The sequence below is a fragment of the Micrococcus sp. iso_26 genome, assembly GCF_056172975.1.
Window position 1 is genome coordinate 2204017 of sequence record NZ_CM149652.1, and the last position, 56610, is coordinate 2260626.

50 protein-coding genes and 1 pseudogene (2 of these 51 cut by a window edge) are annotated in these 56610 nt (G+C 72.0%); 26 read left to right on the forward strand and 25 right to left on the reverse strand.

Annotated elements, in window-relative coordinates; translation table 11 throughout:
* The 7 genes from AC0VX0_RS10250 to AC0VX0_RS10280 all read left to right on the forward strand — a co-directional run.
* Nucleotides 1–239, forward strand: partial view of an enoyl-CoA hydratase/isomerase family protein gene (locus AC0VX0_RS10250; RefSeq protein WP_049146507.1) — the final stretch only. It extends 547 nt beyond the left edge of the window; the window shows 239 of its 786 coding nt (coding positions 548–786); its start codon lies off the left edge, out of view; the stop codon is at nt 237–239.
* 231 nt (nt 240–470) lie between these two features.
* A complete protein-coding gene (locus AC0VX0_RS10255; protein WP_136940120.1) occupies nt 471–1829 on the forward strand; it encodes an MFS transporter in 1359 nt (452 codons plus the stop codon).
* Between the two features lie 296 nt (nt 1830–2125).
* Nucleotides 2126–3343, forward strand: a complete 1218-nt coding sequence (locus AC0VX0_RS10260; protein WP_355504857.1) for a thiolase family protein — start codon at nt 2126–2128, stop codon at nt 3341–3343.
* 4 nt (nt 3344–3347) lie between these two features.
* Nucleotides 3348–4133 (forward strand): enoyl-CoA hydratase/isomerase family protein, encoded by a 786-nt coding sequence (locus tag AC0VX0_RS10265; protein WP_269295367.1) that lies wholly within the window; start codon nt 3348–3350, stop codon nt 4131–4133.
* An 8-nt stretch (nt 4134–4141) separates the two neighbouring features.
* On the forward strand, nt 4142–5029 hold the full coding sequence (locus AC0VX0_RS10270; RefSeq protein ID WP_144819554.1) for a 3-hydroxyacyl-CoA dehydrogenase family protein: 888 nt from the start codon (nt 4142–4144) through the stop codon (nt 5027–5029).
* Between the two features lie 33 nt (nt 5030–5062).
* Nucleotides 5063–5446 carry an MmcQ/YjbR family DNA-binding protein gene (locus tag AC0VX0_RS10275; protein ID WP_355504855.1) on the forward strand — a complete coding sequence of 128 codons (384 nt, stop codon included), beginning with the start codon at nt 5063–5065 and terminating at the stop codon, nt 5444–5446.
* On the forward strand, nt 5446–5940 hold the full coding sequence (locus AC0VX0_RS10280) for an SRPBCC family protein (protein ID WP_207477160.1): 495 nt from the start codon (nt 5446–5448) through the stop codon (nt 5938–5940). The genes AC0VX0_RS10275 and AC0VX0_RS10280 overlap by 1 nt, the downstream gene beginning before the upstream one ends.
* Nucleotides 5941–5962: 22 nt before the next feature.
* Here AC0VX0_RS10280 and panD read toward each other — a convergent pair whose 3' ends face one another.
* Nucleotides 5963–6400: an aspartate 1-decarboxylase gene (gene panD / locus AC0VX0_RS10285; RefSeq protein WP_010080090.1), complete on the reverse strand. Its 438-nt coding sequence runs from the start codon at nt 6398–6400 to the stop codon at nt 5963–5965.
* Between the two features lie 183 nt (nt 6401–6583).
* Complete coding sequence (locus AC0VX0_RS10290) at nt 6584–7576, reverse strand: DUF559 domain-containing protein (RefSeq protein ID WP_073116981.1); 993 nt, start codon at nt 7574–7576, stop codon at nt 6584–6586.
* Between the two features lie 277 nt (nt 7577–7853).
* On the opposite strand from AC0VX0_RS10290, the gene paaZ reads away from it, so the two are divergent.
* From paaZ to AC0VX0_RS10305, 3 genes are all read left to right on the forward strand, one after another.
* Entirely contained in the window at nt 7854–9974 is a 2121-nt protein-coding gene (gene paaZ / locus AC0VX0_RS10295) for a phenylacetic acid degradation bifunctional protein PaaZ (protein WP_355504848.1), read from the forward strand.
* Nucleotides 9975–10112: 138 nt separating this feature from the next.
* Complete coding sequence (locus tag AC0VX0_RS10300) at nt 10113–11045, forward strand: 3-hydroxyacyl-CoA dehydrogenase (RefSeq protein ID WP_355504846.1); 933 nt, start codon at nt 10113–10115, stop codon at nt 11043–11045.
* Nucleotides 11046–11160: 115 nt separating this feature from the next.
* Nucleotides 11161–12096: a hypothetical protein gene (locus tag AC0VX0_RS10305; RefSeq protein ID WP_355504843.1), complete on the forward strand. Its 936-nt coding sequence runs from the start codon at nt 11161–11163 to the stop codon at nt 12094–12096.
* Nucleotides 12097–12109: 13 nt separating this feature from the next.
* Here AC0VX0_RS10305 and AC0VX0_RS10310 read toward each other — a convergent pair whose 3' ends face one another.
* The 3 genes from AC0VX0_RS10310 to AC0VX0_RS10320 all read right to left on the reverse strand — a co-directional run bounded on the left by AC0VX0_RS10310 (nt 12110) and on the right by AC0VX0_RS10320 (nt 14654).
* Complete coding sequence (locus tag AC0VX0_RS10310; protein WP_355504841.1) at nt 12110–12721, reverse strand: TetR/AcrR family transcriptional regulator; 612 nt, start codon at nt 12719–12721, stop codon at nt 12110–12112.
* A 95-nt stretch (nt 12722–12816) separates the two neighbouring features.
* Entirely contained in the window at nt 12817–14166 is a 1350-nt protein-coding gene (locus AC0VX0_RS10315) for a phenylacetate--CoA ligase family protein (protein WP_475451612.1), read from the reverse strand.
* Between the two features lie 71 nt (nt 14167–14237).
* Complete coding sequence (locus AC0VX0_RS10320) at nt 14238–14654, reverse strand: PaaI family thioesterase (RefSeq protein ID WP_020624995.1); 417 nt, start codon at nt 14652–14654, stop codon at nt 14238–14240.
* Nucleotides 14655–14870: 216 nt separating this feature from the next.
* On the opposite strand from AC0VX0_RS10320, the gene AC0VX0_RS10325 reads away from it, so the two are divergent.
* A complete protein-coding gene (locus tag AC0VX0_RS10325) occupies nt 14871–18461 on the forward strand; it encodes a TM0106 family RecB-like putative nuclease (RefSeq protein ID WP_363735075.1) in 3591 nt (1196 codons plus the stop codon).
* 1 nt (nt 18462) lies between these two features.
* Here the strand turns inward: AC0VX0_RS10325 and AC0VX0_RS10330 are convergent, their stop codons facing one another.
* Complete coding sequence (locus tag AC0VX0_RS10330) at nt 18463–20043, reverse strand: AMP-binding protein (protein ID WP_073116975.1); 1581 nt, start codon at nt 20041–20043, stop codon at nt 18463–18465.
* A gap of 141 nt (nt 20044–20184) precedes the next feature.
* Here AC0VX0_RS10330 and AC0VX0_RS10335 point away from each other — a divergent pair, with 141 nt between their 5' ends.
* From AC0VX0_RS10335 to AC0VX0_RS10355, 5 genes are all read left to right on the forward strand, one after another.
* The gene (locus tag AC0VX0_RS10335) at nt 20185–20799 is read left to right on the forward strand and encodes a GNAT family N-acetyltransferase (protein ID WP_010080080.1); all 615 of its coding nucleotides are present in this window, start codon (nt 20185–20187) and stop codon (nt 20797–20799) included.
* A gap of 58 nt (nt 20800–20857) precedes the next feature.
* Nucleotides 20858–22297: an adenylosuccinate lyase gene (purB, locus tag AC0VX0_RS10340; protein ID WP_041102571.1), complete on the forward strand. Its 1440-nt coding sequence runs from the start codon at nt 20858–20860 to the stop codon at nt 22295–22297.
* A 31-nt stretch (nt 22298–22328) separates the two neighbouring features.
* Nucleotides 22329–23228 carry a trimeric intracellular cation channel family protein gene (locus AC0VX0_RS10345; RefSeq protein WP_041102569.1) on the forward strand — a complete coding sequence of 300 codons (900 nt, stop codon included), beginning with the start codon at nt 22329–22331 and terminating at the stop codon, nt 23226–23228.
* A gap of 72 nt (nt 23229–23300) precedes the next feature.
* Nucleotides 23301–24314 (forward strand): trimeric intracellular cation channel family protein, encoded by a 1014-nt coding sequence (locus tag AC0VX0_RS10350; protein ID WP_041102567.1) that lies wholly within the window; start codon nt 23301–23303, stop codon nt 24312–24314.
* A 67-nt stretch (nt 24315–24381) separates the two neighbouring features.
* On the forward strand, nt 24382–25938 hold the full coding sequence (locus AC0VX0_RS10355; RefSeq protein ID WP_041102565.1) for a DUF1846 domain-containing protein: 1557 nt from the start codon (nt 24382–24384) through the stop codon (nt 25936–25938).
* 90 nt (nt 25939–26028) lie between these two features.
* Here the strand turns inward: AC0VX0_RS10355 and AC0VX0_RS10360 are convergent.
* A pseudogene (locus AC0VX0_RS10360) lies at nt 26029–26373 on the reverse strand (very short patch repair endonuclease); the annotation flags it as partial.
* Nucleotides 26374–26444: 71 nt separating this feature from the next.
* Here AC0VX0_RS10360 and AC0VX0_RS10365 point away from each other — a divergent pair.
* Complete coding sequence (locus AC0VX0_RS10365; protein WP_044658726.1) at nt 26445–27788, forward strand: IS256-like element ISMlu11 family transposase; 1344 nt, start codon at nt 26445–26447, stop codon at nt 27786–27788.
* Between the two features lie 136 nt (nt 27789–27924).
* On the opposite strand, the gene AC0VX0_RS10370 is transcribed toward AC0VX0_RS10365, so the two are convergent.
* The 10 genes from AC0VX0_RS10370 to AC0VX0_RS10415 form a co-directional block, all read right to left on the reverse strand.
* Nucleotides 27925–28752 (reverse strand): hypothetical protein, encoded by an 828-nt coding sequence (locus tag AC0VX0_RS10370; protein ID WP_197458584.1) that lies wholly within the window; start codon nt 28750–28752, stop codon nt 27925–27927.
* 32 nt (nt 28753–28784) lie between these two features.
* Nucleotides 28785–30026, reverse strand: coding sequence for a DNA cytosine methyltransferase (locus AC0VX0_RS10375; RefSeq protein WP_223247475.1), 1242 nt, complete (start codon nt 30024–30026; stop codon nt 28785–28787).
* Nucleotides 30027–30286: 260 nt separating this feature from the next.
* Nucleotides 30287–30907 (reverse strand): AMP-binding protein, encoded by a 621-nt coding sequence (locus AC0VX0_RS10380; RefSeq protein ID WP_051995213.1) that lies wholly within the window; start codon nt 30905–30907, stop codon nt 30287–30289.
* A gap of 1 nt (nt 30908) precedes the next feature.
* Complete coding sequence (locus AC0VX0_RS10385) at nt 30909–32003, reverse strand: S66 family peptidase (protein ID WP_069941811.1); 1095 nt, start codon at nt 32001–32003, stop codon at nt 30909–30911.
* An 83-nt stretch (nt 32004–32086) separates the two neighbouring features.
* A complete protein-coding gene (locus AC0VX0_RS10390) occupies nt 32087–33667 on the reverse strand; it encodes a long-chain-fatty-acid--CoA ligase (protein ID WP_223247476.1) in 1581 nt (526 codons plus the stop codon).
* Nucleotides 33668–33706: 39 nt separating this feature from the next.
* Nucleotides 33707–34888 (reverse strand): acyl-CoA dehydrogenase family protein, encoded by a 1182-nt coding sequence (locus AC0VX0_RS10395; protein ID WP_069941810.1) that lies wholly within the window; start codon nt 34886–34888, stop codon nt 33707–33709.
* 46 nt (nt 34889–34934) lie between these two features.
* The gene (locus AC0VX0_RS10400; RefSeq protein WP_377636585.1) at nt 34935–35786 is read right to left on the reverse strand and encodes a CoA transferase; all 852 of its coding nucleotides are present in this window, start codon (nt 35784–35786) and stop codon (nt 34935–34937) included.
* On the reverse strand, nt 35783–37960 hold the full coding sequence (locus tag AC0VX0_RS10405) for a 3-hydroxyacyl-CoA dehydrogenase NAD-binding domain-containing protein (RefSeq protein ID WP_376174566.1): 2178 nt from the start codon (nt 37958–37960) through the stop codon (nt 35783–35785). Before AC0VX0_RS10405 ends, AC0VX0_RS10400 begins: the two co-directional genes overlap by 4 nt.
* A gap of 46 nt (nt 37961–38006) precedes the next feature.
* Nucleotides 38007–39221, reverse strand: a complete 1215-nt coding sequence (locus AC0VX0_RS10410; protein ID WP_036313873.1) for an acetyl-CoA C-acetyltransferase — start codon at nt 39219–39221, stop codon at nt 38007–38009.
* Nucleotides 39222–39266: 45 nt separating this feature from the next.
* On the reverse strand, nt 39267–40949 hold the full coding sequence (locus AC0VX0_RS10415) for a long-chain-fatty-acid--CoA ligase (RefSeq protein ID WP_073117266.1): 1683 nt from the start codon (nt 40947–40949) through the stop codon (nt 39267–39269).
* 218 nt (nt 40950–41167) lie between these two features.
* On the opposite strand from AC0VX0_RS10415, the gene AC0VX0_RS10420 reads away from it, so the two are divergent.
* From AC0VX0_RS10420 to AC0VX0_RS10430, 3 genes are all read left to right on the forward strand, one after another.
* Complete coding sequence (locus AC0VX0_RS10420) at nt 41168–41773, forward strand: TetR/AcrR family transcriptional regulator (RefSeq protein WP_073117265.1); 606 nt, start codon at nt 41168–41170, stop codon at nt 41771–41773.
* Between the two features lie 225 nt (nt 41774–41998).
* Nucleotides 41999–42565, forward strand: coding sequence for a DinB family protein (locus AC0VX0_RS10425; RefSeq protein WP_010080071.1), 567 nt, complete (start codon nt 41999–42001; stop codon nt 42563–42565).
* Between the two features lie 93 nt (nt 42566–42658).
* Nucleotides 42659–45190 (forward strand): HAD-IC family P-type ATPase, encoded by a 2532-nt coding sequence (locus tag AC0VX0_RS10430; protein WP_036313862.1) that lies wholly within the window; start codon nt 42659–42661, stop codon nt 45188–45190.
* 6 nt (nt 45191–45196) lie between these two features.
* Here the strand turns inward: AC0VX0_RS10430 and AC0VX0_RS10435 are convergent, their stop codons facing one another.
* The gene (locus tag AC0VX0_RS10435; RefSeq protein ID WP_036313859.1) at nt 45197–46018 is read right to left on the reverse strand and encodes a hypothetical protein; all 822 of its coding nucleotides are present in this window, start codon (nt 46016–46018) and stop codon (nt 45197–45199) included.
* Nucleotides 46019–46143: 125 nt separating this feature from the next.
* On the opposite strand from AC0VX0_RS10435, the gene AC0VX0_RS10440 reads away from it, so the two are divergent.
* Nucleotides 46144–46596 carry an acyl-CoA thioesterase gene (locus tag AC0VX0_RS10440; RefSeq protein ID WP_049147545.1) on the forward strand — a complete coding sequence of 151 codons (453 nt, stop codon included), beginning with the start codon at nt 46144–46146 and terminating at the stop codon, nt 46594–46596.
* Between the two features lie 39 nt (nt 46597–46635).
* Here AC0VX0_RS10440 and AC0VX0_RS10445 read toward each other — a convergent pair whose 3' ends face one another.
* From AC0VX0_RS10445 to cmtR, 7 genes are all read right to left on the reverse strand, one after another.
* A complete protein-coding gene (locus AC0VX0_RS10445; protein ID WP_036313856.1) occupies nt 46636–47271 on the reverse strand; it encodes an energy-coupling factor transporter transmembrane component T family protein in 636 nt (211 codons plus the stop codon).
* A complete protein-coding gene (locus AC0VX0_RS10450; protein WP_036313854.1) occupies nt 47271–48032 on the reverse strand; it encodes an energy-coupling factor ABC transporter ATP-binding protein in 762 nt (253 codons plus the stop codon). Before AC0VX0_RS10450 ends, AC0VX0_RS10445 begins: the two co-directional genes overlap by 1 nt.
* On the reverse strand, nt 48029–48694 hold the full coding sequence (locus AC0VX0_RS10455) for a biotin transporter BioY (RefSeq protein WP_036313851.1): 666 nt from the start codon (nt 48692–48694) through the stop codon (nt 48029–48031). Before AC0VX0_RS10455 ends, AC0VX0_RS10450 begins: the two co-directional genes overlap by 4 nt.
* Nucleotides 48695–49127: 433 nt before the next feature.
* Nucleotides 49128–50302 (reverse strand): IS3 family transposase gene (locus AC0VX0_RS10460; protein ID WP_102708792.1). Its coding sequence is split into 2 segments (ribosomal slippage): nt 49128–50015 and nt 50018–50302, totalling 1173 coding nucleotides; the frame shifts between segments, so codons are not numbered across the junction.
* 326 nt (nt 50303–50628) lie between these two features.
* On the reverse strand, nt 50629–51102 hold the full coding sequence (locus AC0VX0_RS10465) for a signal peptidase II (RefSeq protein WP_230297579.1): 474 nt from the start codon (nt 51100–51102) through the stop codon (nt 50629–50631).
* A gap of 180 nt (nt 51103–51282) precedes the next feature.
* Nucleotides 51283–53238, reverse strand: coding sequence for a heavy metal translocating P-type ATPase (locus AC0VX0_RS10470; protein WP_170721174.1), 1956 nt, complete (start codon nt 53236–53238; stop codon nt 51283–51285).
* The gene (cmtR, locus tag AC0VX0_RS10475; RefSeq protein WP_036313923.1) at nt 53235–53597 is read right to left on the reverse strand and encodes a Cd(II)/Pb(II)-sensing metalloregulatory transcriptional regulator CmtR; all 363 of its coding nucleotides are present in this window, start codon (nt 53595–53597) and stop codon (nt 53235–53237) included. Before cmtR ends, AC0VX0_RS10470 begins: the two co-directional genes overlap by 4 nt.
* 152 nt (nt 53598–53749) lie before the next feature.
* Here cmtR and AC0VX0_RS10480 point away from each other — a divergent pair, with 152 nt between their 5' ends.
* From AC0VX0_RS10480 to AC0VX0_RS10500, 5 genes are all read left to right on the forward strand, one after another.
* Nucleotides 53750–54499, forward strand: a complete 750-nt coding sequence (locus AC0VX0_RS10480) for a cytochrome c biogenesis CcdA family protein (protein WP_036313837.1) — start codon at nt 53750–53752, stop codon at nt 54497–54499.
* Between the two features lie 42 nt (nt 54500–54541).
* Entirely contained in the window at nt 54542–55282 is a 741-nt protein-coding gene (locus tag AC0VX0_RS10485; RefSeq protein WP_036313834.1) for a DsbA family protein, read from the forward strand.
* Nucleotides 55283–55343: 61 nt separating this feature from the next.
* On the forward strand, nt 55344–56003 hold the full coding sequence (locus tag AC0VX0_RS10490; protein WP_036313831.1) for a vitamin K epoxide reductase family protein: 660 nt from the start codon (nt 55344–55346) through the stop codon (nt 56001–56003).
* Nucleotides 56004–56057: 54 nt separating this feature from the next.
* Nucleotides 56058–56435, forward strand: a complete 378-nt coding sequence (locus AC0VX0_RS10495; RefSeq protein WP_036313828.1) for an ArsR/SmtB family transcription factor — start codon at nt 56058–56060, stop codon at nt 56433–56435.
* Between the two features lie 30 nt (nt 56436–56465).
* On the forward strand, nt 56466–56610 hold the 5' portion of the coding sequence (locus tag AC0VX0_RS10500) for a cation diffusion facilitator family transporter (protein ID WP_036313825.1). Its footprint extends 764 nt past the window's final position; 145 of the gene's 909 nt are visible here — the first part of the coding sequence; its start codon is at nt 56466–56468; the stop codon falls past the right edge of the window.

Consider the following 56610-nt stretch of genomic DNA (forward strand, 5'->3'; position numbering starts at 1 on the left):
CGGACGAGCTGCTCGAGTTCACCCGCGCGAAGGTCGCCCAGGTGGCCTCCGGCGCGACCCTCGCGTTCCGCGCGTCGAAGGAGCTCGTGGCCCAGGTCCGTGACCACCGCGTGGGCCTGTGGGAGTCCCTCGACGCGGAGAACATCGCCCAGGGCGAGCTCTGCGGCACCGCCGACTACGCCGAGGGCTTCCAGGCCTTCCAGGAGAAGCGGAAGCCGGAGTTCACCGGCCGCGGCTGAGCCGCCGCACCCCGCCACCGGCGACGGCGCCGCACCCTTCGCGCGAGGGGCGCGGCGCCGTCGTCGTCCCGGCCCGGCCGCGTCACATTCCCGTCATCAGCCCGGATCGTGGCGTGAGTCACAGGGGATCGTATACGGTGACGGGTGTCACTTCCCGACCGATCGGTCGGGAACCACACCGTCCTGCCGCCGCCTCACGGGCGGCCGCCGCCCCGCATCCCAGGAGCATCCATGAGCCACACCGTCGCATCCCCCGCGGCGCCCGCCCCCGCGCGCGATCGCCGCGAGGAGCGCAAGGTCATCGCCGGCACCGTCGTCGGCACCACCATCGAGTGGTACGACTTCTTCATCTTCGCCCAGGCCACCGCGCTCGTCTTCGCCGCCCTCTTCTTCCAGCCGATGGGTGAGAGCGGCTCCCAGATCGCCGCCTGGGTCACCCTCGGCATCTCCTTCCTCGTCCGCCCGCTCGGCGCGATCATCGCCGGCCACCTCGGCGACCGCTTCGGCCGCAAGCTCGTCCTGTCCCTCACGCTGATCGGCATGGGCCTGGCCACCACCCTCATCGGCCTGCTGCCCACCTACGCCCAGATCGGCGTGTGGGCTCCGATCCTGCTCGTCGCCCTCCGCCTGCTGCAGGGCCTGTCCGCGGGCGGTGAGTGGGGCGGCGCGGCGCTGCTGTCCGTGGAGCACGCCCCCCACGGCAAGCGCGGCCTGTTCGGCTCCGCCCCGCAGATCGGCGTGCCGCTGGGCATGATCCTGGCCACCGGCGTGCTGTTCATCGTGCGTTCCACCATGTCCGAGGAGCAGTTCCTCACCTGGGGCTGGCGCATCCCGTTCCTGATCTCCGTGGTGCTGATCGTCGTCGGCTACCTGATCCGCAAGGCCGTGGAGGAGTCCCCGGTCTTCAAGGAAATGCAGCAGCTCAAGGTGGACGAGTCCGCCCCGCTGGGCGAGCTCTTCCGGCACCACACCAAGGAGGTCATCCTCGCCGCCGTGATCTTCGCCGCGAACAATGGCGTCGGCTACCTGCTCATCGCGTGGTTCTCGAAGTACGGCGGTCCGAAGGGTCTGGGCATGACCTCCTCCGAGGTGCTCATCGCGAGCCTCATCGGCGGCGTCGGCTGGTTCATCTTCACCCTGCTCGGCGGCTGGATCTCGGACAAGATCGGCCGCAAGCTGACCTTCGTCCTCGGCTACGGCTTCCTGATCGTCTGGGCCTTCCCGCTGTTCGGGCTGCTCAACACCGCGTCTCTGCCGCTGTTCTCGCTGGGCCTGTTCGTCCTGACCCTGGGCCTGGGTCCGTCCTACGGCCCGCAGTCGGCGATGTACGCCGAGATGTTCCCGGCCCGCGTCCGCTTCTCCGGCGTCTCCATCGGCTACGCGCTCGGCACCATCATCGGCGGCGCCTTCGCCCCGCTGCTCGCCGACCAGCTCGTGAAGACCGGCTGGGAGAACGTGGCCTGGTACATCATCGTGATCTCCGCGATCTCGCTCATCGCCGTCCTGTTCGTCCCCAAGGGCATCCAGGACCGCGAGCTGCACGACGAGCAGGTCGTCGCCACCCGCTCCCACCCGGTGGTCCCGGCCTGATCCGGCCCGCCTGACGGGCTTCGCCCGTCCCCACCCCACGACGACGGCGCGTCCTCCTCCGGAAGGGCGCGCCGTCGTCGTGCGCGACCGGACCGGCGCCGAGGCCCGCAGACACGCCGCCACGTCGGGGACGAAACGGCGCGTCTGCGGGCCTCCGCGCGGGCTCGTCCCCACCCCGTCACACCCGCCCCCGCAGTTGACCCCCGTCACACCGGCCCGGGATACTGAACCTGAACGCACGGTCGGTAATTCGCCGCGCCCGCCCCGCCCCGTCGTCGGTCACTCAAGGAGTCTCCATGTCCGCACAGTCCCAGGCCCTGCTCGTCGGCGGTCGCCGCACGCCCGTCGGCAAGTACGGCGGCGCCCTCTCCTCCGTCCGCCCCGACGACCTCGCCGCCCTGACCATCAAGGCCGTGATCGAGGACGCCGGCATCGACCCGTCGGTCGTGGACGAGGTCATCCTCGGCAACGCCAACGGCGCCGGCGAGGAGAACCGCAACGTCGCCCGCATGGCCTGGCTGCTGGCCGGCTTCCCGGACACCGTCCCCGGCATCACCGTGAACCGTCTCTGCGCATCCGGCATGTCCGCGATCGGCATCGCCACCGCGATGGTGCGCTCCGGGATGGCCGACGTCGTCGTGGCCGGCGGCGTGGAGTCGATGTCCCGCGCCCCCTGGGTGATGGAGAAGCCGACGACGGCGTTCGCCAAGCCCGGCGCGGCCTTCGACACCGCGATCGGCTGGCGCTTCGTGAACCCCCGCTTCGCGGACGGCGAGTTCGGGGAGAAGTTCACCTTCTCCATGCCGGAGACCGCCGAGGAGGTCGGCGAGGTGGACGGCATCACCCGCGAGGACGCCGACGCCTTCGCCGCTCGCTCGCATGCGCGTGCGCTGGCCGCCATCGAGGCCGGCCGCTTCGCGGACGAGATCGTGCCCGTCGTCGTCACCGGCCGCAAGGGCGCCGAGACGACCGTGGACACGGACGAGGGCCCCCGTCCCGGCTCCACCCCCGAGGTGCTCGCCGGCCTGCGCCCGATCATCAAGAAGGACGGCGTGGTCACCGCCGGCAACTCCTCCTCCCTCAACGACGGCGCCTCGTCGATCCTCGTCGTCTCCGAGCGGGCCGCGCAGAAGTACGGCCTGACCCCGCGGGCCCGCGTCGTCGAGTCCACCTCGGCGGGCCTGGCCCCCGAGATCATGGGTCTGGGCCCCGTCCCGGCCACCGAGAAGGCCCTCGAGCGCTCCGGCTGGTCCGTGGCGGATCTGGGCGCCGTCGAGCTCAACGAGGCCTTCGCCACCCAGTCCCTGGCCTCGATGCGGCGCCTCGGCCTGGACCCGGAGACCGTCAACGCCGACGGCGGCGCGATCGCCCTGGGCCATCCGCTGGGCTCCTCGGGGTCGCGTCTCGTGGTCACGCTGCTCGGTCGGATGGAGCGTGAGGGCGCGGACAGGGGCCTGGCCACGATGTGCGTGGGCGTGGGCCAGGGCTCCGCGATGCTCGTCGAGAGGGTCTGAGCAGATGACCGGCTTCAGCCACTTCACGGCACTGCGCGTCGAGGAGCGTGAGGACCGCGTCCACGCGCGCATGGACCGCCCGGGCGTGCGCAACGCGATCGACCAGACCATGGTCGACGAGTTCCACGAACTCTGCGCCCACCTCGAACGCGAGCCGAAGATCCTGATCATCTCGGGCACACAGGTGGAGTCGACGCGCGAGCCGGGGAGGTTCTCCGGCATCTTCGCCTCCGGCGCGGACATCGGACAGCTGCGCGAGCGCCGCCGCGACGACGCCCTGCGCGGCGTGAACTCCCAGGTCTTCGACCGCATCCACCGGCTGCCCATGCCCGTGATCGCGGCGATCGACGGCTTCGCCCTCGGCGGCGGCGCGGAACTGGCCTACGCGGCCGACTTCCGCATCGCCACCCCGGCGCTGAAGATGGGCCAGCCCGAGACGAGTCTGGGGATCACGGCCGCTGCGGGCGCCCAGTGGCGGCTCAAGGAGCTGGTGGGTGAGCCGGTGGCCCTCGAGCTGCTGCTCGCCGGGCGGATCCTGGACGCGCAGGAGGCCCTCGAGCTCAAGCTCGTCACCGAGCTGCACGAGCCGGACGCCCTCCTGGACGCCGCCGACGCCCTCGCCGACCGCATCGCTCAGCAGGACCCGCTGGCGGTGCGGCTGTCCAAGCGCGTCTTCCACCTCCCTCGCGAGGCGCACCCCCACGTGGACGAGATCGCGCAGGCCATCCTGTTCGAGTCCGAGGCCAAGTTCGAGCGCATGCAGGCGTTCCTGGACCGCAAGAAGAAGTGAGGACTGACATGACCGATCAGCAGCGCACCCCTGACACCGCTCCGTCCTCCGTGCCCGCCGTCGTCGGCGTCCTCGGCGGTGGCCGGATGGGCGGCGGCATCGCCCACGCGTTCCTCGTCTCCGGCTCGTCCGAGGTGGTCGTCGTCGAGCGCGACCCGCAGTCGGCCGGGGCCGCCAGGGAGCGCATCGAGGCCGACCTGGCCGCCTCCCTCGAGCGCGGCAAGATCGACGGCGACCTGGACGTGTGGGCGCAGCGCCTGACCGTCTCCGTGGACCGCGCCGACTTCGCCCGCTGCGACCTGGTGGTCGAGGCCGTGTTCGAGAACATGCAGGTGAAGATCGAGGCGCTCACCGACGTCGAGGCCCACCTGCGCGAGGACGCCTGGCTGGCCAGCAACACCTCCTCCCTGTCCATCGACGAGATCGCCACGCATCTGCAGCGCCCCGAGCGCTTCTGCGGCCTGCACTACTTCAACCCGGTGCCCGCCTCGAAGCTCGTGGAGGTCGTGATCGGCGAGCAGACCGGTGCGGAGCTCCAGGCCCTGTCCACCGAGTGGGTCCGCGGGCTCGGCAAGACCCCCGTCGTCGTCAAGGACGCCCCGGGCTTCGCCTCGTCGCGCCTGGGCGTGGCGATCGCGCTCGAGGCCATCCGCATGGTCGAGGAGGGCGTGGCCTCCCCCGAGGACATCGACGCCGCCATGGTGCTGGGCTACAAGTTCCCGGTCGGCCCGCTGGCCCTGACCGACATCGTGGGCCTGGACGTGCGCCTGGGCATCGCGGAGTACCTCGAGTCCCAGCTGGGTGAGCGCTTCGCCCCGCCGCAGCTCATGCGGGACATGGTGGCCCGCGGCGAGCTCGGCCGGAAGTCCGGCAAGGGCTTCTTCGACTACCGCTGAGCCCCCGGGGCCGGCGCGGCTAACGTGACGGGCATGGACGAGCCCACGCTGCTGCGCGTCGCCCGCGACCGCGCCCTCGAGCTGCCGGGCAGCGCCGCGTCGCGCCCCTTCGGCCCGGACACCGAGGTCATGAAGGTGCAGGGGAAGCTGTTCGCGGTGTTCATCGACCACGACGGGCGCCGCCTCGTGAACGTCAAGGCCCGCCCGGAGGACGGCGCCCAGCTGCGCGCGGCCCTGCCCGCGGCGATCACGCCCGGCTATCACATGGACAAGCGGCACTGGCTCAGCCTGGCCGCGCACCCGGACCTCGACGAGCAGCTCGTCCGGGACCTCGTCACGGAGTCGTACCTGCTGGTCGTCGCGAAGCTCCCGCGCACCCGGCGCCCCGTGGACCCCGAGACCTTCGGCCGGGCCTGATGTCGGCCGACCGCCCCTTCCGCTTCACCCACCGCTGGGCCGTCCCCGCGGACGCCCGGTCCGTGCTGGCCCTGCTCGCCGACCCGGCCGGCTACCCACGCTGGTGGCCGGCCGTCCCGCGCGTCCGTCGCCTGGGCCCCGACCGCGCCGCCGTCCGGCTGCGCGGGTTCGTGCCGGTGCGTCTGACGATGGAGCGTCTCATCGACGACCGCGCCCGCGGCCTACTGGTCGCCCGCCTGAGCGGGGGCCTGACGGGCACCGTGCGGGTCACCGTCCACGACGACGGTGCCCCGGCCGGACACGCGCCGCGCTGCATCGTGGCGTGGGAGCAGGAGGTGGTGCTCACCTCGCCGTGGATGCGCGCCGTGGCCCACGTGCCGGGCGCCCGCACCGCGATGGGCCTCAGCCACGCGGCCGCGATGCGCTCCGCGCGTCGAGCGCTCGGGGCGAAGGCCGTGCCGACCGCTGATCCCGCTCGAAGGGCTCGTCCATGACGGCCCGGCGCCCCAGGCCGGCTCAGAGCTCGGCCTGCGCCTCGTTCCACTCGCGGGACAGCGGCGGGCGGGAGAGGCCGTCGAGGAGGCCGTCGGCGGGGTCGATGCCGAGCTCCACGATCCTGTTGTCCGCGTCCACGTGGACGACCTTGGGCTGGAAGTGGCGGGCCTCGTCGTCGTCCATCTGCCCGTAGGCGATGAGGATGACGATGTCCCCCGGATGCACCAGGTGGGCGGCGGCGCCGTTGATGCCGAGCACGCCGGAGCCCCGCTCGCCCGCGATGGTGTAGGTCTCCAGTCGCGCGCCGTTGGTGACGTCCACGATGGACACGAGCTCGCCGGGGAGGATGTCCGCGGCGTCCAGCAGGTCCTGGTCCACGGTCACGGAGCCCACGTAGTGCAGGTCCGCCTGGGTCACGGTGGCCCGGTGGATCTTGGCGTGGAACATGGTGCGCAGCATGCGGCAGAACTCTCCGGATGAGGGGGTGGGTCGGGTCCGAGAGGACCGGTGCTCGATTCTACGCCGGTCCGGAGACGAGGGGCAGGGGCCGACGCCGGCCCGAGGCTCCCGCCCCTCTCGTCGAGGCCCGCAGACACGCCGCTACGCCCTGGCGGTAGCGGCGTGTCTGCAGGCCTGGGCGGGTCAGATCCACGACGGCGGCACTCGGCCCGGCGGGGTCCGCGCAGCCACCAGGCCCCGCAGCTGCCGCACGAACAGCTCCCAGTGCCCTGGCCGGAACACGTCGGCGGTCACCCGGATCACCTCCCACCCCTCCGCGCGCAGGGCCGCGTCCCGCTCGCGGTCCTCACGCCACTGCCGGCGATCCGTGCGGTGCTGATCGCCGTCGTACTCGACCGCCACCTTGGCCTCCGCCCACACCAGATCCACGCGGAGCCGCTGTCCCGTGGCGAGGCGGATGCACGGGTTCACTGCGGGCTCGGGGACGCCGTCCAGGACGAGCCGCGCCCGCAGTCGGCTCTCCTGCGGCGAGTCGGCCCCGGGGCGGACGAGCTCCAGCGCCTCCCGGGCCGCGCGGATCCCGCGCACCCGTCCGCGTTCCTCGACGGCGGCGCGCAGCTCGGCCACGTCCGTCACCCCGGGAGGCAGCCGACGGCGGCGGGCCTCCGTCGGGGCGGTCCGAACCATGCTGTCCCCCAGCGCGACGAGATGGTCGAGCGGCCCGGCGTGCGCGGCGAGGTCCACGAAGGTCCACCCCGGCGCGGTCACGCGCACCCCGTCCACGATCCGCACCGGTGCGTCGGCGCGGAGGCGGTGTGAGCGGATCCCGGCCCGGCTCGACGCGGTGCCGTGGCCGCGCGGGGTCGCGATGTGCACGGACCGGTCGGCGGCGAGCGGCCCGGTCAGCCACAGGCCGAGCACCCGGGCGGCCGTGACGTGGCTGAACACGCCCTCGGGGTGCAGATCCTGCAGCGCCCGCAGATGGTCCATGGGGTCCGGTTCGACGCCGCGCCGGCCCCAGAGCCCCCAGCCGAGGGAGACCACGTCCCCGCGCCGCAGCCGGGCCGCGCTCACCCCCGCCTCGCGCGCGGCCGGGGTCGAGAACACGGTCGGAGCGCGGAGGCGGCCGTCCAGTCCGCAGCGCATCGGGGGCAGGGGCGCGGGCGAGCGGGGCATGCGCCGAGCGTGCCCGATCCGGGCGGGCCGCCGTCGTCGTCCGCCGGGATCTGTGGACGACGCCCCGCCGAGGCCCGCAGACACGCCGCTACGTCCTGGCGGTAGCGGCGCGTCTGCGGGCCTGAGCGCCACGGCTCGGCCGGCGAAGCCTTCTCCACGACGACGACGTCACCCGCCCGGCTCCCCCTCCCGCGTGATCCACGTCTCGGCTAGGGTGAGGACCAATAACCGACCGATCGGTCGGGACTCGTCCGCGCCCCCGACACCAGGAGACCCCGTGACCGTCACCGCCCCCTCCCTCCCGGAGATCCTCCCCAGCTACGTCGCCGGCAGCTGGTGGACGCCGTCGCACCCGTCCAAGGTCACCGACGTGACGGACGCGAACACCGGCGCGCGCCTGACCGGCGTCTCCACCGACGGCCTCGACACGGCCGCCGCCATCGAGCACGCCCGCACCGTGGGCCAGAAGTCCCTCGGCGAGCTGACCATCCACGAGCGCGCCCTCAAGCTCAAGGAGCTCGCGCTCTACCTGAACTCCCGCGTCCAGGAGCTCTACGACGTCTCCTTCGCCACCGGTGCCACGCAGAAGGACCACGCCTTCGACGTCGACGGCGGCATCGGCACCCTCTTCACGTTCTCCGGCAAGGGCCGCCGCGAGCTGCCGAACTCCACCGTGATCATCGACGGCGACGTGGAGCCCCTCTCCCGCGACGGCTCCTTCATCGGTGAGCACATCTACCAGCGCATCCCGGGCGTGGCCGTGCAGATCAACGCCTTCAACTTCCCCGTGTGGGGCATGCTGGAGAAGTTCGCCCCGGCCTTCGTCGCGGGCGTGCCCACCGTGGTCAAGCCGGCCACCCCCACCGGCTACGTCACGCAGAAGTGCGTCGAGCTGATGCTCGAGTCCGGCGTGCTGCCCGAGGGCTCGATCCAGCTGATCTCCGGCTCCGCCCGCGACCTGCTGGACCACCTGGACTACCGCGACCACGTCGCGTTCACCGGCTCCGCCGCCACCGCGGCCACGCTGAAGAAGCACCCGAACGTGCAGGAGGGCGGCGTCCGCTTCACCGCGGAGACCGACTCCCTCAACGCCGCCATCCTCGGCCCGGACGCGGACCCGGAGTCCCCCGAGTTCGAGGCGTTCGTGAAGGTCGTCTTCCAGGAGATGACGGTCAAGGCCGGCCAGAAGTGCACGGCCATCCGCCGGGTGATCGTCCCGCAGGACCGGGTCGAGGCCGTGACCGCCGCCCTCACCGAGCGCCTGGCCGCGAAGGTCGTCCTGGGCGACCCGCGCGTCGAGGGCACCACCATGGGCGCCCTGGCCTCGAAGGAGCAGCAGGGCGAGGTCCGCGGCGCGGTGCAGCGCCTGGTCGACGCCGGCGGTCAGGTCCGCCTCGGCGGCCCCGAGGGCTCGACCGGCGACGCCGACGCCGAGTCCGGCGCGTTCTTCGCCCCCACGGTGCTCACCTTCGAGGACGCGCGCACCCCCGAGGTGCACAGCGTCGAGGCGTTCGGTCCGGTCACCTCGGTGATCGGCTACACGGACGTGGCCGACGCCGTGGCCCTGGCCGCCCTGGGGTCGGGGTCGCTCGTGGCCACGGTCGCCACGAACGACGGTGAGACCGCCCGGGCGTTCACCGCCGGGATCGGCGCCCACCACGGCCGCGTGCACGTCCTGAACCGCCAGACCGCCACGACCACCACGGGCCATGGCGCCCCCGTGCCGGTGCTGGTCCACGGCGGCCCCGGCCGCGCCGGCGGCGGCGAGGAGCTCGGCGGGGTCCGCGCCGTGAAGCACTACATGCAGCGCACGGCGATCCAGGGCTCCCCGGACATGCTCACGGCCATCACCGGCGTGTGGCATCAGGGCGCCGCGGCCCACACGGTGACCCGCGAGGACGTGGAGGCCGGCACGGCCGTGCACCCGTTCTACAAGTCCCTGGCCGAGCTGACGGTGGGCGACCAGTTCGCCTCCGGCCTGCGCACCGTCACCCTGGAGGACATCACCGCCTTCGCGGAGGAGACCGGGGACAGGTTCTACGCCCACACGGACGAGGAGGCCGCCATGGCCAACCCGTTCTTCCCGCGCCGCGTCGCCCACGGCTACCTGCTGGTCTCGTGGGCCGCGGGGCTGTTCGTGGCCCCGGATCCGGGCCCGGTGCTGGCCAACTACGGCCTGGAGAACCTGCGCTTCATCACGCCGGTGACCTACGACGACGCCATCCGCGTGACCCTGACCGCCAAGCGCATCACCCCGCGCGTGAGCGACGAGTACGGCGAGGTGGCCTGGGACTGCCGGATCCACAACCAGAAGGACGAGCTCTGCGCCCAGTACGACGTGCTGACGCTCGTGGCCAAGACCTGGCCGATGGCCCCGTCCGAGGCCTCCCAGGGCTGAGCCCCCCTGCTTCGATGGGCCGTCCCGTACGCCCGCTGCGCACCGGGCGGCCCGTCGTCGTCCCCGGGAACAAGGAGAGTGCCCGGGACGTTCACCTGGGCGTCCCATTCGGACCGCGAGAGAAGAAGGTCGACATACATGTCCGAGTTCACCCGTTTCGAGCAGGTCGCCGTGCTGGGCACCGGCGTGCTGGGTTCGCAGATCATCATGCAGGCGGCGTACCACGGCAAGAAGGTGATGGCCTACGACGCGGTCCCCGCCGCCCTCGAGGGGATCGAGCGCCGATGGGCGTGGATCCGCCAGGGCTACGAAGCGGACCTCGGGGAGGGCTATGACGCGCAGCGCTTCGACGAGGCCATCGCCCGCATCACGCCGACCTCGGACCTCGGCGAGGCCCTGGCGGATGCGGACATCGTGATCGAGGCCGTCCCGGAGAACCTGGAGCTCAAGCGCAAGGTGTGGGCCCAGGTGGGCGAGCTCGCCCCCGCCACGACCCTGTTCGCCACGAACACCTCCTCCCTGCTGCCCTCGGACTTCGCCGACGCCAGCGGCCATCCGGAGCGCTTCCTGGCCCTGCACTACGCCAACCGCATCTGGGCGCAGAACACCGCCGAGGTCATGGGCACCGCCGCCACCTCGCCGGAGGCCGTCGCGGGAGCCCTGCAGTTCGCCGAGGAGACCGGCATGGTCCCCGTGCACGTGCGCAAGGAGATCCCGGGCTACTTCCTCAACTCCCTGCTCATCCCGTGGCTGCAGGCCGGCTCCAAGCTGTACATGCACGGAGTGGGCAACCCGGCGGACATCGACCGCACCTGGCGCGTGGCCACCGGCAACGAGCGCGGCCCGTTCCAGACCTATGACATCGTGGGCTTCCACGTGGCCGCCAACGTCTCCCGCAACACGGGCGTCGACTGGCAGCTCGGCTTCGCTGAGCTGCTCGAGAAGAGCATCGCCGAGGGCCACAGCGGCGTGGCCGACGGCCAGGGGTTCTACCGCTACGGGCCGGACGGGGAGAACCTCGGCCCGGTGGAGGACTGGAACCTGGGCGACAAGGACACCCCGCTCGGCTGACCTCCTCCGCTGACGGATCAGGGGCCGTCCGGTGCGCACCACGCATCGGGCGGCCCCGTTGCGTGCCCCCGCCGCTTCCTTGTGGCATCCGTCACAGCGCACGTAGAGTCGGGCCATGACGACCTCCCGACTCCCCCTGCTCGGCGCCCTCGCCGTGGGCGCGCTCGCCCTCGCCGGGTGCGCGGGCGGCGGCGGCGCGGAGCCCTCCTCCCCCGCCCCCTCGTCGGCGTCGTCCACGACGACGGCGGCCTCGTCCGCCCCCACGTCGCCCGCGGCCAGCAGCTCCACGGAGAGCACGGGCGCGGCGGAGAGCACGGCCGGCGCCTCCGCCTCCAGCAGCCTGTCCCTCGAGATGCCCCCCGCGCTGGACGGGCAGCGGACCCTGGCGGTGCAGACCGCCGTGCAGCGGGCCGCGGGGCCGGGGTCCGAGGTGGGGCTGAGCGCCGCCTCGCCGCTGGAGCGGCAGACGGAGCTGCGCCAGCGGGCCGCCGGCCTGGAGCAGGCGGTCGACGCCGGTGCGAGCCCGGCTCCCACCCGCAGCGCGGAACAGCAGGCCTGCCTGGACGCCACCCGCTCCGCCCTGGAGCGGGACGCCGAGGCCGGGGCGGCGGACCTGGGGCTCACGGCCCAGCCGGAGACGGCCGCCACCACCGGCGGCGGGCCCACCACGACGCCGGCGCCCTCCTTCACGGCGTCCCCCGACGCCGAGGTCACTCCGCTCGGCGTGCGCGTCACCGTGTACCCCACGGAGGAGGCCGCCCGCGCCGCCCTGGAGGACGCCCGAGCGGCGGCGCAGGCCTGCACCGGGGTGGACCTGGCCGGGCTCGACGTGGAGAGCGTGACGCGGACCGAGCACGAGGGCGGCACCGCGTACACGGCGCTCCCGGCCCCCGGGGGATCCGTCTACTCCCACCTCACTGCCGTGCAGGACGGCGCCCGCACCGTGGCCGTGGCCCAGGCCGACGCGGACGGCGGGGTGCCCGCGGACGCCGAGGACCGTGCAGCCTCGATCGTGGCCGAGGTGCTCGCCGCGCTCGACGGCGAGGGCTGAGGACAGCGGGCCCTCAGCCCCGCAGGCCCCCGAGCACCACGCCCGTGACGGCGTCGATCATCTGGTCCGGTCCCTGCTGGCCGGGGACGCCGCGATCCGGCCGGTACCAGTCGACGATCGAGTTGATCATGCCGAGCGCCAGACGGGCGAGGTTGCGCGGGGTCACGTCGGATCGCACCGCACCCGCGGCCTGGGCGGCCTCGAGCAGGTCACCGAAGCGCCGGGTGATCTCACGCCGGCGCTCGACGGCGGCCACCTCGACCGCCGAGTTCCCGCGCAGGCGCAGCAGCAGGGTCACCTCGGGCTGCTTCTCCGCCAGCACCCCGAGCGTGCCGCGGATGGCCGCCTCGACCTGCGCGCCGGCGTCGTCCCCGCTGGCCACCACATCGTCCAGGCACGCCTCGAGGGCGTCGAGCGCCTCCGTCACCGCGTGGTCGAGGATCGCCTCCTTGGACTCCACGTGGTGGTAGATCGCGGACTTGGAGATGCCCAGGTGGGTGGCGAGCATGCCCATGGACGTCGCCTCGTAGCCGTGCCGGTTGAAGAGCTCGACGCACTCGGCCAGCAGCGTCTGCCGGTCATAGCCGGGCCGGCCGCGGCGCGGGGTGGGGCTGCTCTGGGGCACGGGGCTCCTTCAGGGGCGGGCGGACGCCGACGACGACGGCGCACCGGTCCACTCTACCGGGCACGCCGGCGTCGGGTTCGGCCGCGGGGTCGGGATCAGGCCTGGTCGCGCAGGTCGTAGATCCGCTTGAGCTTGCCGGAGGAGCGGGCCAGGGACTCCGGCTCCACCACGTTGATCACGCACGAGGAGCCGATCTTCGTCTTGATCTCCATGCGCAGGTGCGCCGCGCAGGCCTGGGCCTCCTCGAGGGACGCATGATCACGGCGCTCGATGTTCACGGCCATCTGGTCCATACGGTCCGGGCGGGTGATCTCGAGGGTGAAGTGCGGCGACAGGGCCGGCTCCTTGAGGGCCAGCTCCTCGATCTGCGACGGGAACAGGTTCACGCCGCGCAGGATGATCATGTCGTCCGAGCGGCCGGTGATGCGGCCCATGCGGCGGTGGCCCGGGTGCGTGGTGCCCGGCAGCAGGCGGGTGAGGTCGTGGGTGCGGTACCGGATGATCGGCAGCGCCTGCTTGGTGAGCGAGGTGAAGACGAGCTCGCCGTGGCGGCCGGTCTCGAGGACCTCGTCCGTGAGCGGGTCGATGATCTCGGGGCGGAAGTGGTCCTCCCAGATGTGGGAGCCGTCCTTGGTGGCCGCGGACTCGCCGGCCACGCCCGGGCCCATGACCTCGGAGAGGCCGTAGATGTCCAGGGCGTCGAGGTCGAAGGTCTGCTCGATCTCGCGGCGCATCTCCTCGGTCCACGGCTCGGCGCCGAGGATCGCGACCTCGAGGGAGGACTCGCGGGGGTCCAGGTCGAGCTTCTTGAAGCCGTCCGCGATGGTCAGCAGGTAGGTGGGTGTGGAGAGGATGGCGCGCGGCTGGAAGTCGGTGATCAGCTGCACCTGCTTCTCCGTCTGCCCGCCGGACATCGGGATCACGGCCGCCCCGATGCGCTCGGCACCGTAGTGGGCGCCGAGGCCGCCGGTGAACAGGCCGTAGCCGTACGCGTTGTGCACGCGGTCACCGGGGCGGATGCCGCCGGCGCGGAAGCAGCGGGCGACGAGGGTGGCCCACGTGGCCAGGTCGTCGTCGGTGTAGCCGACCACGGTGGGCTGGCCGGTGGTGCCGGAGGAGGCGTGGATGCGACGCAGCTCGGGGCCCGTGGCGGCGAACGCGCCGAACGGGTAGCTCTTCCGCAGGAACTCCTTGTCCGTGTACGGGAACTTGGCGAGGTCCCCGAGCTCCGTGAAGTCCGAGGGGTGGACGCCGTGCGCGTCGAAGTGCTCCCGGTACGCGGGCACGTTCTCGTAGGCGTGGTGCAGGGTCCAGCGGAGGCGTTCGAACTGGAGCGCCTCGATCTGGTCCCGGCTCATCGTCTCCTCGGGGTCCGGGGCCCCGCGGTCGGCGGGGGCGGGCAGGGGTGCCGGCGTGTACGGGTTGGGGATCGAGGCCTCAAGCATGGCGTTCTCCTGGGGATGCGGGGTCGGGCGGCGGTCGACGACGGCGGCGCATCGGCGGGTGCGCCCGTCGGTCAGCGTCCGGGGGCGGGGATGGTGCGGGAGCGGCCGCGGAAGGCGGCCACCGGGGTGCCGTCGTCGGTGGTGACGGTGATGTCGTAGACGGCCGAGCGGCCGGCGGCGGCGACCAGGCGGCCCTCCGCGACGAGGGTCTGCCCGGCGCGGGTGGCCGCGAGGAAGTTGACGTCCACGCCGGAGGCCACGGTGAGGGTGGAGCCGTCCGAGGCGGGGTCGTTGCAGGTCAGCGCGAAGCACGTGTCCGCGAACGCGAAGACGGCGCCGCCGTGGGCCAGGCCGAAGCCATTGTGCTGGTCCTCGGTGAGCGTCATCCGGATGCGCGCGTGGTCCTTCTCGGCGGCCTCGAGGGTGACGCCGAGCCACCGTGCCACGCGGTCCTCCGCGAGCATGGGGTGGTGGGCGGTCTCGGTCATGGGCGGGCCTCCCTGCCGGCACGGGCGCGCCGGCGCGGCGGCGCAGAGAATTACTGAACGATCATTAGGTAACTCCCTGGATGTGACTCACGTCAAGTCCGGTCCGGTGTGTGACGCTCGCCGCCCCCGCCGTCATGCCGTGGGAGCGGGGCACACCGGGGGACCTGTGCGCGGGCCCTGCCCATCGCGTCCGCGACTCCTGTCTAGGGTGACGGCATGGTGACCTTCGCGCCGGACCGCGCCTCCTTCATGCTCAGCCCCTCGGACATCACCGCCGCCGCCACGTGCACCTACGGGTGGCTGCGCGGGACGGTGGACCCCGCGCTCGGGCGCGCCCCGCGGATCGGCGTGGCGGACGCGTTCCTCGAGCGGGTCTCCCGCCTCGGGGACGAGCACGAGTCCCGCGTGCTCGCGCGACTCGAGGCGGAGCACGGCGCAGACCAGGTGGTCCGGCTCACCCGCCCGGAGCGCTACACACCCGAGGGCGTGCAGGCCGCCCGCGAGCGCACCGCGGCGGCGTTGGCCGCGCGCCCCGCCGTCGTGTTCCAGGGGATGCTGCACGACGGCGCGTTCGGCGGTCTGGCCGACTTCCTCGTGCTCCGCACGGACGAGGAGCACCCCGAGGGCGCGTACGAGGTGGTGGACACGAAGCTGGCCCGGCATGCACGGGTGACGGCGCTGCTGCAGATCGCCGCGTACGCAGACCTGCTGGACGGCATGGGCGTGCCGCGGGCGCGGCAGGGCAGCCTGTGGCTCGGGGACGGTTCCCGGCACGTCGCGGACCTGGACGAGGTGATCCCGGTGTACCGGCACCAGCGAGCCCGGCTGGAGGCGCTGCTGCAGGATCACGTGGCCGCCGGGGAGCCCACCCGCTGGGGCGACGACCGCCTGAGCGTCTGCGGCGCATGCGAGGCGTGCGAGGAGGCCGTCGCCGAGCACCGGGACGTGCTGCTCACGGCGGGGGCCACGCGGTTGCAGCGCACCCGGCTGCGCGAGGCCGGCATCACGACCATCGAGCAGCTCGCGGCGTCCGTCGCACCGCCGGAGGGCATGGCCCGCCGCACGTGGGAGGCGCTGCGGGAACAGGCGGCGATCCAGCTGGAGCCGGCCGGGGCGGACGGGCTGCCGCCGCATCGGATCGTGGACCCGCGCGCCGTGGCGGGGCTACCCGTGCCGGACGCCGGAGACGTCTTCTTCGACTTCGAGGGGGACCCGCTGTGGGTCTCCGCGGACGGGAGCATGGAGGGCCTCGAGTATCTGTGGGGCTGGGTCGAGGCGCCGGGCGGGGACACCGCGCGCACCGCCTCGGCCGACTTCCGGTTCACGGGCCTGTGGGCGGACACCCGTGCCGCCGAGCGGGCGGCGCTCGAGCGGTTCGTGGCGTTCGTGGAGGCGCGGCGCGCGGCCCACCCGGGGATGCGGATCTACCACTACGCCGCGTACGAGGTCACCGCGCTGAAGCGCCTGACCGTGCGCCACGGCGTGGGCGAGCGCGAGCTGGACGACTGGCTGCGCGCGGGGCTGTTCGTGGACCTCTACTCCACGGTCCGCGCCGCCCTGCGGGCCGGTGTGCCGAGCTACTCCATCAAGAAGCTGGAGCCCCTCTACATGGGGGTGGAGCACCGGGCGGAGGACGGCGTCACGACGGCGGCGGACAGCGTCACCGAGTACCACCGGTACGTCGCCGCGCTGGAGGCCGGAGACACCGAGGTCGCGCGGGCGATCCGCGCCGACATCGAGGACTACAACCGGTACGACTGCGTCTCCACGGCGCGGCTGCGGGACTGGCTGCTGGCACAGGTCGAGCCCGAGGAGGCCACCGTCGCGGACCGTCCCGTCGACGACGCCGCGACCGGGAACGAGCCGCTGGTCGAGGCCGCGCCGTCGCTCCAGGAGCAGGACGCGGCCCTCGCCGCCTCGCTGCAGGCGCTGGCGGGCGGCGAGAGGGACGAGGCGGGCGGGACGCGGGCCCCGGAGGCGGAGCTCGACGGCGGGCGGCGCGGCGTCGCCCTGCTGGCCGCGGGCCTGGGCTACTTCGCGAGGGAGAACAAGCCGCTGTGGTGGGCCATGTTCGATCGGGCCGTGTCGGCCCCGGACGAGTGGCAGGAGCCGCGCGCGAACCTGGTGTTCGACACCGTCGAGTCGGTGGGTGCGTGGGGACGGCCCACCCCGCGGAGCAACCCCGCCCGGACGCTGACCGTGACCGGGCGCCTCGAGCCGGGCACCGAGGTCCGGCCGCGTCGGAACAGCCAGGAGAGGTTCAAGCTCAACGCCCTGTACGAGCAGCCGCCGCGCTGGGCGGAGCTGGCCCCCAACGCCGTCCGCTGGCAGAGCCGATCGCCCGTGGACGTGACCGAGGTGGAGGAGATCGCACCGGGCCGGTTCCGAGTCAGCCTGCTGCAGCGCCTCAGCACCAAGTACGAGCCGGAACCGCACGCGGAGGTGCCCATGGCGGTCTTCCACCTCAACTACGTCCGGCCCGGTGGCCTCCTCGAACGCATCCGGGAGCAGGCCGCCGAGGCCGCCCGCCGCGGCCGACTGCCGGACGGAGCGGTGTTCGACATCCTGGCGCGCCGTGCCCCGCGCACCACGGGCCGGACCCTCGCCGCGATCGGGGCGGACGTACGAGACGGCCGGCGGGACGGCGTCGGGGGCCTGGTCGAGGCGGTCGAGTCCGCACGCGGCTCCTACGTGGCCGTGCAGGGCCCTCCCGGCACCGGCAAGACGTACGTGGGCAGCCGCGCGGTGAAGGAACTCCTGGACCGGGGCTGGACGGTCGGCGTCACCGCCCAGTCCCACGCGGTGGTGGAGAACTTCCTCGACCAGCTGATCGGGGTCGGTGTGGACCCCGACCGCGTGGGCAAGGAGCCCAAGGACCCGGACGGACCGCACCGCTGGACGTCCCTGGGCTCATCGGAGGTCCATGCCTTCCTGGCACCGGGCCGGGTCCTGGGCGGCACCGCGTGGACCTTCGCGAACGCCGCGGCCCAGCCGGTCGACCTCCTGGTGGTGGACGAGGCAGGGCAGCTCTCCCTCGCGCACCTCCTGGGCGCGAGCGCCCTGGCCGAGACGGTGCTGCTGCTGGGTGACCCGCAGCAGCTCCCCCAGGTCAGCAGGGGCGAGCACCCCCAGCCCATCGGCGACGCGGCCCTGACCTGGATCGCGGAGGGCGCCCCCGTGCTCCGCGCCGAGCGCGGCTTCTTCCTGGACACCTCGTGGCGCATGCACTCGGCGCTCACCCGCGCGGTCTCCGAGCTCTCCTACGCCGGCCGGCTCGGCGCGCGGGAGGAGGTCACGGACGCCCGCCGGCTCGACGGCGTGGAGCCCGGACTGCACCCGTGGCCGGTCTCCCACACGGGCAACGCGGTCTCCTCGCCGGAGGAGGCCGCGGCCGTCGTCGAGATCATCCGGTCACTGCTCGGCCGCACCTGGTCCACCGGCCCGGACGATCCCGGCCGACCGCTCGAGCCGTCCGACGTGATCGTGGTGGCCCCGTACAACGCGCAGGTCGCCACGGTCCGGGAGACGCTCGACGCCGCCGGTCTCGAGGGCACCACCGTCGGCACCGTGGACAAGTTCCAGGGCCGGGAGGCCGCCGTCGCGATCCTGACGATGGCGGCGTCCTCACCGCAGGAGGTGCCGCGCGGGCTGGACTTCCTCCTGAACCGGAACCGGCTCAACGTGTCGATCTCGCGCGGACAGTGGGCCGCCTACCTCGTCCACTCCCCCGCCCTCGCGGACGCGCTGCCCACCAGCCCCGAGGACCTGCCGATGATCGGCGCGTTCCTGCGGCTCGTGCACCGTTGAGTCAGCCGGCGGCGCCCTGGCGCAGCAGGAACCGCTGCAGCTTGCCGGAGGGGGTCTTGGGCAGCCGGTCCACGAAGTGCACCCGGCGCGGGTAGGCGTGCTTGGAGTACTCGTCGCGGACCTTGGCCTGCAGCTCGGCCGCCAGGGCGTCCGGGTCCGCGACGGCCCCGGCGGGCACCACGAACGCCACGACCTCCTCGCCGCGCACCCCCTCCGGGTCCGGCAGGCCGACGACGGCGACCTCCTGCACCCGCGGGTGGTCGATGAGCACGGACTCCACGTCGAACGGGCCGATCCGGTACCCGGCGGCGAGGATCACGTCGTCGTCCCGGGAGGAGAAGAAGAACCAGCCGTCGTCGTCCTGCCGGGCGGTGTCCCCGGTCAGGTACCAGCGCCCGTCCGGGGTGAAACGCTCCGCGGTCTTCTCCGGCTCCCCGAGGTAGCCGGGGAACCAGAACAGGGGCGAGGCCGCGTCGATCGCGATCTGCCCGTCCCGGATCTCGGCGGCGATCCCCGGCAGGGGCACACCCATCGAACCCGGGCGGGGCGGCGCGGCCAGCTCGGGGTGCGCGAGGGTGCAGATGACCATGCCCAGCTCGGTCTGGCCGTAGTGGTCGCGGATCTCCGTGCCGAGGGCCGTCCGGCCCCACTCGAGCACGGACGGCGGCAGCGGCTCCCCCGCCGTGGACACGCGCCGCAGCCGCAGCGGGGCGTCCTCGGTGACCTCCCCGGCCTTGGCCAGCGCGCGGAACATCGTGGGGGCGCCGGCGAGGTTCGTGATGCCCTGCGAGCGGATCACCTCGACCATGGTCGCCGGGGAGAAGGCGCCGCGGTACTGCACCGAGGTCGCCCCGAGCACCAGCGTGCCGACGATCCCGTAGTACAGCCCGTACGCCCAGCCGTGGTCGGCCGCGTTCCAGAACAGGTCCTCGGGGCGCAGGTCCACCGCGCACGTGAGGTAGACGGCGAACGCGGCGGCCGCGCGCAGCGGCACGGGCACCCCCTTGGGGCGGCCGGTGGTGCCGGAGGTGAACAGCAGGGCGATCGGCCCGTCCCCGCCGACGGCGACGTCCTCGCCCAGCGGCGCGGAGTCCGCGAGCGCGTCCCACTCCGGGCCGGTGCGGATGATCTCGATGCCGGGGATGTCCGTGAGCTTCTCGGCCTGACGGGGTTCGGCGACGACAAGCCGCGCCGCCGCGCCCTCGATGCGCATCCGGGCGGCGCCCGCGGCGAACGCGGTGAACAGCGGCACGTGCACAGCGCCGAGCCGCCACAGGGCCAGCAGCGTGATGACGAGCTCCTCCCGTTTGGACATCATCACGGGGACCCGGTCGCCGCGCGTGACGCCGCGGGCGGCGAGGCCGGTGGCGAGGCGGCGCGAGCGGTCGGCCAGCTCGCCGAAGGTGAGGTCGACGGCGGACATGTCCTCCGCCACGAACCGGAACGCCACCGCGTCGGCCGGCCAGCGGTCGCAGAGCAGGTGGGCGGCGCAGGCGTCCGGGGTCTCGACGTCGGCGACCCACCCGGCCATCAGCCGGTCGATCGTCCCGGCCTCGTGGGCCTGCCCGGTCCGTTCCGTCATCTCGGTCTCCTCATCCCTCTCGGCATGCCGACGCCGGGCGACGGCGACGTCAGCCACGGTAGGTCCACCGCGCCCCGGGCCACCGGGCGCGTCCGCATGTTGCACTCGCCACCCCGTCGCGGCTGAGGGCAGGATGGCGCCATGACTGATCTCGATCCCGCCACCCCTCGCCCCTCAGGGACGCGCGCGGACGCCCCGCCCCGGACCGACGTCGCGCTGCGCCCGGTGGCCGCCGACGACGCCGACTTCCTGTGGACCTGGATCCACGGCGCCGAGGACCCCGAGTGGAAGTCGTGGGACGCCCCCTACTTCCACGCCGCGGACACGGCCGCCCCGCCGAGCCGCGCGGACTTCGACGCCGACCACGCGCGCCGGCGCGTCGGCGACCCTGACGTCCGGGTCGTCACGGTGGACGGCACCCCCGTCGGTCTCGTGACCCGCACGGAGCAGCATCCGGCGGGCGCGGGCTGGTGGGAGCTCGGCATCCTGTTGTTCGACCCGACCACGTGGGGCCGCGGCGTCGGGCGGGCGGCGCTCACGCTGTGGTCGGACGCGTCGTTCGCGGAGACGGACGCGCACCTGCTGAGCCTGGTCACGTGGTCCGGCAACGCGCGGATGATCGCGTCGGCGGTCCGCGTCGGGTACACCGAGGTCGCCCGCATCCCCGAGGCGCGCTCCTGGGAGGGCCGGCGATGGGACTCGGTGCAACTCGCGGTGCTGCGGCGAGACTGGTGGCCGGCGTCGACGGACGGCTGAGGACGGACCCGGCCCTCGCCTTCGTCGGGCGTCCGCGGCGCCTGCCAGAATGGGGGCCATGACCTCGCAGCCCGCGCCCGCGTCCACCGCCCACCGCCGTCCCCTCGCCGAGGCCGGCATCGCCCTCGGCCCCCTGGACGGCCGCTACCGTGCGGCGGTGGAGCCGCTCGTGGAGCACCTGTCCGAGGCGGCGCTGAACCGCAACCGCATCCACGTGGAGGTCGAGTGGTTCATCCACCTGGCCGAGCACCGCGTGCTGCCGGGTCTCGAGCCGCTCACGGCCGAGCAGCAGGCGGGCCTGCGGGCGATCGTCACGGACTTCGACGCGGAGTCCGTGGCCGAGCTGGCGGCTACCGAGAAGGTCACGGTGCACGACGTGAAGGCCGTCGAGTACTTCATCGCCGACCGCCTCGAGGGGCTGGGCCTGGGTCGGCTGAAGCCGCTCGTGCACTTCGCGTGCACCTCCGAGGACATCAACAACCTGGCCTACGCGGTGGGCGTGCGCGACGCCGTCGAGCAGGTCTGGCTGCCGGCCGCCCGCGCCGCCGTGGCCACCGTCTCCGCGATGGCCGCCGAGGCCGCCGAGACCCCCATGCTCTCCCGCACGCACGGCCAGCCGGCCACGCCCACCACGCTGGGCAAGGAGATGGCCGTGTTCGTGCACCGTCTGACCCGTCAGACCCGGCGCATCGCCGGCCAGGAGTACCTGGGCAAGATCAACGGCGCCACCGGCACCTACGCCGCCCACCTCGCCGCCGCCCCGGACGCGGACTGGCCGGCCCTGTCCCGGTCCTTCGTGGAACACCTCGGCCTCACCTGGAACCCGCTGACCACCCAGATCGAGTCCCACGACTGGCAGGCGGAGCTGTACGCCGACGTCGCGCGCTTCAACCGGATCCTCCACGGCTTCTGCGTGGACGTATGGAGCTACATCTCCATCGGCTACTTCGCGCAGATCCCCGTGGCCGGCGCGACCGGCTCCTCCACGATGCCGCACAAGGTGAACCCGATCCGCTTCGAGAACGCGGAGGCCAACCTCGAGCTCTCCTGCGCCCTGCTCGACTCGCTGGGCGCCACCCTCGTGGAGTCCCGTTGGCAGCGCGACCTCACGGACTCGACGTCGCAGCGCAACATCGGCGTGGCCCTCGGCCACTCAGTGCTCGCCCTGACCAACGTCACCAAGGGCATGGGCCAGCTCCAGGTGGCCGATCCCGTGCTGGCCGAGGACCTCGACACGAACTGGGAGGTGCTCGGCGAGGCCGTCCAGACCGTGATGCGCGCCGAGGCGATCGCCGGCGTCGAGGGCATGGACAACCCCTACGAGCGCCTCAAGGAGCTGACCCGCGGCCACCGCGTGGACGGTGCGCGCATGCGCGAGTTCGTGCAGGGCCTCGGCCTGTCCGAGGGCGCTCAGGCGCGCCTGCTGGAGCTGACCCCGGCCGGGTACACCGGCGTGGCGTCGGAGCTGGCCAAGGAGTTCGGGCCGGCGCAGGACTGACCCGGGCCGCCTGACGGGGGACGATGGGCGGGTGCTGCTTCCACTTCTCCCCGTGTGGCTGCTGTCCGCCGCCCCCAAGGACCCCGCCGAACTCGAACGGGACGTGCCCGAGCCGATCGACGCCCACGGCGAGCTCGCCGACGCGGTCACCGCGGCGATCACCGCCGTGGACCTCGTGGGCGTGTTCTTCTTCGCGATCTCGGGTGCCGTCCTCGCCGTGCGCAAGGGCTACGACATCGTCGGCTCCCTGCTGCTGGCCCTCATGGTGGGCACGGGCGGCGGCGTCGTCCGGGACCTCGTGGTCGGCCGGGACGTGCCCGCGGCCTTCGACAACCCCTGGTACCTGATCCTGCCGGCGGTCGCGTCGCTAGCGGTGTTCCTCCGGATCTTCGACGGCGAGCGCGGCCACCACGCCGTCATGGCCTTCGACGCCATCGGCCTGGCCGTGTACTGCGTGGTGGGCACGCGCATCGCCCTGCTCGCCGGCCTGAGCCCGGTCGCCGCCGCAGTGCTGGGCCTGGTGACCGCCGTCGGCGGCGGCATCCTGCGCGACGTCGTCGCCGGGGAACCGCCCGCCGTGTTCGGCGGGCGCGGCTGGTACGCGCTGCCGGCCATCCTCGGCGCGGGCACGACGGCGGCCCTCGGCCAGGCGGAGGTCCTGAACCCGCTGACCTCGGCGGCGGTGATGGTGCTCGTGCTCGTGCTGCGCGTGGTGTCGCTGCGCAGGGAGTGGCTCGCCCCGGGGGCCGAGATCTCGGGGGAGACCCAGCGCCAGCGCATGGATCCGCATGACGAGCCGCCCGTGCCGGACATCCGCGACCGCAAGGGCAGGGACGGGCCGCCCGCCGCCCCCGGCGAGGACGGCCCCCCGGCGAACGAGGAGACACCCGGCGCCGACGAAGACGTCACACCTCGGGGGACACCCGGGTGAACAAACGAGCCACTGCGCGGGCCGCACGGGACAATGGCCGGTGAATCCCCGGACCCAACGGAAGGAGCCGCCGTGGACGTGCAGCAGTTCTTCGCCACCCTCACCGACGTCCCGTGGCTGCTCACGACCCTGGACCTGATCGGGATCTTCTTCTTCGCCACCTCGGGGGCGCTGCTGGCGGCCCGCAAGCAGTTCGACCTGGTGGGCTCGATGGCGCTGTCCCTGCTGGCGGGCCTGGGCGGCGGCTTCACACGGGACATCCTGCTGGACCGGGGTCTGCCCGCGTCCCTGGAGAACCCGGTCTATCTGGCCCCGCCCCTGCTGGTGTCCCTGCTCGTGTACGTCAAGGTGATCCACCCGAATCGCCTGAACCTGACCATCACCCTGTTCGACGCCGCCGGTCTCGCCCTGTTCACGGTGTCCGGCGTGCTGCTGGCGCACTCGATGGGCGTGCACCCGGTGTCCACGGTGGTGATCGCGATGGTCACGGCGCTGGGCGGCGGCGTGCTGCGGGACATCGTCGCCAACGAGGTCCCGTCCATCTTCGACCCCCGCGGCGTCTACGTCCTCCCCACGTTCCTGGGCGCGGTGCTGGCGACCGTGGTGGCCATGAACGGCGCGCTCAACGGGTACACCGGCTTCCTCATCGCGTTCCTGATCTTCGCGGTGCGGATGATCGCCTACCGCTACCAGTGGCGGTTCTTCGGCGCGGAGATCTCCCAGGACAAGGAGTCCCTCGAACGTCTGCGGCGCCTGGCCACGCAGGCGCAGGAGGCGGCCGCCCGCCGGGTGGAGCGCACCCTCGAGCGCCGGCTGCGCTCCCCCGGCGCCCCCGCCTTCCCCGACGACGACACGCACGGGTCCTACGGCCCGCGGCAGGAGTACGAGGACCAGGTGCGGGTGGACGACTACGACCCGCAGACCCAGACGATCACCGTCGTCGACCCCGCCTCACACCAGCAGGTGCGCCTGGACCGCGGCACCGGCGTCATGGACGTCACCGACCTGCGCACCGGGCGCACGCGCAGCTTCGACGACCCCGAGCACGACTGGATCGCGGACGACCCGGCGGACCCGAGGGACTGAGGGATGCGGTGAGCCCGACGCCGGGCCGCGCACGCGCACCCCGCGGACGGGTCTATGCTGAGAGTCCATGACCGGCACGCATGAGACCGCCCGCCCCGCCAGCACGACCACGGAGGCCGCGGCCTCCGGCCCCCTCCACCGCGTCGGATTCGACCGCGCGAAGTACATCGAACTCCAGTCCCAGCACATCCAGGAACGCCGCCGCCAGATCGGCGGGAAGCTGTACCTGGAGATGGGCGGCAAGCTCTTCGACGACCTGCACGCCTCCCGCGTCCTGCCCGGCTTCACCCCGGACAACAAGATCGCGATGCTGGACCGCATCAAGGACGAGACCGAGATCCTGGTGTGCTTCAACGCCAAGGACCTCGGGCGGAACAAGGTCCGCGCGGACCTGGGCATCACGTACGAGGACGACGTCCTGCGCCTCGTGGACGTGTTCCGGGAGCGCGGGTTCCTGGTGGAGCACGTGGTGGTCACGCAGCTGGAGGACGCCAACCACCGTGCACTGGCGTTCCTCGAGAAGCTCGAGCGCCTCGGCCTGAAGGTGGCCCGCCACCGCGTGATCCCCGGCTACCCGCACGCCATGTCCACGATCGTCTCGGAGCAGGGCTTCGGTGCCAACGAGTGGTCCGAGACCACGCGGGACCTCGTCGTCGTGACGGCCCCCGGCCCGGGCTCCGGCAAGCTGGCGACGTGCCTGAGCCAGGTGTACAACGATCGGCAGCGGGGCATCCCGGCCGGCTACGCGAAGTTCGAGACGTTCCCCATCTGGAACCTGCCGCTCGAGCACCCGGTGAACGCCGCCTACGAGGCCGCCACCGTGGACCTGGACGACATCAACCTGATCGACCCGTTCCACCTGGCCGAGTACGGCGAGCGGGTGACGAGCTACAACCGCGACGTCGAGGTGTTCCCGCTGCTGTCCGCGCTGCTGGAGAAGGTCACGGGCACCACCCCGTACAAGTCCCCCACGGACATGGGCGTGAACATGGCCGGCGCGGCGATCGTGGACGACGAGGTGTGCCAGGAGGCCGCAAAGCAGGAGATCATCCGGCGCTACTACAAGGCTCAAGTCAACGAGGCGCTGGAGGGCGCGGACGACACCGAGTCCGAGCGCGTGGCCCTGGTGATGTCCAAGCTGGGCCTGAGCTCGGAGGACCGCCCGGTGGTGGGTGCCGCGCAGTTGGTGGCCGAGCGCACCGGTGAGCCCGGCGCGGCCGTGCAGCTGGCGGACGGCACCCTGGTGACCGGCAAGACCTCGGAGCTGCTGGGCTGCTCCGCCGCGGTGCTGCTCAACGCCCTCAAGGTGCTGGCCGGCATCGAGGACGACGTGCACCTGCTCTCCCCCGCCTCGATCGAGCCGATCCAGACGCTCAAGACCGTGCACCTGGGCTCCAAGAACCCGCGGCTGCACACGGACGAGGTGCTGATCGCGCTGTCCGTGTCCGCGGCGACCGACGAGAACGCGAAGGCGGCCGTCGAGCAGCTGGCGAGCCTCGAGGGCTGCGACGTGCACACGACGACGATCCTCGGCTCCGTGGACGAGGGCATCTTCCGGTCCCTGGGGATGCTCGTCACGAGCGAGCCGAAGTTCCAGAAGAAGGGGCTGTACCGGAAGCGGTGAGGCGGGGCGGTTCGGGCGGTCGCTTTCGTTGACGAAACGGGCGACCCCTGGGCGTTTTCGTTCGAGAAGTGGGAGCGGGCCACGGCCCGCTCAGGAGGCCCCGGTGGTTCGCCGGGGCCTCCGTTCGTTGACGACGGCGACAACTCGCTCCGCGACGACGGCCGGGTCCTCGTGCTCCCAGAAGCGGAGGACGAGCCAGCCGCGCTCCGTCAGGATGCGCGTGGTCTCCAGGTCCCGGGCCCGGTTCGTGGCGACCTTGTCCGACCAGTAGCCGCCGTTGGCCTTCGGCGCGATGTAGTGCTGGGGACACCCGTGCCAGTAGCAGCCGTCGATGAGGACGGCGACGCGCGCGGGACGGAACAGGATGTCCACCGTGCGGCGGAGGTCCTTCTCCGGCTTCGCGTTCACCCGGTAGCGGAGGCCGGCGGCATGGAGGAGACGGCGAACGGGGGCGTGTCAGATGGTCTGTGTAAGCCGTACCGAGAGGAACGGTAAGAATCATGACCATGATCGACGAGAAGAACCCAGGCGAGCCCTCGGGCCAGGACCTGGTCGAGCAGCTGAAAGCCTCAGGGCAGCTTGATGCCCTGTTCGCGCAGATCGACGCGGGCGGCGTCGAGCTCACCGGTGACGGCGGGTTCGTGCCCGCGCTGGTCAAGGCCGCGCTCGAGCGGGGCCTGCAGGCCGAGCTGACCAGCCATCTGGGCTACGAGAAGGGCTCGAGCGAGGCGCTGAAGCACGCCAACTCCCGCAACGGGACCACCCCGAAGACCGTGGAGTCCGAGGTCGGGCCGATCGAGCTGGACGTCCCGCGAGACCGGGGCGGGTCGTTCACCCCGCGCCTGGTGCCCAAGGGCCAGCGGCGCCTCGGGGGCCTGGATGACATGATCATCAGCCTCTATGCCGGCGGAATGACGATCCGGGACATCCAGCACCACCTGGCCTCCACGATCGGCACGGACCTGTCGCACGAGACGATCTCCAACATCACCGACGCCGTGAGCGAAGAGGTCCTGGCGTGGCAGTCGCGGCCGCTGGAGGAGTTCTATCCGGTGATCTATCTCGACGCAATCCGGATCAAGATCCGAGAGAACAGCCAGGTCCTCAACCGTGCCGCCTACATCGCCGTCGGCGTGGACCTCGAGGGCATCAAGCACGTGCTGGGGATCTGGGTCCAGGACACCGAGGGCTCGGCGTTCTGGGCCCACGTCTGCGCCGATCTCGCCAACCGGGGCGTGCAGGACGTGCTGATCGTGTGCTGCGACGGGCTCAAGGGCCTGCCGGAGGCGGTCGAGGCGACGTGGCCGGACTCGATGGTCCAGACCTGCGTGGTTCACCTGATCCGGGCCGCGATGCGGTTCGTGGCCTACCAGGACCGCAAGAAGGTCGCCGCCGCGCTGAAGCCGATCTACACCGCCCCCAACGAAGAGACCGCGAGGAAGGCGCTGGCCGAGTTCGAGGCCTCCGAGCTCGGCACGAAGTACCCGTCTGCAGCCGCGACCTGGGCGAACTCCTGGGAGCGGTTCATCCCGTTCCTGCAGTTCCCACCCATGCTCCGCAAGGTCATCTACACGACCAACAGCATCGAGTCGCTGAACTTCCAGCTACGGAAGGTGACCAAGAACCGCGGCCACTTCCCCTCGACCGAGGCGGCGGTGAAGCTGCTCTGGCTGGCGATCTGCAACATCGAAGACAAACGCGCCGCCGAACGCGCTCGGGACCGGGGCAAACCCGCCGGCCAGCGCAAAGCCCAGGGCCGGCTCGTCGAAGGTCAGGCCGTCACGAACTGGAAGCAGGCCCTCGCCCAGCTCGCCGCGGCCTACCCCGACCGGATCAACCCCTACCTGTGACCACCCCGCTTACACAGACAAGTTGACACGCCCGCGAACGGCGAGCTCAGGCTTGGTGTCCCGCGCTCGGTTCGCGACCATGATCCTCCGCGCTGCACAGCTGGAGGCCCAAGATCTTCCGTTGTTGCCTTTGTCTTCAGATCCCACTGAACTGCGTGTCGTAGCGCGTGGCCATGCGCATGATCATCGAGTCGTAGTGAAAAGCGTCCCCCGGCTGCGGTGCGGGTCGGGAATGAACGACTTTCACAGGACTGTCATCGTTCCGAAGGTCGAGGACAGTTACGCCAATTGCATCAAAACCGATACCGATGGAACTGGAACGAGTCCGAAGAGTATTAAGGGTGTCCAACACCCGTTGACAATCACCGGGCTGCTTGTGAGAAGTGACAACGGGTTCCTGCCCGAGATGAATGCGCTCAACGTTTGCAGGGTTAGAACTTACAAACACGTCTGCGACATTAACCTGTGCGTATCCAATCGCCAAGGCTGTCTGGCTCTCACCGTGTACAGAGATGTGGGAACTGGTCAATTCATCATGAAGACGCGGAAGTGACTTGACGTGAGCAGTCATCGTGGCCTTAGCTTCTAGAGCCACCAGAACCGACCCGACAGGCGCCACAGGAATATCTGGTAGCGACGTCAGCTCGCCCATCTCTTCTCCGGAGAGGTTCATGTTGTAGCGCTGCGCGAGAGAGACCAGGGACTCGCCGCGGGCCGATGTCGCCGCTCCTCCTGGTCGGGCGATGACCAAGTCAAGCACCTTGCTCTTCTTCGTTTCGAAATCACTCAACTTCAGATTGACACCAAGGACAATCTTGCCGTCGCGGGCATGTTGCCGCATCACACTCGACGAGCGAAGCAAGTCGAAGGCGACGCCCCAACTGGCCACTTTTCCATGACGATCTGATCGAGAATGATATTGCCAGCGAATTCCATATTTGGTGGGGTCTGCCGGTTCGCTCATGGTTCGAGCCAGAATATCGGGGCCAAACACGTTCATGCCTCCAACTTGGTAATCAGCTGATCTTCAGTCAATGCCCTGTCCGCCTCAGCCACAGCCTCGCGGAATCCCGGATATCGGCCCAAGTTCCCCTGGAGAAGGCGCGAACGGAAACCCGACACCGCACGCCGGCTCAACGCCGGGGCTGACGACACGTCAACATGCTCCAGCAAGTGCTCATACGGTTCCAGAGTGGGAAATTCGCTGGCCTCCACTCGCCATCGCTTCCCGCCCATACCAGCAGCAGCGTTCGGCCACTGCCTGGATGAGCCCCAATCGACGGAGGGGCACACCACTTCGCCTGGCGCGAAGACTCGCCGAGCCACCCACTCTGCAACACGCACCGAGACTGCATTGCCAAGGAGTTTGCTCCGGGTTCCGCGCGTCCGCGCAGCGCTCAAGCCGAAGTCGAGATCAGTCCACCCGCGGGGGAACCCCTGCAATGATTCCATTTCTGCTTCCCTCGGCACCACCAAGGCGCGAGTGGCGTCCTCCGCGCCACGGACCCAAATGGCAGGAGGTGAAGCGATGCCGATCGTGGAGCCACCCTTGAGCGTCGGAATCGCGTCGGGTGCCCACCCCAATCCACCCTTACCCTCCGTCCAGTAGAATCCAAAGGCGTCGGAGGAATAATGATCATCAGGGCGTGACGCCGCCTCGTCCGCAAAAAGGACCTCCGACGGGTTGAGGTTCACCGAGGCAACAACGATTACACGACGGCGCCTCTGCGGCAGTCCCGTAAAACGAGTGTCGACGACCCGGTAAGCCCAAGAGTATCCAAGGGTCTCCATCTCCTGGACCAGGAACTCCATCGCAGCACCCTTGTCGAGGGCCAGCATGTTGGGGACGTTCTCAATGAGCAGTGTGGGAAGTCGTCGTCCAGCAGAGATGCGACGCCGAAGCAGCTCGAACAAATGCGTCACCAACCCGGACTGCTCCCCGCGAATGCCCGCAGTTCGACCTGCCTGTGAGAGATCCTGACAGGGGAACCCAGCGGAAAGTATGTCAGTTGCCTCCGGCAGGGATGCCAGCTCTCGAACGTCTGGGTGCAGCTCAGCACCGGGAAACCGATTCTTCAGAACGATTTGAGCAGGGGCCCAAGACTCACACAGAAGATCTGTCTCGACCTTTGATCCCAACGCATTGTGGAAGCCCTGCTCAATGCCACCGATACCTGCGAATAGACCCGTCAAGTGGACCATACGACGCCTACCTCTCTGCATGGCCTGGTGGGCCATGACCTACGACTCTACCCGTGTCCAGCTCGGCCCCACATGGAGCCGCGGGACGGTGAGATGCTGTCTGAGGCCATCGTCTCGCGCACCCCGGACACGTTAGGCGAAACTGCCCACGAGCGGTCCACCGCACTCAAGGTTCTCCTCATTCGGTGCGGACCGCACGCCTAATGACAAGCTCAGGGTTCTTGTCCACCGTCGTGAAGATCGGGGCGGGGCTCCACTCGCCCTTGGGATACGTCCAACCAGTCAGATCAGGCCCCTCACCGCAGCAGGTCCTTCACGATCTTCCCCGTCCCGTTCTTCGGCAACGAGTCCATGAGCGTCACCGGCTGCGGCCCCTTGTACGAGAGTAGGCGCTCGCGCACGAACGCGGAGAACTCGGCCTCGGCGACGTCGGGGTGCACATAGAGCGCATCCTCGACCTCGCGCGGGTACACGTTGTAGCCGTTGCGGATGTTGATGTCCTTCAGCCGGCCCACGATCCGGTAGTAGCCCTCCTCGTCCCGCCGGGCGAGGTCGCCGGTGCGGAGCCAGCCGTCGTCGTCGAACGCGGCGGCCCCGGCCTCCGGCAGGCCCAGGTACCCGGACATGACCACGGGCCGGTGGATGCGCAGCTCGCCGGGGGTCTCGGTGTCCCTCTCCGGCACCTCCACGCCCTCCGGGGTGACGATGCGGAACTCCACACCCTCCAGCGGCCGCCCCACGGTGCCGGGGCGGCTGGGGCCGTCCATGGGGTTGAAGCACACGGGCCCGCAGGACTCGGACAGGCCGTAGGCCTCGCGCACCGGCACGCCGAAGGCCGCCTCGGCCTCGGCCTCCCGCAGCGTCTCCACGGCCAGTGGCGCGCCGCCAGAAAGCACGTAGCGCAGCGCGCCGATCAACTCACCCGAACTCCGCCCACACCCGCCTCTCCACCCCATCCACGGTCATCACGCCGCCGTGCGGCAGCACCCACTGCGGCCGGGTGTGGCCGAACGGGACGCCCACGCACACCACCGCGTCCGGGTTGTAGCGCCCGACCTCCTCCACCACCACATCGGCCTGCTCCGCGCTCCGCCGCGCCCGCTCCTCCGCACCGCGCGGCGCCTCGAAGGAGCTCGTCGGCGGGCGGGCCGCCAGCACGGCGTCCACGGCGCCGAGCACGCCGCGCTCCCCCAGGATCCGCAGCAGCCGCCGCACCTCGCCGGCGCTCGGCAGCTCCTCGCTGGTCTCGATGAGCAGCACACCGCCCTCGAGCACCGCCATGTCCGCAGGCCCGCGGCCGGCCGCCATCACCCACGGCAGCACCTCGAGGCAGCCGCCCCACGTCCGGCCGGTCACCGCGCGCCGCGGCCCGGCCCAGCGCCACGGTGAGGCGCCCTCGCCGACGCCGCGCGCGCCGTCGTCGTGCGGGCACGGCACCGGATCCCGCTCGCCGAACTCGGTGAGCGCCCGCGGGTCCAGCCAGTCGACGCCGTGGTCCTCCGACTCCCCCGGCTCCGTGATCTCCAGCCGCCCTCCCGTCAGCATGGCGGCCCGCATGGACGCGGCGTGCACCTCATCCACAGCCGGCCCCGGCCCCAGGTGCACCTGGGTGGAGCCTCCGTAGAAGCTCGCCACGCCGTTCGCCCACAGCCACTGGTGCAGGTTGGTGTTGTCGCTGTAGCCGAGGAACGGCTTGGGGTCCGCGCGCACTGCGTCCGCGTCCAGGTGGCCGATCACGGTGATCTGGTCCTCCCCGCCTACCGTGGCGATCACCGCCCGGATCTGGGGGTCCGCGAACGCCGCGTTCAGGTCCCGCGCCCGGTCCTCGGCGCTCGCCCCGAGCTGCCGGGTGGTGGGGTACTCGACCGGCACCAGTCCGGTCACCTCGGCCAGGCGGCGCATCGCCTGCTCGTGCACCGCGGGCGCGAAGCCGGGAGCCGCGAACGACGGCGAGACGACGGCGATCCTGTCGCCCGGCTGGGCCTTGGGCGGGTGGACGAGCGGCTGAGTCATACCGGGAGCGTAGCGAGAGGCCATCTGTCCGTCGTTCCTCTCACTCAGACCAGACCACCCGTGTCCAGACCGCCACACGCCCCTCACCCCTGACGCAGCTCGCGGCGCAGGATCTTGCCCGTGGCGTTCTTCGGCAGCCCGTCCAGGACGGTCACCTCCCGCGGCTGCTTGTAGCGGGCCAGCCGTTCGGCCGCGAACGCCTGGAGCTGCTCCCCCGTGACGGCGCTGCCCGGGGCCAGCGAGACGAAGGCGGCGATCTCCTCGCCCAGCCGCTCGTCCGGCACACCCACCACGGCGGCCTCGACCACGTCCGGGTGCTCGTAGAGGACCTCCTCCACCTCGCGGGGGTACACGTTCATGCCGCCGCGGATGATCACGTCCTTGAGCCGGTCCACGATCATCACGTACCCGGCCTCGTCCCGGCGGGCGATGTCCCCGGTGCGGAACCAGCCGTCCTGGTCGAACGCCGCCGCCGTGTCCTCCGGGCGGCCCCAGTAGCCGGCCATGATGCCCTCGCCCCGGATGCGCAGCTCACCGGAGGTCTCGAGGTCCTCCTCGGGCACCTCGGTGCCGTCCATCGCGACGATCCGGAACTCGAAGCCGTCCACCGGCCGGCCCACGGTGCCCGGGCGGGTCGGCGCGTCCACGGGGTTGAAGAAGCACGCACCCGCGTTCTCGGACAGGCCGTAGCCCTCCAACACGGGCACGCCGAACAGCTTCTCCGCCGCGCGCAGCGTCTCCACCGGCAGGCTCGCACCGCCGGAGAGGGGCATGCGCAGCCGCGAGAAGTCCTCCGGCTCGGCCCCGGCCTCACGGCGGGCCCGGGCCACGGAGAGGAACGCCCCGTGCATGGTGGGCACGCCGGGCAGGAACGTGACGCCGTGGTCCTGCAGCTGGTCGTAGGCGGCCTCCGGCACGAACCGCGGCATCAGGGACAGGGTGGACCCGGCGAACACCGCCCCGTTGAGCACCACCGAGAGCCCGAACACGTGGAACATCGGCAGCGCCGCGAACACGACGTCGTCCGGGCCGAGCCGGCCCAGGCCGGTCGCCGTCGCCATGGCGTTGGAACGCAGGTTCGTGTGCGTCAGCCGGGCACCCTTGGGCCGCCCCGTAGTGCCCGAGGTGTAGAGCAGGACGGCGTCGTCGTCGGGGTCCCGCAGGGTGATCTCCGTGACCGGGGCGATGCCCTCGGCGGCGCACTCCCGCCCGACCGCTTCGAGGTCCAGGGTGACCACCTCGACGTCGACGTTCCCGGCCACCTCGTCCACGGCCGGCAGCCCGGGCATGGCCCAGAGCACGCGCGCCCCGGAGTCCTCGAGGAAGTACTCCAGCTCACGGGCCGTGAACAGCGGGTTGAGCGGCACCATCACCGCACCCAGGCGCATGAGCGCCTCGTAGACCGCCACGAAGGCCGGGACGTTGGGCAGCAGCACGGCCACCCGGTCCCCCGGGCCCACCCCGCGGTGGCGCAGCCAGCCGGCCGTCGCGGCCGTGACCTGGTCCAGTTCGCGGTAGGTCATGCGGGCCTCGCCGATCCGCAGGGCCACGGCATCCGGCTGCCGGGCCACGGTGGCCGAGAGCAGCTCGGCCACATGACCCCGGCGCTCGGTGGGCCGGCCGTGGGTGGTCGCGGAGGTGTCGGGGGTCTCGGAGGTGGTCACGGTGGCTCCTGATCTGGTGGGGCGGTCGTCGGAGGGGGTTCAGAGGAAGGCGGAGTGACCGGTGAGGCCGCGGCCCACGATCAGCGAGTTCACCTCGTAGGTGCCCTCGTACGTGAAGATCGCCTCGACGTCGCAGAAGAACCGGCCGAGCCCGACGTCGGCGAGGATGCCGTTGCCGCCCATCATCTGGCGGCCCAGCGCGGCCGACTCGCGGCACATCTGGGAGGTCTTCAGCTTCACCAGGGAGGCCTGCGTCATGGACACCTCGCCGGTGGCCTCCAGCTGCACCGCCCGGTGCGCCATGCCCAGGGTGGCCGCCAGGTTGGCCGCGATCTGCACGAGCAGGGACTGCACCAGCTGATGCCCGGCGATCGGCCGGCCGAACTGAGTGCGCTCCAGCGCGTAGCGGCGGGCGGCGTCGAGGATGCCCTGCTGCGCGCCCACGGCCTGCCAGCCCAGGCCGTTGCGGGAGCCCAGCAGGATCACGTTGGTGTCCGCGAAGGTGTTCGCCTTCTCCAGCTTGTTCTCCGCCGGGATGCGCACGTCCGTGAAGGTGATGTCCGCGTTCTGGACGATCTTCACCGCGGTCTTGTGCTCGATCTTGGTGGCCTCGTAGCCGAGGGTGTCGGTCTCCACGATGAAGCCCTTGACCTGGTCGTCCTCCTCGTCCCGGGCCCACACGATCGCGATGCGGGACATGGTGCCGTTGCCGATCCACCGCTTGGCCCCGTTGATCACCCACTCGTCCCCCTCTCGGCGGGCCGTGGTGGCCATGCCGCCGGCGACGTCGGAGCCGTGCTCCGGCTCGGTCAGCGCGAAGCAGCCGGTGTACTCCATCGCGTACAGGCCCGGCAGCCACGTCTGCTTCTGCTCCTCCGAGCCCAGGGCCTCCAGGGTGGCCCCGACGAGGTCGTTGTGCAGGGCGAAGTACACGCTGAGGGAGATGTCCGCGCGGGCCAGCTCGGCCATCAGGTGCCCGCGGAACAACGGGTCCTCGGTCATGCCGCTGATGTGGTTGTAGCCCAGCTCCCCGACGCGGCGGGCGATCTCGTGCGGGAACTCGTCCCGGCTCCAGGCCTCCGCCACGTGCGGGGTGACGATCTCGGCCAGGGCGGCGCGGATCTCCGTGAGCTCCTCCTGCTGCTCGGGCGTCAGGAGGCGGTGGTACTCGAGGACGTCGACGTCGATCAGCGAGCGGGTGCGGGAATCCGTGGTGGTCATGAGGGGCTCCTGGAGGTCGTTCGAGGGGGGTGCTGAGTCGTGGGGGTCAGGCGGTGGGGCTGGCCAGGGCGGTGAGCGGGATGCCCCGCTCCTCCCCCCATGCCTGCCAGTGGGCGGCGTCGTGCCGGGAGAGGGCCTCGGTGAGCTGCGCGCGGACGTCCCCGTCCGCGTCCAGCCCGAGGCCCTCGACAAGCGCGGCCGCGAAGTGCGGCTCGAGCGCGCCGACGGCCACATGGCCCTCGGCCGCCGGATACACCCCGTAGTGGGGCAGGGCCCCGCCCAGGGGGCTGCGCGGGCCCGTCATGCGGTGCCGGTTGGGCAGGGCCAGGGCGTGCGCCGCATCGGCGAGCGCCACCGTGGCATGCCCGCCGTCCCCGTCCGCGCCGCGGGCCCACAGCAGGGCCAGCGCGGCGGAGACGGCCCGCTCGGCACCGTGCAGATCCGCCGCGAGGATCCGCGGTGGAGCCCCCGGCGCCAGCAGGCCCGCCGCGGCCTGGTAGTTGATGTCATGGCCTGGCACGTCCGTGCGGTCCCCGTCGTATCCGGTGATGTCCACCTGGCAGATCCGCCGGTGGCGGGCGCGGACGGCGTCGGCGTCCAGGCCCAGCCGGCGCAGCGCCCCGGAGCGGTGGGAGGTGAGGAACACGTCCGCCTCGGCCAGGATCTGCTCCATCTCGGCAGCCCCGGCCTGGGACTTCATGTCCACGGTGCGCACCGACTGCCCGCTGTGCAGCTCCTCGTAGAGGGCCGGCACCAGGGTGGCCACGGGGTCCCCGCTGGGCGGGAGCACCGTGACGATGTCGGCGCCCAGCTCCTGCAGGCGGGCCGCGGCGACGGGCCCGGGCAGGTTCAGCGCGATGGTCACCACGCGCACCCCGGCCAGCGGTGCGGCGCTCATCGGCCCGGCCCCTCGCCTCGCTCGGCCAGCTGCCGGAGGGTGCCGCCGGGACGGAACCGCTCGCCGTAGCGGTCGGCCAGCTCGTCGGCGCGGGCCACGAACGCGGCCGGTCCGCCCTCGCGGTGCGTCATGAACGTCACTGGCCCACCGGTGTGCGGCGGGAAGCCGATGCCGAACACGCCGCCGAGGTTCGCCGAGGGGGCGTCGGTGAGGACGCCGTCGTCGAAGCAGCGGGCCGTCTCGATGGCCATGCGGTACAGCAGGCGGTCCTGCAGGTCCTGCTCGGGCACGTCCGCCCCGGTGGCGAAGTGCTCGGCCAGGCCTGGCCACAGGTGCTTGGGGCCCTGTTCCGGGTACTCGTAGAAGCCGGCGCCCTGAGCGCGGCCCGGGCGGCCGAACTCGTCCACCATGCGCTCCACCACGCGCTCGCCCGGACGCACCGGACGCTCACCGCCGGCCTCGGCGACGGCCTTCTCCTCCTCGCGGCGGATGTGCTGGATCAGGGTCAGGGAGACCTCGTCCATCATGGCCAGCGGGGAGGCCGGGAAGCCGGCGTGGCGGGCCGCCCGCTCGATCCGCTGCGCGTCCACGCCCTCCTCCACGAGGGCCGCGGCCTCGAGCACGAGCGTGCCGTAGACGCGGGAGGTGTAGAAGCCGCGCCCGTCGTTGACCAGGATGGGCAGCTTGCGGATCTGCTGCACCAGGTCGTAGGCGCGCTCCACCGTGCGCGGGGAGGTCTGCTCACCACGGATGATCTCCACGAGCTTCATCCGGTCCACCGGGGAGAAGAAGTGCAGGCCGATGAAGTCCTGGGAGCGCTCCCGCGGGCCCTGCAGCAGGGTGATCGGCAGCGTGGAGGTGTTGCTGCACAGCAGGGTGTCCGGGCCGACCACCTTCTCCACCTCGGCGAACACCGAGTCCTTGAGCTCGACGTCCTCGAACACGGCCTCGATCACCGCGTCCACGTGCGCGAGGTCCTGATAGTCCTCGGTGGGCTGCACGCGGGCCAGGACGGCGTCGGCGTCCTCGCGGCTCATGCGCCCCTTCGCCACGCGCCCCTCGAGGAGGGCGCCCACCCGCTCACGGCCGCGCTCGGCGGCCTCCAGGCTGACGTCCTTGAGCATCACGTCCACGCCGTTGAGCGCGAGCGCGTGGGCGATGCCCACGCCCATCATCCCGGCGCCCAGCACCGCCGCCGTGGTGATCGTGCTGCGCTCGCGGGAGGGACCGCCCAGGGCCGCGCCGGAGCGCAGCGCCTGCATGTCCGAGTGGAACGCCTGGATCATGGCGGAGGAGGTGTGGCCCGTCACGAGGGACACGAAGTACCGGGTCTCGATGCGCGAGGCGGTGTCGAAGTCCACCTGCGAGCCCTCCACCGCGGCGCTGAGGATCGCCTTCGGGGCGGGCAGGTCCGCGCCGTGGAGCTGCCGGCGCAGGGTGGCGGCGAACGCGGGCAGGCGGGAGGCGAAGGAGGCCTGGGCGGGGGTGCCGCCGGGGATCCTGAAGCCCTTGACGTCCCAGGGCTTCGCGGCGGCGTCGGCGTCGTCGCGGTGCTCCAGGATCCAGCGCTTGGCGGCGGGCACCAGGTCCGCGGGGTCGGTCACGACCTCGTCGAGGATCCCCTTCTCCATCGCGGCCCGGGCGTCGCGGGCGGTGCCCTGCAGCAGCCAGTCCATCAGGGCGCGCTCCACGCCCACCATGCGCACCAGGCGGGTGATGCCGCCGCCTCCGGGCAGCAGGCCCAGGGTGACCTCCGGGAGGCCGACCTTCAGCCCCGGGTCGTCCACGGCGATGCGCCGGTGGCAGGCCAGCGCGATCTCCAGGCCGCCGCCGAGCGCGGTGCCGTTGATCGCGGCGACCACGGGGCGGCCGAGGGTCTCGAGGCGGCGCAGCTGGCCCTTGACCCGCTGCGTCAGCGCGAACACGGACTCCACGTCCTCGGGGCCGGCCTGGGCCAGGGAGTCCAGGTCGCCGCCGGCGAAGAAGGTCTTCTTCGCGCTGGTCAGGACGACGCCGGTCACCGTGTCCCGCTCCGCCTCCAGGCGGTCCACGACGGCGTCCATCGCGTCCTGGTACCGCTCGTTCATCGTGTTGACCCGCGCCTGCGGGTCGTCCATGGTCAGCGTGACGACGCCGTCGGCGTCCTGGTCCCAGGTGATCATGTGCTCACTCATGCCGGTGCTCTTCCTGCCGTGCTGGTCGGTCGGGTGGGTGGGGCGCTCAGACGCGCTCGACGATCGTGGCGACGCCCATGCCGGCGCCGATGCAGAGCGTGGCGATGCCGGTCCGCAGGTCGCGCCGCTCGAGTTCGTCCACGAGGGTGCCGAGGATCATGGCGCCGGTGGCCCCCAGGGGGTGGCCCATGGCGATCGCGCCGCCGTTGACGTTGGTCTGCTCCTCGGTCCAGCCCATCTCCTTCATCAGCAGCAGCGGCACGGCCGCGAACGCCTCGTTGATCTCCACGAGGTCGATGTCCGCGGCGGTCATGCCGGCCACCTCGAGGGCCTTGCGGCACGCCGGGGTGGGGCCGGTGAGCATGATGGTGGGCTCGGAGCCGACGACGGCGGCGGAGACGATCCGGGCCCGCGGGCTCATCCCGGCCCGCCGGCCGGCCTCCTCGGAGCCGATCAGCGTCAGCGCGGCGCCGTCGACGATGCCCGAGGAGTTGCCGGGGTGGTGCAGGTGCTCGATCCCCGCCAGCGAGCTGTACTTCTCCAGCGCCACGGCGTCGAAGCCCGCCTCCCGGCCCAGCGCCTCGAAGGAGGGCTTGAGCGTGGCCAGGGTCTCCACGGTCGAGTCGGGGCGGATGGTCTCGTCCCGGTCCAGCACGGTCATCCCGTTCATGTCCGTCACCGGGACCACGGAGCGGGCGAACCGGCCCTCCTGCCACGCCGCCGCGGCACGGCGGTGGCTCTGCGCGGCGAAGCGGTCCAGCTCTGCGCGGCTGAATCCCTCACGGGTGGCGATCAGGTCCGCGGAGACGCCCTGCGGGATGAAGTCGGTGGCCAGGGAGGTGGCCGGGTCCATGGCCCACGCGCCGCCGTCGGAGCCCATGGGCACGCGGGACATGGACTCCACGCCGCCGGCCACGAGCAGGGACTCCCAGCCGGAGCGGATGCGGGCGGCGGCCTGGTTGACTGCCTCGAGTCCGGAAGCGCAGAACCGGTTCAGCTGCACGCCGGCCACGGTCTGCGGCAGGCCCGCCTTGAGGGCGGCCACCCGGGGCAGGACCGCGCCCTGGTCGCCCACCGGGCTGACGCAGCCGAGGATCATGTCCTCGATGTCGGCGGGGTCGAGCCCCTCATGGCGGTCGCGCAGCGCGTGGGTCAGGCCGACGACGAGGTCGATCGGCTTGACCTCGTGGAGGGAGCCGGAGGGCTTGCCGGCACCGCGCGGTGTGCGGAGGGCGTCGTAGAGGAAGGCGTCCTGGGTCACGGGGTCTCCTGGGGTCGGGGTGGGTCTGGGGAGGTGGCGGGCCGGTCAGCGGCCGGAGGTGAGGGCGTCGGCGTAGTCGGCGCGCAGCTTGCGCTTGTTGACCTTCCCGACGCCGGTCCGGTCGATCTCCGTCACGAAGCGGACCTCGTCGGGCAGCTGCCAGGTGGCGAAGCGCTCGGCGAGTGCGGCGAGGACGGCGTCCTGGTCGACGTCGGAGTCCTCGTCCCGCACCACGAGGGCCAGGGGGCGCTCCTCCCACTGGGGGTGGGGGACGCCGATCACGGCGGCGTCGCGGACCCCGGGGACGGTCATGATGTGGTTCTCCAGGTCGATCGAGGAGATCCACTCGCCACCGGACTTGACCACGTCCTTCAGGCGGTCGGTGACCTTGAGGTAGCCCTCCGGGGAGAGGTAGCCCAGGTCCCCGGAGCGCCAGTAGCCCTCGTCGTCGAAGCCGGCCTCGGTGGCCTCGGCGTTGTCGGCGTAGGAGGTGGTCACCCAGGGCCCGCGCAGGCGGATCTCGCCCACGTTCTCCTCGCCGGGCGGCAGCAGCTCGCCCAGGGGGTCGGTGATCTTCACGTCCACCCCGACGACGACGAGGCCCTGGAACCGCTTGAGGTTCCACCGCTCATCCTCGGAGAGGGTGTCCATGAGGCTCGGCTTCATGCGGTTGAGGGAGACGATGGGCGAGGTCTCCGTGGCCCCGTAGGCGTGGATGACCTCCGCGCCGGTGAGCTCGTCGAAGCCGCGCATCATGGCCACGGGGGGCTCGGTCGCGCCGCACAGCAGGCGCACGCCGTCCATCCGTGGGGGCGTCTCGAGGGTGCGGAGGTGGTGGAGCATCGGCATGAGGATCGCGGGCGCGGCCGGGGCCACGGTGACGCCGTGGTCCACGAGGGTGGAGGTCAGCCACGGGGTGTCCGTGAGGTTGAACCGGCCCGGCAGCACCAGGCGCGCGCCCACGGCGACGGCGGCGAACGGCAGGCCCCAGCACTGCGCGTGGAACATGGGGGTCAGCAGCAGGGCGGTGTCCGCCATGGTCATGCCCAGGGTGGACACCACGGCGTGCGCGTGCAGCCAGGTGGCCCGGTGCGAGTAGAAGACGCCCTTGGGACGGCCGGTGGTGCCCGTGGTGTAGCAGGCGCCGGAGGCGGAGCGCTCACTCACGTTCGGCAGGTCCGCTGTCTCGAGCGGCTCCTGCCCGTCGAGGAGGGCCTCGTAGGAGAGGACGTCGCCGCGACCGGCCCAGTCGGCGGGGAGCTCGCCGTCGCCGGCCACGATCCAGCGGATGCCCCCGGGCAGGTGCGGTTCGAGCGCGGCGGCGAGCTCCAGGAGGGTCTCGTCCACGACGATCGTCCCCACCTGCGCGTGGGTGATCACGTAGGCCAGGTCCGTGGGCGCCAGGCGCAGGTTGAGCTGCACCATGGTCGCGCCCAGCAGCGGGACGGAGAAGTAGGACTCGAGGTGGCGGACGTCGTTCCACAGCAGCAGGCCGACCCGGTCCCCCGGCCCGACGCCCTCGGCATGCAGGGCCGCGGCCATGCGGCGCACCCGCTCCCACACGGCCGCGTAGGTGGTGGTCTGCCACGGGGAGCCGCCGCCGCGGGTGTGGATGATCTGCTGATCCCCGAAGGTCCGGGCGGCGTCCCGCAGGAGGCGAGTGGTGGTGAGCTGCTCGTCGTCGCCCATGGTGGACGGGGTGCCGAGGACGGTGTCGGTGGTCTGCATGGGTCCCCCTGGGAGGTGTGGTGGTCGCGGAGGCGGGCGGCAGTCATCTGTGACATGCCTCACTGGGCGTGTGTTGCACACTCAAGCACGATGTTGCACTAGCGTGCAAGAAGGGTGCGAGGGTCGTTTCGATCCCTGCCGTAGGGTTCAGCGAGCCCCCGCATCCTCGTCTCCCGACCACGGGCCATCCCATCCGCCGACCCAGCCCCGAGGACCCGATGAACACCCCCCTGCCCTTCGACCAGGACGATCTCTCCTCCCCCGCGCGCCTGCGCCTGGCGGCCCTCGAGCTGTATGCCGAGCGGGGGGTCGAGATGGCCAGCGTCCGCGAGATAGCGCAACGGGCCGGCGTCGCCCCCGGGCTGGTGCGGCACCACTTCGGCAGCAAGGCGGGGCTGACCCGCGCCGTCGATGACGACGTGCTGCGCCTGATCGCCACGACCCTCGACGAGGTCCCGCTCGTGGGCACCCCACAGGAGGTGTCCGCCGCCCGCGACGCGGCGTTCGCGGCCCTGCTGGCCGACCACCCGGTGGTGGGGGCCTACGTGCGCCGCTCGCTGCTGGAGGCCGGCGGGGAGACCGAGTCCCTGCTGGAGCGCCTCGTGGACCTGACCACGGGACAGACCGAGCGCCTGCGCCGGTCCGGCTTCGCCCCGCGGCGCAGCATGCCGACGTCCGTGTTCGGCACCGTCATCCGGCAGATGGGGCACCTGATGGTCGACCCGTCGGCGGACCGCATCTGGCGCCGGATCGCCGAGACCCAGGAGGACGCCGCCGAGCAGGCGAGCCCGCGAGTGCGGCTCGTGGTGGATCCGCCGCGGTGAGCAGGATCGCCTCCGACCGCGAGGGCGTCGTGCATCTCGTCCGGCAGGCCGACGACGCCGGCCCGCCCGTTCCGGGAACGCCTGCGGTCGGTATGGGCGCACTTTTCAGGCTCAAAGCGACCGCACGCGTTCCAGGTCCGCGGGCGCCCCCCGGCCGCCCGCGCCCCCGCCCCCGCACGCGCCGTTTCCCGAACGAAAACGTGGGTGGGGCGTAGCCTGGCCGCCATGACCACCGTGTTCTACGACGACCAGGGCCGCCCCGAGCCGCCCTTCGCCGCGGGCGAGGCCGCCACCCTGCTGGGCTTCCTCGACTTCCTGCGCGCCACGATCGAGTGGAAGACGGCGGACCTGGACACGGCCGCGCTGCACCGTCGGCTGCCGGGGCACCCGTCCGCGATGACGCTCGGCGGCCTGCTCAAGCACCTCGCGTTCGTCGAGTTCTGGTGGTTCGAGGCCGTCGCCCTCGGCGAGCCCACCTCGGCCCCCTGGGTGGGCGCGGACTTCGACGCCGACCCCGACTGGGACTGGCACAGCGCGGCGCAGGACTCCGCGGCGGACCTGCGCGCCCTCTGGCAGGGCCAGGTGGAGCGGTCCCGGCAGATCGTGGTGGACCTGCTCGCGGCGGACGGCGACGACGGCGCCGCGGCCCTGGCCCGCGCCCACCGGATCCGGGAGGGGCGGGACCCGGTCTCGCTGCGGTGGATCCTCACCCACATGATCGAGGAGTACGGCCGCCACGCCGGCCACGCCGACCTGCTGCGCGAGGGGATCGACGGCCAGACCGGCGAGTGAGCCCGCCCCACCCGCAGTCCCTCCTGCGGTCGCACCCGGGTTCATCCCCTCGTCGGATGCCCGGCCCCGCACCGGCTGGGTAGATTCTGTGCCATGGCCTCCCCCTCCCCTGCGTCCGCGCACCCGTCCGCCCCCGAGAGCGGGACGGGCCTGGGGTTCACCGGGGTGGAGGGGATCACCGGGCTCACCGCCGCCGAGGTCGCCGAGCGGGAGGGCGCGGGCCTGGTCAACGTCCAGTCGCGGGACACCTCCCGCTCGCTGGGGCAGATCCTGCGCGTGCACGTGTTCACGCTGTTCAACCTGGCGATCGCGCTGTGCGCCGTCGTCGTGATCCTGATGGGCCGCTGGCTGGACCTGCTGTTCTCGCTGGCGGCCGTGGCCAACGTGGTGATCGGCGTGGTCCAGGAGTACTCGGCCAAGCGGAAGCTGGACCGGATCGCGCTGCTGCACCAGGACGACGTCGTCGTCATCCGGGACGGGGCGCGCGTGCCCCTGCCGATGGCGCAGATCGTGCGGGACGACGTCGTGGTGCTGCGCCGCGGCGACCAGGTGCCCGTGGACGGCGAGGTCCTCGTCTCGGACGGCCTGGACATGGACGAGGCGCTGCTCACCGGCGAGAACGACCCCGTGCCCAAGACCCCCGGGGACGCCGTGCTCTCGGGCTCGGCCGTCGTGGCCGGCGCGGGCCTGGTGCGCGCGACGGCGGTGGGCTCGGCCTCGCACGCGGCCCGGCTGAGCGCCGAGGCCCGCCGCTACTCCGCCATCCACTCGGAGCTGCGCGGCGCCCTGGAGAAGGTGGCCCGCTGGCTGACGATCGCCCTGGTGCCGATCATCGCGGTCATCGTGCACGGCCAGATGACGGCGGTCGGCGGCTGGTCCCTCGCCCTCTCCCAGCCGCGCGAGGCGGCCCTGGAGCCCGCGTTGATCGCGTCCGTGGCGGCGGTGACCAGCATGATCCCGCAGGGCCTGGCGCTCATGACGACCATCGCGTTCGCCGTGGCCGCGCTCAAGCTGGCCCAGCAGGAGGTCCTCATCCAGGAGCAGCCCGCCGTGGAGGTCCTGGCCCGCGTGGACACCGTCTGCCTGGACAAGACCGGCACCCTCACCGAGGGCGGCGTCCGGTTCGACCGGCTCGCCGCGCCCGCCTCGGCGGACGCGTCCCCGGACGCCCACGACGACGGCGCCCCGGCCGAGGTCGGCGACGGGGCTCGGGCCGTGCTCGCCTGGTTCGGCGCGGACCCGGACGTGAACCCCACCGCGGCGGCCCTGCGCGAGCCCTTCACGGCCGTCCCGGCGGTGGACCCCGCGGCCCAGGTGGCGTTCTCCTCCGCGCGCCGGTGGTCGGCGGTCGCGTTCGGCCCGGAGGCCGGGGCCGCGGCCGGCACGTGGCTGCTCGGTGCGCCCGAGGCCCTCGTGGACGAGCGGCTCCTGGGCCCCGACGCCGCCGAGGCCGTCCGCGCCCAGGTCCACGCCGACGCGGACGCCGGCCGCCGCGTGCTGCTGCTGGCCCGCACGGACGAGCCCCTGATCGGGGATGCGTTGCCCGCCGGAGGCGTCCCGGTCGCCGTCGTGACGTTCCGCGAGAACGTGCGCCCGGACGCCGCCGAGACCCTCGACTACTTCCACGCGCAGGGCGTGCGGACCGTGGTGATCTCCGGGGACAGCCCGCGCACCGTGGCCGCCGTGGCGCGCGAGGTGGGTCTCGAGGTGGCGGGCCAGGCCTACGACGGGCGCACCCTGCCGGAGGACCCCGGCGCGCTCGCCGACGTGATGGCCGAGCACGACGTGTTCGGCCGCGTCAGCCCGGACCAGAAGAAGGCGATGGTGCAGGCGCTGCAGTCGCGCGGGCACGTGGTGGCCATGACCGGCGACGGCGTGAACGACGCCCTGGCCCTGAAGACCGCGGACCTGGGCATCGCCATGGGCAACGCGGCCCCGGCCACCAAGGCGGTGTCCCGGATGGTGCTCCTGGACGGGCGCTTCGACCGCCTGCCACGCGTGCTCGGCGAGGGCCGCCAGGTGATCGCCAACATGGAGCGGCTCGCCCACATCTACCTGACGAAGACGACGTACGCGCTGCTGTTCGGCGTGGTGTTCTCCCTGTTCGCGTGGCAGTTCCCGCTGCTGCCACGGCAGGCCTCCACCGTGGACTTCATCATGATCGGCGCACCCACGTTCTTCCTCGCCCTGCTGCCGAACCCGCGCCGCTACGTGCCCGGCTTCCTGGGGCGGGCGCTGCGGTTCGCGATCCCCTCCGGCGCGGTGATCCTGCTGTCCATGGTGACGTTGCAGACGTACGTGCGCCTCACCGCCGGCGACGTCGACCTGCCCCGCCAGCAGGCCGCCTTCATGATCACCCTGACCCTGCTGGGCCTGTGGGTGCTCAGCGTGATGTCCCGGCCGCTGAGCGCGCGCGTGGTGGTCCTCATCCTGGCGATGTACGCGGTGCTGGCCGCCGTCGTGCTGGTGCCGGCCTCCCGCTGGTACCACCGGATGGAGGTCCCGCCCACGGACGTGCTCGTGGCCGCGCTGGTGGTCGCCGCGCTCGGGTGCGGACTGATCGAGGTCATCCACCAGGTGCACCGCCGCCACGTGGCGAGGGTGCTGGCCGCCGCGGGGGCCTGAGACCCCTCAGCGGCGGGCGCGACGCACGGCGGCCCGGTAGTCGAGCCACGTCCACACCAGCACGACGACGGCGACCAGCAGGTACGCGACGTCCCACGCGCTGAGCCGCTCCCCGGCCACCACGCCCGGGAGACGGGTGGCCAGGATGAGCAGCACGAGCGCGGTGACCGCCCAGGCCCGCCGGCGGGGCGCGGCGACCCGGTCCTTCTGGAAGCCCGCGGCGTACGACTCCGGGGAGCCGAGCTCCTCGGCCAGCGGGCGCCCGGCCGCGGCCCCGCGTGCCCGCGCGTCACGGACGATCTCGGCCACCCGTGCGTCGGGCAGGTCCTTGCGCAGCCGCAGGACGCCGGCGAGGCGGCGGGCCCAGGCGTCGTCGTCGAGGGCGGCGGGGGGCTCCCCCACGGGCCGGCGGGCCGGCGGGAGCAGCCGGTGCGCGAGCCAGGCGAGGCCCGCGCAGACCGGGGCGACGGCGAGCAGCCAGAACGTGCTCCCGGTGAACAGGTGCGTCTGCGCGTTCACCTCGACGAGCCACCATGCGAGCACCAGCCCGAGGGCCAGGAGGGCGGCGACGGCCACCAGCGTGGCGGCCAGCCGCGGGACGCGGGCGAGGAGCCGCTCCCAGAGGACCATCACCGCCGCCCCGGGCACACTCATGAGCACCGGGGACAGCAGCAGCCCCCACGTGTAGTCGGTGGTGAGTCCGTCCCGGAGCAGCCAGACCAGGCAGAACAGGACGGCGATGCCGGCCGCGACCGTGAAGCCGAGCACCGGCACATCGCGCCAGGTGGCGTCGGGTGTGACGGGGTCGGAGTGGGGGCGGATGGTCATCGGCCGGGTCCTTCCTGTGTGCTCCGTTGCGGATCCCTTCCGGCGACCCTACGGCCTGCTCGAGCACGTCTCCGCATCGGGCGCCCTCCCTCGTGCCGGCGTCGGCGTCGCTCTACCGTGGGGCCATGGACTCCACGCTCTTCACCCGTTCGGCCGACCGCGCCGCCCACGACGACGTCAACTTCCGCACCCGCAAGTGGGTCAAGCCGGAGGACCTCAACGCGAACAACACCCTCTTCGGCGGCTCGCTGCTGCGCTGGGTCGACGAGGAGGCGGCCATCTACGCGACCCTGCAGCTGGGCAACCCGCGGTGCGTGACGAAGCTGATCTCGGAGATCAACTTCCTGGCCTCGGCGAAGCAGGGCGACATGATCGAGATGGGCCTGCGCGCCACCGAGTTCGGGCGCACGTCCCTGACCATGCGGGCGAAGGTGCGGAACATCGTGACCGGCGAGATGATCCTGACCATCGACAAGATCGTGTTCGTGTCCCTGGGCGAGGACGGCAAGCCCGTGCCCCACGGCTTCACCGAGATCACCTACGACCGCGACCGTCTGCCCCTGGACAACCCCCTCTGAGCCGGCCCGCCGCCCCACGCGGTCCGGGGGCGGGCGGCTCTAGTCGATGCCGCGGGCGGCCAGGGCGTCCCCGACGTCGTCCGCGTGCTTGAAGCTGAGCACCAGCAGCGGCAGCGCCCAGGCCCACGGCGCCATCCGCACCCCGCGGGCGGCCTGCGCATGCCGGATCTGCTCGGCCAGCGCCCGCAGGTGGCCGATCGAGGAGAGCACCAGGCCCATCGCCAGGCCCACGCGGTCGGCGCGGAACCCCGCCCGCGCCAGGCGCGGCCCCGCCCACGGGATCCGCTCGACCGGCCGCAGCACCGCCTCGGCCGCCCCGGTCATGTCCGCGATCCGGGTGGTGCGCGTCAACACCTGCGCGGTGAGCACGAGCCCGAGCACGCGCGCCACCATGAGTCCGGCGGCGAACGCGTCGGTGAAGATCCACTGCGCCGCGAACAGGACCACGTAGAACAGCCACAGAGCGCGCAGGTCGGAGGCGATCATCGCCGCACCGCGCCGCAGCCCGAAGCCCACGAGATACGCGGTCACGGCACCCACGACGGCGGCGCCCGCGGTCCACAGGGACAGTGGCAGCAGGGTCAGGGCCAACACCCACACCGCGAACAGGCCCGTCTTGAGGCCGGCGCGGGCGTGGTGCAGGGGCGAGTCGCCGTGGATGTACAGGGAGAGCATCAGCGCAGCTCCGCCGCCACGGCGTGATCCAGGAAGTGCTCGTACGCCTCGACCACGTCCTCGGCCGGGCCGGTCCGCTCCACACGGCCGCCGTGGACCCACACGGCCTCGTCGCATGCACGGGCCAGCTCGAGGTCGTGGGTCACCAGCAGCAGCTGGAACCCGTCCGGGGCGGAGGGGTCGGCGGCCAGCAGCCGGTCGGCCACGATCCGCCGGTGCCGGCCGTCCAGCAGGGAGGTCGGCTCGTCGGCGATCACCAGGGACGGCCCGGTGGTCATCACCGAGCACATCGCCAGCCGCTGCGCCTGCCCCGAAGACAGGGACAGGCACGCCCGGTCCGCGAGCGCGGTGAGCCGGTGCTCCTGGAGCGCCGCGGCCACGCGCGCGGCGACGTCGTCCTTGGTCAGGCGGCGGCCGGCGTCGTCCCTGAGCGACTTCACGGTCAGCTCCACGTCCTCCCGGACGGTGGGCATGACCATCTGCGCGGCCGGGTTCGCGAACACGAAGCCGACGGTGCGGCGCAGCGCCTTCACGTCCCGGACGGCGTCCACCCCGTGCACGGTCACCTCCCCGGCGACGACGTCGGCCAGCCCGGCGATCGCGCGGGCCAGCGTGGACTTGCCGGAGCCGTTCTCCCCGATCACCGCCACACGCGGGGCGGTGAGGGTGAGGTCCACGCCGTCGAGGAGCACGACGACGCCCTCGGGGCCATCGGCCTCGACGCGGACGCCCGTGAGGGTGACGGAACGGTCCGGGCTCATCGGAAGGCGCGGGGGTAGGCCTTCCACAGGCCGACGACGAGGATGACGGACACGACGAGCTTGAGCAGGTCACCGGGCACGAACGGGGCCATGGAGAGGACGGCGGCGCCGAACTCCATCCCGGCGATCCCGACGAAGCCGAGCACGCCGAAGAAGTAGACCATCACGACGCCACCGATCAGCCCGGCGACGGCCGCCCCGAGCGCGACCCGTCCGGCGCCGAGGCCGGGCCGGGCCCGGGAGGTGAGGGCCCAGAAGATCAGGCCGACGATCAGCGCGGACGGGATCCAGCCGAGGATGAAGCCGGCCGTCGGGCCGGCGAACACGCCCAGGCCGCCGCGGCCGCCGCTGAGCAGCGGCAGGCCGAGCGCCACGAGGCCGGCGAACAGCGCCATCGAGGCGGCCCCGCGCCACGGGCCGAGGATCACACCGGCCAGGATCACGGCGATGTTCTGCAGCACGATCGGGGCGGGCACACCGGCGACGGCGATCGGCGGCACCAGACCGAGGACGGCCATCAACGCGGTCATGACGGCGATGCGCGCGAGGCTGCCGCCGGCGGAACCGCGACGGGGGCGGCCGGCGTCGGTGGGGCGGTCCGCCGTCGTGGTGGCCGCGGGGCGGACGTGGCCGTCGTGGGACGAGGGCACGGAAGTGCTCATGGAGGGACTCCTGGTGCGGAAGCGAGTGCGAGGGGGCGCTCAGCCGAGGCGCGGGGCGCATGGCGAGTGCCCGACGAGTTGAACAGTGTTCAGGAGTCTACTGCAGGGGCGGAGGTGTGGGCGGCCGGGGTGCGTTCCCGGGGCGACACCGAGGCAGCGGTTGTCGAGATGCAACGAAGATTTCAGAAACGCGCGAATTTGATTCATACGCCGGTCAGGCCCTGAAGGGTTGACATCGGCTCCTCCTGCCCCTCGCCTGACCAGCGCACGGGATCACGGGCGCTACGCTCGATCCATGTGTCGAGATGCAGCGAAGATTTCACAAACGCGCAAGTATGTTTCATACGACCACGAGTCACTTAGGTCTTGACCTTTGAACATCGATCGACTAAGGGTCATAGGGGACTGGTGCACGTGTAGGTGACAGCCGTCTTCACGCCGCGTCTGCGGGCGTGTGGTCCATGATCAACTCGTACTCGACCGGCGTCAATCGGCCCAGGCGCACCTGCCGGCGGCGGCGGTGGTAGGTCCGCTCGATCCAGGTGATGATCCCGGCCCGCAGCTCGTCCCGGGTGTCCCAGTCGCGTCGGTCCAGCACGTTCTTCTGCAGCAACGCGAAGAAGGACTCCATAGCCGCGTTGTCCCCGGCAGCACCGACCTGACCCATGGACCCGATCAGCCCGTGGGTGGTGAGGGCGTCCTGGAATAGGGCCGAGCGGAACTGCGAGCCGCGGTCCGAGTGCACGATGCACCCGGCCACCGCATCGGTGCCGCCGCGGCGTGCCACGGCCTGCTCGAGGGCGTTCACGGCCAACGAGGCCTGCATACGCCCGGCCATGGAGTACCCCACGATCCTGCCGGCGTAGAGATCCTTGATCGCGCAGAGGTAGAGCTTGCCCTCACTGGTGGGGTGCTCGGTGATGTCGGTCAGCCACAGCCGGTTCGGAGCTTCGGCAGAGAAGTCCCGGCGGACGTGGTCGTCGTGCACGGGTGGGCCTGGGCGGGTCCCGTACTTGCCACGCTTGGCCCCGAACCCGCAGTGCCACCCGTTCTGGCGGCAGAGCCGCCAGGCAGTACGGGCGGCCATTCGCTCCCCGGCCGCCTCGGCCTCGTCCCGCAGCAGCCGGTACCCGAACTCCGGATCGTTCAGGTGAGCGGCGTGCAGGGCGTTGGCCCGGTAGGCCTGCTCCACCTCAGAAACGGCGACGGGCTGGTCCCGCCAGCGGTAGTAGGGCTGGCGGGCGAGCTTGAGGACCCGCAAGGACACCGCGACCGGGATCTGGTCGGCGGCGAGCTCGGACACGAGCGGGTACATCATTTTTTCGGCAGGTTCGCCTGGGAGAGGTAGGCCGCGGCGCGGCGTAGGACTTCGTTCTCCTGCTCGAGGAGCCGGATCCTGCGGCGGGCTGCGCGGAGTTCTTCGGCCTCGGCCTTGGTGGTGCCTGGGATGTTGCCTGCTTCGATATCGGCCTGGCGAATCCAGTTCGTCAGGCAGGACTCGGAGATGCCGAAGTCCTTCGCGATGTCTTTCAGATGGGTGCCGGGCTCACGGTTCTGCGCGACCCGGACGACATCATCGCGGAACTCTTTGGGGTAGGGGGCGGGCATGGTGCACATCCTTCCCTGTGGTGTGGGAACACCACAGATCGTATGTCACCTGTACGTGCGTCAGTCCCTCCCTCGGCCGTCGGCCTGTGCACGATCGGCCCCTTGACCACAGGGGTCAGGAGCACCGGGGTCGGGACGCGGATATGGTCTGTCGTTCCCAGGGCCGGGGCTTCTGCTCCATCGCCGACCGGCGTCGAGGCGTGCCACCCACCTGTCGCACCGCCCCACCCCGCCAAGATCACCGTGTGGTCTCGTACGGCGCCGGCAGGTTGACTCCCTAGGGGGGACCGACTGCAGCGGGCCGCGGAGGGGAGTCCTAGTAGTGGTTATCGCGCGACGTCGACGGTGCCCCGGTCGGGCACCGTGGCGGTCAGGAGGACCGCGGCCAGCGCCCCGCCGACAATGAAGATGTCCGCGATGTTGCCGATGAACCAGTTCCCGTAGGCGAGGAAGTCCACCACGTGGCCTTGCCCGAATGACGGTGGGCGCAGGAGCCGGTCACCCAGGTGGGAAGTCACCGCGCCGCCGAGACACCCGATCACGATCGCCCAGGACACGGTACGGACCCGGAGGGTGAACCAGATCGCCGCGGCGACCGCCACCGCCGAGATGATGGTGAAGATCCAGGTCGAGTTGGCCCCGAACGAGAAGGCCGCCCCGGGGTTGTAGGCCAGCTGGAGCCCGAGCAGCTCACCCAGGAGCGGGACTCGCTCGCCCGTGGACAGGCTGTTCTCCGCCCACCACTTGGTCACCTGGTCCAGGACCACTACGCCGGCCCCGATCGCAATGGTCAAGAGCACCAGGGGGTACCTGCGCCGGTGGTTCATTCGTGTCCTTTCGCGATGCGCCCGTTTCCCGGCGCCTCAGTGGATCTGCTGACCCCGGCGCGACCTGTGAAATCGCTGGCAGGTACCGGATGGACCGGACAGGTCGGGTCTCACCGGGCCTGGGCGTCTCTGTCCCGCAGGCACGGTAGGAGCTCATCCCGTGGTGGCGGGTTGGGCTTGCCGGTCGGTGAGGGGTTCCAGGGCGGTGCGTCGGGTGGTGGCGGCGCGCAGGCCGTTGCCGATGACGATGACCTCGGCGACCTCGTGGACCAGGACCACGGCGGCCAGGCCGAGGACGCCGGTGATGGCCAGCGGCAGCAGCACGGCGATGATCAGCAGCGAGAGAATGATGTTCTGATTGATGATGGCCCGGCCGCGGCGGGCGTGGGCCAGAGCTTGGGGGATCAGGCGCAGGTCGTGGCCGGTGAAGGCGACATCGGCGGATTCGATGGCTGCGTCCGAGCCGGTGGCGCCCATGGCGATGCCGACCTCGGCGGCGGCCAGGGCGGGAGAGTCGTTGATGCCGTCACCGATCATCGCGGTGGGCCGGGTGCCGGTCAACTGGTGGACGGCGGTGGCCTTGTCCTCGGGGCGCAACTCGGCGCGCACGTCGTCGATGCCGGCCTGGTCGGCGATCGCCCGGGCGGTGCGGGCGTTGTCCCCGGTGAGCATGGTCAGGTCGATGCCCTGGCCGGTCAGGGTGGTCACGACGGTGGGGACCTCAGGGCGCAGTTCGTCACGGACCCCGATGGCCCCGGCGACCGCCCCGTCGCGGTGGATGATGACCACGGTCATGCCCTGGTCCTCCAGCCCCTGGACCTGGGCCGCCAGGGGGCCGGGGGCCAGCCAGCGGGGGCTGCCGACGGTGACGGTAGCCCCGTCCAGGCGGCCGGTGATCCCGTGCCCGGCGGTCTCGGTGACGCCCTCGGCCGCGGGCGTGTCCGGGGTGGCGGCGGTGATGGCCGCGGCCAACGGGTGGGTGCTGTGCTGTTCCAGTGCCGCGGCCCAGCCCAGCACTTGGTCCTCGGTGATGCCGGGGGCGGCGAGCACGGCGGTGACGGTGGGCTGGTTGCGGGTCAGGGTCCCGGTCTTGTCCACCGCCAGGTGGCGGATCCCGCCGAGGCGCTCGAAGGCGGCCCCGGATTTGATGACCACCCCGAACCGGCTGGCCGCGCCGATCGCCGAGACCACGGTGACCGGCACCGCGATGGCCAGCGCGCAGGGCGAGGCGGCCACCAACACCACCAGGGCGCGGGTGATCCACAGTTCCGGGTCCCCGAGCAGGGACCCGAGGGCCGCGACGAGCACGGCCAGGATGAGCACCCCGGGCACCAGGGGCTTCGCGATCCGGTCGGCCAGCCGGGCCCGGTCCCCCTTCTCGGCCTGGGCCTGTTCGACCAGGTGCACGATGGTGGTCAGGGAGTTGTCGGTGCCGGCGGCGGTGGCGTCAATCTCCAGGGCCCCGGCGGTATTGATCGACCCGGCCGAGACGGTGTCTCCCGGGCCGACCTCGACCGGGATGGACTCGCCGGTGATCGCCGAGGTGTCCAGGGAACTGCGCCCGGTACGCACGATCCCGTCGGTGGCGACCCGTTCCCCGGGCCGGACCACGAGCACCTGCCCGGGTCGCAGGTCCTTGGCCTCGACCTCCACCGTGGCCCCGCCGGCCCGGATGGTCGCGGTCTCGGGCACCAGTTTCAGCAGGGCGCGCAGGCCCGCCCGGGCCCGGTCCATGGCCTTGTCTTCCAGGGCCTCGGCGATGGAGTACAGGAACGCCAGGGCGGCGGCCTCCTCGATGTAGCCCAGGATCACCGCGCCGATGGCGCTGATCGTCATCAGCAGTCCGATCCCGAGCCGGCCCCGGGTGAACAATCCGCGCAGCGCCCCGGGCACGAAGGTCCAGGCGCCCAGCACCAGCCCGACCCAGAACACCACCGTGGCCACGAGACCGGCCCCGGACCATTCCAGGACCAGCCCGGTGAGGAACGCCAGCCCGGAGAGCGCCGGGAGCAGGATGGCTGCATCGCGCCACCACGGCCGGTGCTCCTCGTGCTCCTCGGGTGCACCGGGAGTGGGGGTCGGGGCCTCGCAGCCGCAGGCGGCGCTCACGAGGCCACCTCCGCCGTGTCGCAGCACCGGGGTACCGGGCAGCCCGGGTCCAGGCAGGGCGCGGAGGCATCCACCGCGAGGGTCACCTCGAGCAGACTGCTCAGCGCCCGGGCCAGGTGCGCATCGACGATCGCGTACCGGGTGCGGCGGCCCTGGTGCTCGACGGCCACGATCCCGCAGTCCCGCAGGCAGGCCAGGTGGTTCGACACGTTCGACCGGCTCAGCCCCAGGGCCTGGGCCAGCTCGGCCGGATACCCGGGGCCCTCCAGCAGGGACAGCAGGATCCGGGATCGGGTGGGGTCGGCCATCGCCCGGCCCAGCCGGTTCATCACGTCCAACCGTGTCGCAATCGTCAGCATGTGGTGAACTATACAGCCTGCACTGTAGTCTCTTGCGGGGTTTCGCCCGGGCCGGGCGACCCCGATCGATTGAATCAGTGAGGACCCTCCGTGACTGCCCGTTGCTGCCCCACCTTCCCGCATCGCCGCTGCCGGGGCCGAGGAGGACGGCCATGAGCCTGGGTGGGTTCTTCGCCGAGATGGTCCAGTCCGGGGCACTGCTGGTGGCGATGCCGCTGGCCGTGGTCGCCGGGCTGGTGTCCTTCCTCTCCCCGTGCATCTTGCCGCTGGTGCCCGGATACCTGGGGTATGTCTCCGGGCTGGCCGACCCGCGCCGGGCGGACAACCGGCGCCGGGTGATGACCGGGGTGGGACTGTTCATTATGGGCTTCGCCGCGGTGTTCACCCTCTACGGGGCCGCCTTCGGGGTGATCGGCGGGTGGCTGTTGCAGTGGCAGGACGCGCTGATCCGGGCCTTGGGGGTGTTCGTGATCCTGATGGGCCTGGTGCTCATCGGCTGGCTGCCGTTCCTGCAGAACACCCGGCGGATGTCCTTCCAGCCCAGGACCGGGATCGCCGGGGCCCCGCTGCTCGGGGTGGTCTTCGGCCTGGGCTGGACCCCGTGTATGGGCCCGACCCTCAGCGCCGTGCTGGCGTTGAGCACCACCACCGGGGACCCCTGGCGCGGGGCCCTGCTGGGCTTCCTCTACTGTCTGGGCCTGGGCATCCCCTTCGTGCTGGTGGCGATGGGCCTGGACTGGGTCACCCGAACGCTGGGCTTCGTCCGCCGCCACATCCGCGCCTTCAACATCATCGGCGGGGTACTGCTGGTGCTCGTCGGGGTGCTGATGGTCACCGGGATCTGGACCCTGTGGATCTACCAGCTGCAGAACCTGGCCGGCACCTTCACCACCCCCGTCTAACCCCGCCCGCACACGCCCCCCACCTCACGGATTGGACCGCTCGTGACTTCCCCTGACCCCACCGCTTCCACCCCGTCTTCTCCCACCCCGTCCCGGCAGCGCCGGGCCAAGATCGTGGTCTGGGTGCTGCTGGGCCTGGTCGTGGCCGCCGCCCTCATCGGTTACCTTGTGGCCCGCGGGACCGCCACCGCCCAGCAGCAGGACCCCAACCAGTCCACCGCCCAGTCCACCGGGCAGTCGACTGGGTCTGCCGGTCAGTTGGTGCGGGAGAATAGCCGGGTGCTCTCGCAGGCCCCCAATGAGAAGGCCGTGCTGGTGGAGTTCCTGGACTTCGAGTGCGAGGCCTGCGCGGCGGCTTACCCCTTCGTGGAGGACCTGCGCGCCGAGTATGCGGACACCGTGACCTTCGTGCACCGGTACTTCCCGCTGCCGGGCCACCCGAACTCGGTCACCGCGGCCATCGCCGTGGAGGCCGCTGCCCAGCAGGGCGCCTACGAGTCGATGTACCAGAAGATGTTCGAGACCCAGACCGAGTGGAGCCACACCACGGAGGACCGCAGCCCGGTCTTCCGGGCCTACGCCGAAGAGTTGGGCCTGGACATGGCCGCCTACGATGCCGCGGTGGCCGACCCGGCCACCCGGGACCGGGTCGAGCTGGACGTGGCCGACGGCACCGCCCTGGGCGTGGCCGGGACCCCGACCTTCTACCTCGACGGTGAGCCGCTCACCGTGAACAGCCTGGAAGAGTTCACCGCCGCCGTCGAGGCCGCCACCCAGGACTGACCGCCCGGACCATCCGCGGCCACCCGGGCCAGAGCAGAGGACCGAGAGCAAAGGACTTCCCATGACCGACCGGCTCACCGAGCCCACCGCCCCGAGCGCCGCCTCCCCAGTATCGGCAGCCGGCCCGGCGCCGGCCCCGGCGTGGTTCACCGGGCGCCGGGCCTTCGGCCTGGTGCTGCTCGTCACCGGCGCCGTCGGCTGGATCGCCTCGGCGACCCTGGTCCTCGAACGCCTCGCCCTCTACGAGAACCCCGGCCACACCACCAGCTGTGACATCAACCCCTGGGTGTCCTGCGGACGGGTCATGGGCACCTGGCAGTCCGAGCTGTTCGGCTTCCCCAACCCGCTGATCGGCATCGTCGCCTTCGCCGTGGTGATCTCCACCGCGATGGTCGTGCTCTCCGGGGCCCGGCCCGGCCGCGGGTACTGGCTCGGGCTGCAGGCCGGGGTCACCCTCGGGATAGGGTTCGTGGCCTGGCTGTGGTTCCAGGCCCTGTACGAGATCTACATCCTCTGCTTGTACTGCATGATCGTCTGGGCGGCCATGATCCCCCTGTTCCTCCTGCTCACCGCCCGCAACCTCGCCCACGGCGTGATCCCCGCCCCGCCGGGGGTGGTCCGGTTCGCCACCGGCTGGGCCGGGACCCTCATCGCCGTCGCCTACGTCGCCGTCGCCGGCTCGGTCTTCGTCCAGTTCCTCCCCGCCTTCACCGGCTTCTGACCGGTCCTGGGGCGCGACCTCGCCATTATCGACTGAAGGCGCTATCATCGTCGTATGACGATGATTAAGGAGCCGGGGGTGTCCCCGGCGGCGGGCCTGGGCCCGGCGGCGGCGCTGTTCCACGGGTTCTCCGACCCCACCCGGTTGGCGATCCTGCGGCACCTGGCCACCGGGGAGCACAAGGTGCGCGAGCTGACCGAGCACCTCGGGTTGGCCCAGTCCACGGTCAGTGCGCACCTGGCCTGCCTGGCCGGCTGCGGGTTGGTGGCCTCCCGGCCGGTGGGCCGGGCCTCGCTGTACGCCCTGGCCGCCGAGCCCGAGCTGCTTCAGGTGCTGGCCGCCGCCGAGCGGCTGCTGACGGTCACCGGGCACGCGGTCGAGCTCTGCCCACACTCCGGCACCCCGGGCCCCGACGGCCCCGCCGCGGCCTGAGCCCGGTCCCGGAGAAGGAGGACACAGTTAATGGGTGCACACCACCACGCCTCGCCGGCGCACCGCTGGCGGCTGGCGGTCGCTTTCGCCATCACCACGGCGGTGCTGCTGGCCGAGGTGGCCGGGGCGCTGATCACCGGCAGCCTGGCCCTACTGGTGGACGCGGCGCACATGC

Excerpts from the sequence above, each read along its gene's own strand:
- AC0VX0_RS10255 (WP_136940120.1), top strand. The coding sequence starts at position 471 with ATGAGCCACACCGTCGCATCCCCCGCGGCGCCCGCCCCCGCGCGCGAT.
- AC0VX0_RS10260 (WP_355504857.1), top strand. The coding sequence starts at position 2,126 with ATGTCCGCACAGTCCCAGGCCCTGCTCGTCGGCGGTCGCCGCACGCCC.
- AC0VX0_RS10265 (WP_269295367.1), top strand. The coding sequence starts at position 3,348 with ATGACCGGCTTCAGCCACTTCACGGCACTGCGCGTCGAGGAGCGTGAG.
- AC0VX0_RS10270 (WP_144819554.1), top strand. The coding sequence starts at position 4,142 with ATGACCGATCAGCAGCGCACCCCTGACACCGCTCCGTCCTCCGTGCCC.
- AC0VX0_RS10275 (WP_355504855.1), top strand. The coding sequence starts at position 5,063 with ATGGACGAGCCCACGCTGCTGCGCGTCGCCCGCGACCGCGCCCTCGAG.
- AC0VX0_RS10280 (WP_207477160.1), top strand. The coding sequence starts at position 5,446 with ATGTCGGCCGACCGCCCCTTCCGCTTCACCCACCGCTGGGCCGTCCCC.
- panD (WP_010080090.1), bottom strand. The coding sequence starts at position 6,400 with ATGCTGCGCACCATGTTCCACGCCAAGATCCACCGGGCCACCGTGACC.
- AC0VX0_RS10290 (WP_073116981.1), bottom strand. The coding sequence starts at position 7,576 with ATGCCCCGCTCGCCCGCGCCCCTGCCCCCGATGCGCTGCGGACTGGAC.
- AC0VX0_RS10300 (WP_355504846.1), top strand. The coding sequence starts at position 10,113 with ATGTCCGAGTTCACCCGTTTCGAGCAGGTCGCCGTGCTGGGCACCGGC.
- AC0VX0_RS10305 (WP_355504843.1), top strand. The coding sequence starts at position 11,161 with ATGACGACCTCCCGACTCCCCCTGCTCGGCGCCCTCGCCGTGGGCGCG.
- AC0VX0_RS10315 (WP_475451612.1), bottom strand. The coding sequence starts at position 14,166 with ATGCTTGAGGCCTCGATCCCCAACCCGTACACGCCGGCACCCCTGCCC.
- AC0VX0_RS10320 (WP_020624995.1), bottom strand. The coding sequence starts at position 14,654 with ATGACCGAGACCGCCCACCACCCCATGCTCGCGGAGGACCGCGTGGCA.
- AC0VX0_RS10325 (WP_363735075.1), top strand. The coding sequence starts at position 14,871 with ATGGTGACCTTCGCGCCGGACCGCGCCTCCTTCATGCTCAGCCCCTCG.
- AC0VX0_RS10330 (WP_073116975.1), bottom strand. The coding sequence starts at position 20,043 with ATGACGGAACGGACCGGGCAGGCCCACGAGGCCGGGACGATCGACCGG.
- AC0VX0_RS10335 (WP_010080080.1), top strand. The coding sequence starts at position 20,185 with ATGACTGATCTCGATCCCGCCACCCCTCGCCCCTCAGGGACGCGCGCG.
- purB (WP_041102571.1), top strand. The coding sequence starts at position 20,858 with ATGACCTCGCAGCCCGCGCCCGCGTCCACCGCCCACCGCCGTCCCCTC.
- AC0VX0_RS10355 (WP_041102565.1), top strand. The coding sequence starts at position 24,382 with ATGACCGGCACGCATGAGACCGCCCGCCCCGCCAGCACGACCACGGAG.
- AC0VX0_RS10365 (WP_044658726.1), top strand. The coding sequence starts at position 26,445 with ATGATCGACGAGAAGAACCCAGGCGAGCCCTCGGGCCAGGACCTGGTC.
- AC0VX0_RS10370 (WP_197458584.1), bottom strand. The coding sequence starts at position 28,752 with ATGAGCGAACCGGCAGACCCCACCAAATATGGAATTCGCTGGCAATAT.
- AC0VX0_RS10375 (WP_223247475.1), bottom strand. The coding sequence starts at position 30,026 with ATGGCCCACCAGGCCATGCAGAGAGGTAGGCGTCGTATGGTCCACTTG.
- AC0VX0_RS10385 (WP_069941811.1), bottom strand. The coding sequence starts at position 32,003 with ATGACTCAGCCGCTCGTCCACCCGCCCAAGGCCCAGCCGGGCGACAGG.
- AC0VX0_RS10395 (WP_069941810.1), bottom strand. The coding sequence starts at position 34,888 with ATGACCACCACGGATTCCCGCACCCGCTCGCTGATCGACGTCGACGTC.
- AC0VX0_RS10400 (WP_377636585.1), bottom strand. The coding sequence starts at position 35,786 with ATGAGCGCCGCACCGCTGGCCGGGGTGCGCGTGGTGACCATCGCGCTG.
- AC0VX0_RS10405 (WP_376174566.1), bottom strand. The coding sequence starts at position 37,960 with ATGAGTGAGCACATGATCACCTGGGACCAGGACGCCGACGGCGTCGTC.
- AC0VX0_RS10415 (WP_073117266.1), bottom strand. The coding sequence starts at position 40,949 with ATGCAGACCACCGACACCGTCCTCGGCACCCCGTCCACCATGGGCGAC.
- AC0VX0_RS10420 (WP_073117265.1), top strand. The coding sequence starts at position 41,168 with ATGAACACCCCCCTGCCCTTCGACCAGGACGATCTCTCCTCCCCCGCG.
- AC0VX0_RS10425 (WP_010080071.1), top strand. The coding sequence starts at position 41,999 with ATGACCACCGTGTTCTACGACGACCAGGGCCGCCCCGAGCCGCCCTTC.
- AC0VX0_RS10430 (WP_036313862.1), top strand. The coding sequence starts at position 42,659 with ATGGCCTCCCCCTCCCCTGCGTCCGCGCACCCGTCCGCCCCCGAGAGC.
- AC0VX0_RS10435 (WP_036313859.1), bottom strand. The coding sequence starts at position 46,018 with ATGACCATCCGCCCCCACTCCGACCCCGTCACACCCGACGCCACCTGG.
- AC0VX0_RS10440 (WP_049147545.1), top strand. The coding sequence starts at position 46,144 with ATGGACTCCACGCTCTTCACCCGTTCGGCCGACCGCGCCGCCCACGAC.
- AC0VX0_RS10445 (WP_036313856.1), bottom strand. The coding sequence starts at position 47,271 with ATGCTCTCCCTGTACATCCACGGCGACTCGCCCCTGCACCACGCCCGC.
- AC0VX0_RS10450 (WP_036313854.1), bottom strand. The coding sequence starts at position 48,032 with ATGAGCCCGGACCGTTCCGTCACCCTCACGGGCGTCCGCGTCGAGGCC.
- AC0VX0_RS10455 (WP_036313851.1), bottom strand. The coding sequence starts at position 48,694 with ATGAGCACTTCCGTGCCCTCGTCCCACGACGGCCACGTCCGCCCCGCG.
- cmtR (WP_036313923.1), bottom strand. The coding sequence starts at position 53,597 with ATGCTGACGATTGCGACACGGTTGGACGTGATGAACCGGCTGGGCCGG.
- AC0VX0_RS10480 (WP_036313837.1), top strand. The coding sequence starts at position 53,750 with ATGAGCCTGGGTGGGTTCTTCGCCGAGATGGTCCAGTCCGGGGCACTG.
- AC0VX0_RS10490 (WP_036313831.1), top strand. The coding sequence starts at position 55,344 with ATGACCGACCGGCTCACCGAGCCCACCGCCCCGAGCGCCGCCTCCCCA.
- AC0VX0_RS10495 (WP_036313828.1), top strand. The coding sequence starts at position 56,058 with ATGACGATGATTAAGGAGCCGGGGGTGTCCCCGGCGGCGGGCCTGGGC.